This is a genomic window from Marinitenerispora sediminis (assembly GCF_003336425.1).
In the GTDB taxonomy this organism is placed as follows: domain Bacteria; phylum Actinomycetota; class Actinomycetes; order Streptosporangiales; family Streptosporangiaceae; genus Marinitenerispora; species Marinitenerispora sediminis.
Window position 1 is genome coordinate 1 of sequence record NZ_QEIO01000019.1, and the last position, 52,363, is coordinate 52,363.

46 protein-coding genes, 2 tRNA genes and 1 other RNA gene are annotated in these 52,363 nt (G+C 71.7%); 21 read left to right on the plus strand and 28 right to left on the minus strand.

The annotated features are described in order from the left end of the window. On the minus strand, positions 1 to 1,795 hold a 1,795-nt coding region (locus DEF28_RS05755), incomplete at its 3' end, for a DNA polymerase III subunit gamma and tau (protein ID WP_114446113.1). Between the two features lie 124 nt (positions 1,796 to 1,919). Next, positions 1,920 to 2,015: signal recognition particle sRNA small type (ffs, locus tag DEF28_RS05760), an RNA gene on the minus strand. A gap of 74 nt (positions 2,016 to 2,089) precedes the next feature. Here ffs and DEF28_RS05765 point away from each other — a divergent pair. The 3 genes from DEF28_RS05765 (at position 2,090) to DEF28_RS05775 (ending at position 4,485) form a co-directional block, all read left to right on the plus strand. Next, positions 2,090 to 2,177 (plus strand) — tRNA-Ser (locus tag DEF28_RS05765). Positions 2,178 to 3,336: 1,159 nt separating this feature from the next. Next, a complete protein-coding gene (locus tag DEF28_RS05770) occupies positions 3,337 to 3,894 on the plus strand; it encodes a hypothetical protein (RefSeq protein WP_114396192.1) in 558 nt (185 codons plus the stop codon). A gap of 81 nt (positions 3,895 to 3,975) precedes the next feature. Next, positions 3,976 to 4,485 (plus strand): flavoprotein, encoded by a 510-nt coding sequence (locus DEF28_RS05775; protein WP_114396193.1) that lies wholly within the window; start codon positions 3,976 to 3,978, stop codon positions 4,483 to 4,485. Between the two features lie 238 nt (positions 4,486 to 4,723). Here DEF28_RS05775 and DEF28_RS05780 read toward each other — a convergent pair whose 3' ends face one another. The 5 genes from DEF28_RS05780 to DEF28_RS05800 all read right to left on the minus strand — a co-directional run bounded on the left by DEF28_RS05780 (position 4,724) and on the right by DEF28_RS05800 (position 7,731). Further along, the gene (locus DEF28_RS05780; RefSeq protein WP_114396194.1) at positions 4,724 to 5,749 is read right to left on the minus strand and encodes a DUF6924 domain-containing protein; all 1,026 of its coding nucleotides are present in this window, start codon (positions 5,747 to 5,749) and stop codon (positions 4,724 to 4,726) included. Between the two features lie 322 nt (positions 5,750 to 6,071). Further along, positions 6,072 to 6,156 (minus strand) — tRNA-Ser (locus DEF28_RS05785). A gap of 10 nt (positions 6,157 to 6,166) precedes the next feature. Continuing rightward, positions 6,167 to 6,658, minus strand: coding sequence for a nucleoside deaminase (locus DEF28_RS05790; protein WP_114396230.1), 492 nt, complete (start codon positions 6,656 to 6,658; stop codon positions 6,167 to 6,169). Positions 6,659 to 6,669: 11 nt separating this feature from the next. After that, on the minus strand, positions 6,670 to 7,167 hold the full coding sequence (locus DEF28_RS05795) for a tRNA adenosine deaminase-associated protein (RefSeq protein WP_114396195.1): 498 nt from the start codon (positions 7,165 to 7,167) through the stop codon (positions 6,670 to 6,672). Positions 7,168 to 7,227: 60 nt separating this feature from the next. Continuing rightward, positions 7,228 to 7,731 carry a tRNA adenosine deaminase-associated protein gene (locus DEF28_RS05800; protein ID WP_114396196.1) on the minus strand — a complete coding sequence of 168 codons (504 nt, stop codon included), beginning with the start codon at positions 7,729 to 7,731 and terminating at the stop codon, positions 7,228 to 7,230. Positions 7,732 to 8,214: 483 nt separating this feature from the next. Between DEF28_RS05800 and upp the strand changes: the two genes are divergently transcribed. The 4 genes from upp (at position 8,215) to DEF28_RS05815 (ending at position 10,406) form a co-directional block, all read left to right on the plus strand. Then, entirely contained in the window at positions 8,215 to 8,868 is a 654-nt protein-coding gene (gene upp / locus DEF28_RS05805) for a uracil phosphoribosyltransferase (protein ID WP_114396197.1), read from the plus strand. A 466-nt stretch (positions 8,869 to 9,334) separates the two neighbouring features. After that, complete coding sequence (locus DEF28_RS05810; protein ID WP_114396198.1) at positions 9,335 to 9,559, plus strand: hypothetical protein; 225 nt, start codon at positions 9,335 to 9,337, stop codon at positions 9,557 to 9,559. A gap of 150 nt (positions 9,560 to 9,709) precedes the next feature. After that, a complete protein-coding gene (locus DEF28_RS27970) occupies positions 9,710 to 9,874 on the plus strand; it encodes a hypothetical protein (RefSeq protein WP_181874194.1) in 165 nt (54 codons plus the stop codon). A gap of 16 nt (positions 9,875 to 9,890) precedes the next feature. After that, positions 9,891 to 10,406 (plus strand): PH domain-containing protein, encoded by a 516-nt coding sequence (locus tag DEF28_RS05815; protein ID WP_114396199.1) that lies wholly within the window; start codon positions 9,891 to 9,893, stop codon positions 10,404 to 10,406. Between the two features lie 535 nt (positions 10,407 to 10,941). On the opposite strand, the gene dnaB is transcribed toward DEF28_RS05815, so the two are convergent. Beyond that, positions 10,942 to 12,294 (minus strand): replicative DNA helicase, encoded by a 1,353-nt coding sequence (gene dnaB, locus DEF28_RS05825; protein WP_114396201.1) that lies wholly within the window; start codon positions 12,292 to 12,294, stop codon positions 10,942 to 10,944. A gap of 443 nt (positions 12,295 to 12,737) precedes the next feature. On the opposite strand from dnaB, the gene DEF28_RS05830 reads away from it, so the two are divergent. Continuing rightward, on the plus strand, positions 12,738 to 14,090 hold the full coding sequence (locus DEF28_RS05830; protein ID WP_114396231.1) for an MATE family efflux transporter: 1,353 nt from the start codon (positions 12,738 to 12,740) through the stop codon (positions 14,088 to 14,090). A 15-nt stretch (positions 14,091 to 14,105) separates the two neighbouring features. Here DEF28_RS05830 and DEF28_RS05835 read toward each other — a convergent pair whose 3' ends face one another. From DEF28_RS05835 to DEF28_RS05865, 7 genes are all read right to left on the minus strand, one after another. Beyond that, positions 14,106 to 14,933, minus strand: coding sequence for a peptidoglycan recognition protein family protein (locus DEF28_RS05835; RefSeq protein WP_114396202.1), 828 nt, complete (start codon positions 14,931 to 14,933; stop codon positions 14,106 to 14,108). 175 nt (positions 14,934 to 15,108) lie between these two features. Beyond that, entirely contained in the window at positions 15,109 to 15,555 is a 447-nt protein-coding gene (gene rplI, locus DEF28_RS05840) for a 50S ribosomal protein L9 (protein ID WP_114396203.1), read from the minus strand. Between the two features lie 25 nt (positions 15,556 to 15,580). Further along, positions 15,581 to 15,817 carry a 30S ribosomal protein S18 gene (gene rpsR, locus DEF28_RS05845; RefSeq protein ID WP_114396204.1) on the minus strand — a complete coding sequence of 79 codons (237 nt, stop codon included), beginning with the start codon at positions 15,815 to 15,817 and terminating at the stop codon, positions 15,581 to 15,583. Between the two features lie 73 nt (positions 15,818 to 15,890). Further along, a complete protein-coding gene (locus DEF28_RS05850; RefSeq protein WP_114396205.1) occupies positions 15,891 to 16,469 on the minus strand; it encodes a single-stranded DNA-binding protein in 579 nt (192 codons plus the stop codon). A gap of 56 nt (positions 16,470 to 16,525) precedes the next feature. Beyond that, the gene (gene rpsF / locus DEF28_RS05855) at positions 16,526 to 16,816 is read right to left on the minus strand and encodes a 30S ribosomal protein S6 (RefSeq protein WP_114396206.1); all 291 of its coding nucleotides are present in this window, start codon (positions 16,814 to 16,816) and stop codon (positions 16,526 to 16,528) included. A gap of 90 nt (positions 16,817 to 16,906) precedes the next feature. Next, positions 16,907 to 18,238, minus strand: coding sequence for a glycosyltransferase family 87 protein (locus DEF28_RS05860; RefSeq protein WP_233515117.1), 1,332 nt, complete (start codon positions 18,236 to 18,238; stop codon positions 16,907 to 16,909). A gap of 38 nt (positions 18,239 to 18,276) precedes the next feature. Further along, positions 18,277 to 20,898 carry a transglycosylase domain-containing protein gene (locus DEF28_RS05865; RefSeq protein ID WP_114396207.1) on the minus strand — a complete coding sequence of 874 codons (2,622 nt, stop codon included), beginning with the start codon at positions 20,896 to 20,898 and terminating at the stop codon, positions 18,277 to 18,279. Between the two features lie 1,007 nt (positions 20,899 to 21,905). Between DEF28_RS05865 and DEF28_RS05870 the strand changes: the two genes are divergently transcribed. Together DEF28_RS05870 and DEF28_RS05875 are read left to right on the plus strand one after the other, a co-directional pair. Further along, positions 21,906 to 22,985: an inositol-3-phosphate synthase gene (locus tag DEF28_RS05870; protein ID WP_181874195.1), complete on the plus strand. Its 1,080-nt coding sequence runs from the start codon at positions 21,906 to 21,908 to the stop codon at positions 22,983 to 22,985. Positions 22,986 to 23,143: 158 nt separating this feature from the next. Beyond that, positions 23,144 to 24,436, plus strand: a complete 1,293-nt coding sequence (locus DEF28_RS05875; RefSeq protein WP_114396209.1) for an MFS transporter — start codon at positions 23,144 to 23,146, stop codon at positions 24,434 to 24,436. Between the two features lie 440 nt (positions 24,437 to 24,876). Here the strand turns inward: DEF28_RS05875 and DEF28_RS05880 are convergent, their stop codons facing one another. After that, the gene (locus tag DEF28_RS05880) at positions 24,877 to 25,836 is read right to left on the minus strand and encodes a helix-turn-helix transcriptional regulator (RefSeq protein ID WP_114396210.1); all 960 of its coding nucleotides are present in this window, start codon (positions 25,834 to 25,836) and stop codon (positions 24,877 to 24,879) included. Positions 25,837 to 25,955: 119 nt separating this feature from the next. Here DEF28_RS05880 and DEF28_RS05885 point away from each other — a divergent pair, with 119 nt between their 5' ends. After that, positions 25,956 to 26,780: an alpha/beta hydrolase gene (locus DEF28_RS05885; RefSeq protein WP_199493149.1), complete on the plus strand. Its 825-nt coding sequence runs from the start codon at positions 25,956 to 25,958 to the stop codon at positions 26,778 to 26,780. Here the strand turns inward: DEF28_RS05885 and DEF28_RS05890 are convergent. Beyond that, complete coding sequence (locus DEF28_RS05890) at positions 26,766 to 27,386, minus strand: methylated-DNA--[protein]-cysteine S-methyltransferase (protein ID WP_114396211.1); 621 nt, start codon at positions 27,384 to 27,386, stop codon at positions 26,766 to 26,768. The genes DEF28_RS05885 and DEF28_RS05890 overlap by 15 nt on opposite strands. 5 nt (positions 27,387 to 27,391) lie before the next feature. Continuing rightward, on the minus strand, positions 27,392 to 28,876 hold the full coding sequence (locus DEF28_RS05895) for an AlkA N-terminal domain-containing protein (protein WP_114396212.1): 1,485 nt from the start codon (positions 28,874 to 28,876) through the stop codon (positions 27,392 to 27,394). Between the two features lie 210 nt (positions 28,877 to 29,086). Between DEF28_RS05895 and DEF28_RS05900 the strand changes: the two genes are divergently transcribed. Further along, entirely contained in the window at positions 29,087 to 29,728 is a 642-nt protein-coding gene (locus DEF28_RS05900) for a LysE family translocator (protein WP_114396213.1), read from the plus strand. A gap of 512 nt (positions 29,729 to 30,240) precedes the next feature. On the opposite strand, the gene DEF28_RS05915 is transcribed toward DEF28_RS05900, so the two are convergent. Beyond that, positions 30,241 to 31,734 (minus strand): CCA tRNA nucleotidyltransferase, encoded by a 1,494-nt coding sequence (locus DEF28_RS05915; RefSeq protein ID WP_114396215.1) that lies wholly within the window; start codon positions 31,732 to 31,734, stop codon positions 30,241 to 30,243. A gap of 499 nt (positions 31,735 to 32,233) precedes the next feature. Here DEF28_RS05915 and DEF28_RS05920 point away from each other — a divergent pair, with 499 nt between their 5' ends. The 8 genes from DEF28_RS05920 to trxA all read left to right on the plus strand — a co-directional run bounded on the left by DEF28_RS05920 (position 32,234) and on the right by trxA (position 43,617). Further along, entirely contained in the window at positions 32,234 to 34,708 is a 2,475-nt protein-coding gene (locus tag DEF28_RS05920) for a DUF6049 family protein (RefSeq protein WP_147280058.1), read from the plus strand. 163 nt (positions 34,709 to 34,871) lie between these two features. Further along, positions 34,872 to 36,605 (plus strand): murein biosynthesis integral membrane protein MurJ, encoded by a 1,734-nt coding sequence (gene murJ, locus DEF28_RS05925; protein ID WP_114396217.1) that lies wholly within the window; start codon positions 34,872 to 34,874, stop codon positions 36,603 to 36,605. Positions 36,606 to 36,783: 178 nt separating this feature from the next. Further along, entirely contained in the window at positions 36,784 to 38,655 is a 1,872-nt protein-coding gene (gene murJ, locus DEF28_RS05930; protein ID WP_114396218.1) for a murein biosynthesis integral membrane protein MurJ, read from the plus strand. A 267-nt stretch (positions 38,656 to 38,922) separates the two neighbouring features. Continuing rightward, on the plus strand, positions 38,923 to 40,446 hold the full coding sequence (locus tag DEF28_RS05935) for a protein kinase family protein (protein ID WP_114396219.1): 1,524 nt from the start codon (positions 38,923 to 38,925) through the stop codon (positions 40,444 to 40,446). Positions 40,447 to 40,454: 8 nt separating this feature from the next. Further along, entirely contained in the window at positions 40,455 to 41,075 is a 621-nt protein-coding gene (gene sigM / locus DEF28_RS05940) for an RNA polymerase sigma factor SigM (RefSeq protein ID WP_114396233.1), read from the plus strand. Continuing rightward, complete coding sequence (locus tag DEF28_RS05945) at positions 41,072 to 41,944, plus strand: hypothetical protein (protein ID WP_233515118.1); 873 nt, start codon at positions 41,072 to 41,074, stop codon at positions 41,942 to 41,944. Before sigM ends, DEF28_RS05945 begins: the two co-directional genes overlap by 4 nt. 333 nt (positions 41,945 to 42,277) lie before the next feature. Next, entirely contained in the window at positions 42,278 to 43,210 is a 933-nt protein-coding gene (trxB, locus tag DEF28_RS05950) for a thioredoxin-disulfide reductase (RefSeq protein WP_114396221.1), read from the plus strand. An 83-nt stretch (positions 43,211 to 43,293) separates the two neighbouring features. Beyond that, a complete protein-coding gene (gene trxA / locus DEF28_RS05955; RefSeq protein WP_114396222.1) occupies positions 43,294 to 43,617 on the plus strand; it encodes a thioredoxin in 324 nt (107 codons plus the stop codon). 128 nt (positions 43,618 to 43,745) lie between these two features. On the opposite strand, the gene DEF28_RS05960 is transcribed toward trxA, so the two are convergent. From DEF28_RS05960 to rpmH, 9 genes are all read right to left on the minus strand, one after another. Then, positions 43,746 to 44,849, minus strand: a complete 1,104-nt coding sequence (locus tag DEF28_RS05960; protein WP_114396223.1) for a peptidoglycan recognition protein family protein — start codon at positions 44,847 to 44,849, stop codon at positions 43,746 to 43,748. Between the two features lie 274 nt (positions 44,850 to 45,123). Further along, entirely contained in the window at positions 45,124 to 46,059 is a 936-nt protein-coding gene (locus DEF28_RS05965) for a ParB/RepB/Spo0J family partition protein (protein WP_114396224.1), read from the minus strand. A 25-nt stretch (positions 46,060 to 46,084) separates the two neighbouring features. Next, positions 46,085 to 46,915, minus strand: coding sequence for a ParA family protein (locus DEF28_RS05970; protein ID WP_181874197.1), 831 nt, complete (start codon positions 46,913 to 46,915; stop codon positions 46,085 to 46,087). Between the two features lie 248 nt (positions 46,916 to 47,163). Beyond that, complete coding sequence (gene rsmG, locus DEF28_RS05975) at positions 47,164 to 47,829, minus strand: 16S rRNA (guanine(527)-N(7))-methyltransferase RsmG (RefSeq protein ID WP_114396235.1); 666 nt, start codon at positions 47,827 to 47,829, stop codon at positions 47,164 to 47,166. Positions 47,830 to 48,280: 451 nt separating this feature from the next. Further along, positions 48,281 to 48,787, minus strand: coding sequence for a Jag family protein (locus DEF28_RS05980; RefSeq protein ID WP_233515121.1), 507 nt, complete (start codon positions 48,785 to 48,787; stop codon positions 48,281 to 48,283). A 153-nt stretch (positions 48,788 to 48,940) separates the two neighbouring features. Then, a complete protein-coding gene (gene yidC / locus DEF28_RS05985; protein WP_114396226.1) occupies positions 48,941 to 49,873 on the minus strand; it encodes a membrane protein insertase YidC in 933 nt (310 codons plus the stop codon). Between the two features lie 27 nt (positions 49,874 to 49,900). Beyond that, positions 49,901 to 50,218, minus strand: a complete 318-nt coding sequence (gene yidD, locus DEF28_RS05990) for a membrane protein insertion efficiency factor YidD (RefSeq protein WP_114396227.1) — start codon at positions 50,216 to 50,218, stop codon at positions 49,901 to 49,903. Further along, positions 50,215 to 50,697 (minus strand): ribonuclease P protein component, encoded by a 483-nt coding sequence (rnpA, locus tag DEF28_RS05995; RefSeq protein WP_114396228.1) that lies wholly within the window; start codon positions 50,695 to 50,697, stop codon positions 50,215 to 50,217. Before rnpA ends, yidD begins: the two co-directional genes overlap by 4 nt. An 81-nt stretch (positions 50,698 to 50,778) precedes the next feature. Then, positions 50,779 to 50,922 carry a 50S ribosomal protein L34 gene (gene rpmH, locus DEF28_RS06000; RefSeq protein WP_114396229.1) on the minus strand — a complete coding sequence of 48 codons (144 nt, stop codon included), beginning with the start codon at positions 50,920 to 50,922 and terminating at the stop codon, positions 50,779 to 50,781. Positions 50,923 to 51,923: 1,001 nt separating this feature from the next. On the opposite strand from rpmH, the gene DEF28_RS27975 reads away from it, so the two are divergent. Then, a partial coding sequence (locus DEF28_RS27975; RefSeq protein ID WP_325048985.1) for a DnaA N-terminal domain-containing protein occupies positions 51,924 to 52,363 on the plus strand: 440 nt, incomplete at its 3' end.

The following is a 52,363-nucleotide window of genomic DNA, read 5'->3' on the forward strand; positions in this document are numbered from 1 at the left end:
GCGCCGGGCGCTGCGGTGCGGGCGGCGGAGCGCCGTTCTTGGCGACGGCGGCCACCCGGACCTCCACGCCGAGCACCTGCTGGATGGCCGCCTGCACGACCTGGTCGCTGCCGCTGTTGGAGAAGCCCTTGGCGTCGTTGGCCCGCTCGAAGCCGAGCTGCACCACCGCTCCGTCCATCCCCACGACCTGGACGTCGTTGCCGGTGAGGACCATCCACGTGAAGCGGCGGCGGCGCTTGACGGCCTCCAGTACCTGCGGCCAGGCCGCATGGATGGCGCTGGCCTGCGGTCCACCGCCTCCCGCGTGCGCGGCGGGCGGCGGTGCCGCGCTCACGGGCGGCTGCGCGGGCCGGGGCGCGGATCCCGGACCGCCCTGTCCCGGGCGTGCCGCGTCCGGCCAGTCGCCGGCCGGCCCGGACACCGGGGCGGGATCCGGCCGGGACGCCGGCGCGGGCCGCTGCGCGGCGGCCGGCGCGGGGTCGGCCGGGCGGACCGGACGCGGGTCCGGAGCGGGATCCGGCGTGCGCGGCGGTGCGCCGGCGGCGGACGCGGAGGCCGGCTGCGGGGCGGCCGGCGCGGCCGGCGCGGCCGGCGCGGCCGACGGCTGCGGTGCCGCCGCCACCGGGCCGGACGCGACCCGGCGCTCCAGCTGTTCGAGCCGGGCCAGGAGCGCGGCTCCCTCGCCGCCGGTGTCGGTCCCGGGGAGCAGCACCCGCGCGCACAGCAGTTCCAGCAGCAGCCGGGGCGCGGTGGCGCCCCGCATTTCAGTCAGACCGGAGTTCAGGATGTCCGCCGCCCGGGTGAGCGTCGCCGGACCGAGCCGCTCGGCCTGCTCGCGCATGTGCGCCACCGCGTCCGGCGGGACGTTGATCAGCCCCTTGTCCAGCGCGTCCGGCACGGCGGCGAGCACGACGAGGTCGCGGGTGCGCTCCAGCAGGTCGGCGGTGAAGCGCCGCGGGTCGTGGCCGCCCTCGACCACGCGGTCGATCAGTCCGAACACGGCGGCGCCGTCCCGCGCCCCGAGAGCGTCCACCATCTCACTGAGCAGCCCGGAGTCGGTGTAGCCGAGCAGCGCGACCGCGCCCTCGCGGGTGATGCCGCGCTCGTCCGAGCCGGCCAGCAGCTGGTCGAGGATGGACAGCGAGTCCCGCGCGGAGCCGGCGCCCGCCCGCACCACCAGCGGCAGCGCGGCGGGGTCGAAGGGCACGTCCTCCTGGGTGAGGATCTGCTCCATGAGCTCGCGCAGCGTGCTCGGCGGGATCAGCCGGAACGGGTAGTGGTGGGTCCGGGAGCGGATCGTCCCGATGACCTTCTCGGGCTCGGTGGTGGCGAAGACGAACTTCAGGTGCGGAGGCGGCTCCTCCACGAGTTTCAGCAGCGCGTTGAACCCCTCGCGGGTCACCATGTGCGCCTCGTCGATGATGTAGACCTTGTACCGCGAGTTCACCGGCGCGAAGAAGGCGCGCTCGCGCAGGTCCCGAGCATCGTCCACACCACCGTGCGACGCCGCGTCGATCTCGATGACGTCGATGCTGCCGCCCCCGTCGGGCGCGAGCGCCACACACGAGTCGCAGACCCCGCAGGGATCGGGGGTGGGCCCCTTCTCGCAGTTCAGCGACCGGGCCAGGATCCGCGCACTCGACGTCTTGCCGCACCCCCGCGGCCCGCTGAACAGGTAGGCGTGGTTGATCCGCCCGTTGCGCAGCGCTTGGCGCAACGGCTCGGTGACGTGCTCCTGCCCGCGCACCTCGCCGAACGTCGCCGGCCGGTACTTGCGATACAGCGCGATACTCACGGCGCGCTCACTGCTCCCTTCGCGGACCGACCCCGGTGTCCACGCCCCATTCAACCCCGTACGGACAACAGCGCGCGCCACCTTCCACCGGTCCCCGAGACCCGAACGCCGCCCGCCCCGAGAAACAAGGGACCCCTCGCGCACCCGCCAGAGCTTACTTATCCTTGCTGCCTTCCGGCCCTGGGGAGGTTCGTAAGATGACGCCACACGAGGGGTCTGCGTGCCAGTGTAGCCGCTCCCCGCACCCCCCGAAACCGTTCGAACCACCGCGCGCCGCCCTGTACAGTTGGTCCCGGAGGATTCGCCTAGTGGCCTAGGGCGCACGCTTGGAAAGCGTGTTGGGGGCAACCCCTCACGAGTTCGAATCTCGTATCCTCCGCCAGTGCCTCACCGGGCACAACATCGAAGGGCCCCACCGCTTGCGGTGGGGCCCTTCGATGTTGTCCGTCCCAGTTCGCTGCCGGCAGCTCCCGGAGCACTTCACCCACATGCCGAGCGACCTTGCGGAGCGTGTCTCCCGAGCACGTGCGGGGCGGGCGCGCATAGCGGGCCACTCCACCGGGGGTGCGGGAGAGGCGCTCCAGGGGCTCCGGCCCCAGTCCGCGGCGTGGTCACCATTCCGGAGCGGGCGGGGACGTGGTCGGGTCGCCGGAGCGGGTGTCGGCATACGGGTTCGGGCGACGACCGCCCGCAGGCCGATCCGCGCTGCCAGGTGGTCGGCCTGGCTGGTGCCGTGTGCCGCCCAGGTCTCCTGCGGGCACACGGTGGCGGGCCGCAGTCCGGCAAGCGCCCCCGGAGCTGCGGCGCGCGCTCCCGCCAGGGCCCGAAGCGGCCCCAGACGTTCCACGTCACCACCCGCACGCAGGTGACGCTACCGCTCGGAGAGAGCCCGGTAACTGGCGCCATGGCGCCATCCGATGTGGCGGGCCGCCATCCCTCACGAACCCGGACACCCCGCACGGGCCGCACGTCGCCCGAAATCGACGCCCCGCCAAACCGCCGCCTTTTCCGCAAAACACCACCGGCATCCCGGGGCCCCGCCAGCAGCCGCCCCCTCGGAACAATTGTCGATATTCAAAGATCTGCGAAGATTTCTGAAGATGGGCATACGATCCGCAACACCCTGCCCCACACCACCCCACTACCTGCCAAAACGCCCCGAACAGCCCTGAATCTTATTGAACTGGCACAAGCTTCTTTGTGCCCCAAGACCATCACTTACCACGCGTCGGCGGTCGATCGCGAACTCCCCGAATTCTGATTACAGATGCGGGTAACTTAGAGAAAATCTCCCCCTTCGAGAGCGCACCCTGCGCGCACCGACACCGGGCCGCTCCAGGGGGAGATCCCGGGACGAGTACGCCAGTCACCGACATCGATCCGCCGAGGAACGCACGCCCATGCCCCCTGCCGAACGCCGCACCCATCCCCGCGCCATCCGACCGGCCGCCGCGCACGGCTCCGGTCCGACGACGGCCGGCCGGCCGCCCCGGGGCGCCTCCCGCGCCGGCCGGACCGTTCGCGGTGCGGAGCGTTGAACCGTGCGCCAGGACCCGCAACGCGAACTCGCCGTGCCGCAGCAGGGGCCACCGGCCACGCACTGCCGGTGCTGCTCCGCCCTGGCGCCCTCCCGGGACGCCCAGCACCTCGCCGCCCTGCTCCGCCGGATGCTCGCCCACCCGGCCGGCACCGAGGAGGTGGTCAGCGTCCTCGCCCAAGCCAGCACCGCGCACCCCGGACTCATCTCCGCGGTCACGACCGCCGTGGACTACCGGCAGCTTCCCGATCCCCGTGCCGCCGACGGGGTCGCGGAGCTGCGCTTCATCGCCCGGCGCCTCCGCCGGCGCACCGGCGACGTCCCCTACGAGAAGCTCTCCTCCTACGTACAGGGAGCGCCCTCGGCGGGGTCCCTGCACGGAGTCACCAACCCAGGCAGGGACGCCCGCAAACTCCCGTCCTGGAAGACCCTGGAGGGCTTCGTCACCGCCTGCCTGATCGCGCTGCTCCTCGACGCGCACGGCCCCGCCGGCCGTGCCTACATCGCCCAGTGGAAGGCGGCGTGGATCGCGATCGGCGACACCACCGACTCACGCCGCTGAGCGGCCGTCCGTTGACGTCCGCCATCCGCGTGCACGCATGACCCCTGCCCCTCCGCCGCCCCGGCTGGAAGACTGCGCCCCATGACCGAACGAACGCTCTACCTCACCGTCTCCGGTGCCTCGACCACGGAGGCGGAACCCGTCCCGGACCTGGCCCGCCTCCTCGTCACCCGCGGCTGGCGGGTCACCGTCGTCTCCACCCCCACGGGGGTCCGCTTCCATGATCCCGACGCGATCGAGGCGGCCACCGGCACGCCGGTCCGCAGCGAGTTCCGCATGCCCGGCACCGGTACCTCGCTTCCCCCTGCCGACGCCCTCCTGGCCTGCCCCTGGTCGTTCAACTCGACCAACAAGACCGCCCACGGGATCGCCGACACCTTCGCCGTGGCGCTGGTCTGCGAGATGATCGGCCGCGGTGTCCCCACGGTCATCGTTCCCAAGGCCGGCGCGCCGCTCGCCCGGCACCCGGCGTTCGCCCGCAGCCTGGCCGACCTGGAGTCGATGGTCCCGGTCACCGTCCTGTACGACCCCGCCCGGCCGCTGCCGCCCTGGCGCGAGGTCGCCGACGCCGTGTCCGCCGCGGCCGGATGAGTGGCCGGTCACGGACGCCCGCCGCTGGCGGTGGAGGTGGGCCCGCGCCCACGGAGGTCCGCCCTACCGCGGTCCCCGCACGATCAGCGCATCCGAGATCGAGATGGCTGGTGGTGCGGGAGAACGCCCCCAGTGCCGTCCCATTGCTTCTGACCGTCTCCCCACGAGTGGGAAGAACGCTCCGCCACCCCGCGTCGACGTGCGCATGCTGGTCCGCTCGTCGCCGCTTGCGGGCTGATCACCACGTGCGCCCCAAGCCGATGGCCTTCAGGGTCTCGTCGTCCATGTAGTCCTCGACGTCCTGGTTGCCGATCGACAGGTTGGCCACCATGGTCCCGACCTTGTCGGGGTCCAGCCGGAAGGCGCACCCGATGCGGCCCTCCAGAGGCACGGCCAGGACGCGGTGGCCGGGGTCGCGCATGGTGGCCCCGTCCGCGATCAACACAACCTCCCCCCATTCGCGCAGCACCGCCATCACCTGCTCCGGAGTGGCGCCCTCGAACACCGGGTCGTCCACCACGTCGATGTAGTCCCCGAAATCGTCGATGGGGCCCCCGTCCCCCGGCCGGTACACCGTGGCGAGGAGCGTTTCCCAGGCGGCGTCGTCGCTGAAGTCGGTGCGGACGATCAGGTCGGTGTCTCCCTGGGTGAGCAGGGGCAGGGCCGGGCTGGGCGGCGTGTAGCGCGGGACGGGGTCCAGCCTCTCCAGGTAGGCGCCCACGGGGTCGGGCAGGCCCGCCTCCCATTCATCGAGGTCCTCGTCCTCCTCGGGCTCCCATTCGGGGGCGATGGGCGACCACTCCTCGAAGTACTCGAAGGTGCTGTCCAAGTCGCTGTGCAGTACCAGGTAGGCCAGAGCGGCCTGGCGGGGTGTGATCCGGAACAGGTAGACGTCTCCGTCACCGTCACCTCGGAACGCCCGCAAAGGGCGCAGGTGCGGGGTGGCCGCGGTCCGATCGGTGGCCATCAGGACCAGGTCGGGGACCCACGTCCCGTCCCCGCCCAAAGCCTCGCGCACCTCCTCGGGGGCGGCGCCCCGCCAGGCGGGATCGTCCACGACCACCAGCCGCCGGGGAACGGTGCCCCCCTCCTGCGCGGGAGCGGGGGCACCGCCGCCCGGGCGCGCCGTGACCATGCCGGGCAGTTCGCCCATGCGGTGGAGCACGTCGCGCCAGGCGTCGTCGTCGTGGTCGGTGCGGATCAGCAGCATGCCGGGCACTCGGCTGCCCTCGTCGGCCGGGGGCAGGGGCAGGGCAGGACGCATCGGGGATACCTCGCGATGGGTGGTGGACGGGTCGTCTGTTCCTATCCGTCCCGACTGACAAAAAGCCGCTCCGCCCGGCCCTGCTGCCCGCCGAGAGCCACCCTCGGAGCCGCCGCCTCGTTGCGGCTCACCGGGTCCGCCTCATGTTCCCGACCGCCTGGGCGAGGTGGCCGATGCCATGGCCCGAGCCGGGTCGCCCCCAGCGGTAACGCGAAGAGCCGGCCACCCTCAGCCGTGTGCATCAAATGTGCACCGGCACCGGGCGACCGGCTCTGCTATCTCGCTCGGCCAGGCGTCTACCTGCGCAGACTCCGGCCGGAAGCGGTGGAGGTGGGATTTGAACCCACGGAAGGTTGCCCTTCACTCGCTTTCGAGGCGAGCGCCCTCGGCCGCTAGGCGACTCCACCGGGAGCCACTCTACCGGAGACGACGGCGTGCGAAGAACTCGATAAGGACCTCGCCGCAGCGGGCCGCGAGCTCGGGAGCGACCAGGTCGGGAGGGATCACCTCGGGGCGGTGGTTGAGGCGGCGGTCGCGGACCACGTCCCACAGCGAGCCGACGGCTCCGGCCTTGGGGTCGCGGGCGCCGTAGACGAGCCGGTCGACGCGGGCGAGGACGATCGCGCCGGCGCACATGGTGCAGGGCTCCAGTGTGACGGCCAGTGTGCAGCCGGTCAGCCGCCACTCGCCGAGGTGCGCGGCCGCCGCCCGGAGCGCGACGACCTCGGCGTGCGCGGTGGGGTCGCCGGTGGCCTCCCGCTCGTTGCGGCCGGTCCCGATGACGGTGCCGGACGCGTCCAGAACCACCGCGCCCACTGGGACGTCACCGGTGGCCTCGGTCGTCTGAGCCTGCGCCAGGGCCAGGCGGAGCGCGGCGTCCTGGCCGGCCCACGCCCCGGGGGAGTCCATGGCCGCCGCGTTCATCCCCGCAGCGCGTCCAGCGAGTCGGCGAACCCGGCCCGTTCGGCCAGCGCGGCGAGCGCGTCGGCGGGGAGGACGCCCTCGCGGTGGGTGAGCGCCAAAAGGTCCGTTCCAGGAGTCCCGAGGTCGGCGAGTACCTCGGAGTCGCCGACCGGCTCCGGATAGGGCGTCTGCCCGGTGCCCTCGGCGTCCTCCGCGACGTCGGGGTTGGCGGTCTCCAGCAGCAGCCCCACCACCGGGTAGCCGTGCACCACCCGCCGGTCGGAGAGGAAGACCCGGGGATCGGCGTGGTCGTCGACCCGCACGATCCCGAACCATTCGTCGTCGGCCTCCAGCACCAGCAGCATGGTGCCCTCGATCGCAGCGGGGTCCCACGCCCCGACGACGTCGCGCATGAGATCCGCGACGTCGTCGATTCCGTCGACATCCGCGAGGTCGACCTCAGCTCCCCTCCATGCACCAGCGGAGCGGGAAAAGACCGCTGAGAAGATCGACACCGTGGCTTCCCGTCCTCTCTTCGGGGGCGTCAGGCGGGGTGGTGTCCCGCACCGCTCCTGCTAGCCCAATGCGTCCAGTGCCCGCTGGAACGCCTGCTGGAACCCGAGCCGTTCGGAGATGCTGGCCAGCACCTCGTCCGGGTAGAGGTCGAGGTCGCCGGCGAGTGCGCCGAGTTCCATTTCGTCCAGCCCCAGGTCGGCCAGGATCGACAGGTCGCCCGCGGGCAGGACCTGGTCGAGGTCCTCGTCCTCGGGTACGTCGATGTCAAGGTACTCCAGTACCTCGCGCGCCACCGGCCAGTCGACAGAGGCCGTGACGTCGGAGAGGAAGAGGCTGACGTCGTCGCGCCCGTACACCCGCGCGATGATGAAGAAGTCGTCGCCGATGGAGACGAGGCCGATGGCTCCGCTGATGCTCGGTTGCTGACGGAGGGCGTGCAGCAGCCCCTTGAGGTCCTCGGTCACGGCCACCGGGAGCAGGTCGACGTCCCAGTAGTCCTCTTCCCGATAGGCGACGGCGGCGAAATCGTTGGAACCGTCGTCATCGTGTTCGAGCCCCGCCATGGTCACCCCGCCCGATTGGATCTGGCCGGGCCAGGATCGCAGATCGTGCGGGGCTGCGTCATCGTAACGGCTGCTCTCGCCCGTGACTCGGTCTCCCCAAGGGGAACCGTCTCCGTGATAGAAGTCCGCGCTCACACGTCCTATTAGAACGGACGCCCCGTCCGGAACAGAACGCGATCGCGAAGTTCGTCGCCGTTCGCCCCCGCTGGAGGGCCGTCGGTGTGACGCGGGGCGACCGCCGCGGTCCGCCCCTGCCCGCAAACCCGCTGGTGGCCAACGCACTGCGCCACCATGCGGTCGCACTGCGCGACCGCATGGTGTTTTTCTCCGAAAGCCGGACCGCCGGCCGCGGCGTCCCGGGTGGAGCCCCGGCCGCGGCCCCGCGCCGGCGACCGGGCGGAGGGGCCCCGCGGGCCCGCCGTTAGACTCGGACGCCGAACTTCGCCCCCGTTTCCCCAGCTCATCAGAGAGTGTGTCCTTGTGATGGAAATCCACGTCGTCGACCACCCGCTGGTCGCGCACAAGCTCACGACGCTGCGCGACGTACGCACCGACTCCCCGACCTTCCGCCGGCTGACCGACGAGCTGGTCACGCTGCTCGCCTACGAGGCCACGCGGGACGTGCGGGTGGCCGACGTCACGGTGGAGACCCCGGTGGCCCCGGCACCGGGCGTGCAGCTGACCCGGCCGACCCCGCTCGTCATCCCCATCCTGCGCGCCGGACTGGGCATGCTGGACGGGATGACCCGGCTGCTGCCGACCGCCGAGGTCGGTTTCCTCGGCATGGCGCGCGACGAGCGGACCCTCCAGCCGGCGACCTACGCCGACCGGCTGCCGCAGGACCTCTCCGGTCGGCAGTGCTACGTCCTCGACCCGATGCTGGCCACCGGCGGCACGCTCGCCGCCTCCATGCGGCTCCTGGTGGAGCGCGGGGCCGACCACATCACCGCCATCTGCCTGCTCGCCGCGCCCGAGGGCCTGGAGGCGGTCGAGCGGCTGCTCGCCGAAAGCCTCGGGGACGGCCACGCGGCCACCCTCCGCGTCGTCACCGCCGCCGTGGACGAGCGGCTGAACGAGCACGGCTTCATCGTGCCCGGTCTGGGCGACGCCGGCGACCGGCTGTACGGGTGCGTGTGACGGCGGGAGCGGTCACGTAGCAGGAGCCCGCACGCGCCCGGTCGGTCCGCCGGCCGGGCGCGGCCGTGTCCGGGGGTGCGACGGGTACCTGTCCGGCCGCCTCCGGACCCGCGGGGTATCTCTGAAGGCACGACGGGATTACCAGTAATTGCGTGACCGAAATGCGACACCCGGGGACAGGTTCCACACCTTCCACCAACAAAACGGGCCCTTCCGGCATTTTTTGTGCGAGCCGAATTCGTCCCGAGATGAAGATGTGACACATTAGAGTGATCCTGGTTGCAGGCGCTCCCTAACCCGGAGCCCTGACCCGCCCGAAACCACCGCACGAACGCCGCACCACTCCTTCCGACCCACTTCTCCGCCGTCGCCCTCCCCCAGCCGCCCCGCACTTGCTGTCCCCGTCACACCGAGCGGGGATACCGGCACGCACTGCCACCGAACATCCACAGCCCCGAGGAGTGACATGTCCCAGAACGCCGACATCGCGGCACGCGAGCTCTCCTCCGTGACCCGACGGCTGCGGACCGAGTTCGAGGGTGTCCACCGCGAGGAGACCGTCCTGAGGTGTGTGAAGGCCGCCCGGCAGGGCGCCCTGGAGGTCACCGGCCGCGCCACCGCGGACATGGTCGAGCGGATCGCCCGCCAGCACCTGCGAGTGCTGGCCCTGGCCTTCGCCGAGCACGGCTGACCAGGGCCGTCGCACATCGCCGTGATCAGCGCCACAACGCCCTGAACTGGGGCGGCACGCCGAAAACGGGCTGTCGTCTTTACGAAGACGATTCCCGATGCCACAATCAGCATGGGTTAGTGGGTCAGCTGCATTCTTGGGGAGTCGGTCATGGCGAAGTTGAAACAATGGCTGAAATATGCACTTATCGCCTTCGTCGCCTTCTATCTGCTCACTCAGCCCGAATCCGCGGCGGGTGTCATCCAGGCCGGTCTCGGCGGCCTGATGTCCGCTGCCGATTCCCTGTCCCGCTTCGTCAACGCGGTCGCGGTCTGACCAGGTCAGGCCCAGCATGAAGCTCGTCACCCCGGGCGATGCCGCACCCGCGTCGGTCAACCGCTACCTGCTGCCGCACGAGCAGCAGGTCATCACCATCCGCCGGCATCCCGCGATTCTCCTGGGGCCGGTCGCTCTGGTGCTGGGCAGCCTGATCTTCGCGGGAGTCATCAGCAACACCGCCCTCGCAGCCAACGCCACCGCGCTGGCCGTCATCTGGTGGGTCTGGCTGCTGGTCCTCGTCTGGTTCGTCTGGCGGGTCGCGGAGTGGTCGGTCGACTACTTCGTGATCACGTCGGCGCGGCTGCTGGCCACCTCGGGTCTGATCACCCGACAGGTCAACATGATGCCGCTGGGCAAAGTGACCGACATGCGGTTCGAGCGGTCGCTCATGGGGCGGCTGATCGGGTACGGCACGTTCGTCATGGAGTCCGCGGGTCAGGACCAGGCGCTCAGCCGGATCAACTTCGTTCCCTACCCCGAACAGCTTTACCTGGAGGTCGTGGGGCTGATCTTCCCCGGAGACGGTTGACGGAGAGGCCCTGCGCGAGCTCGCCAGGGGAAGCGCCCGCCACCAGCGGGCGCTTTTCTGTTTCCCGGGACTCGGACGCCCGAAAGCCCGCCGCCTCCCTGCCCGAATCCGGACTTTGGTGGATTCAAGTTGACTCGAAGGTGAACGCAAGGTTAACTGAGATCCTCACATCATCAACCAAGGGGGTGCCGCCATGGCTCGCAAGCTGAGCGAGGCGCCGCAGACCACCCGCCCCGCCTCGCCCCGCCGCCGGCGGTCACCCGCATCGCGCCGTGGTACCGCCGTCCGCGTCCCTGTCCGTACCTCGCCGGCGGAGCCCCGCCCCGTGGCGGCGCCGCCGGCGGCCGAGCCGGCCGCGCCCGGCGGCCCGCTGCTGCGCTGGGTCCTGGTCACCGGCGCCGACGGGCGCACCCGCCCCGAGGCGCGGTGGAGCTGACTTCGACGGCCCGACGGCTGCGGCCGGCCACCTGACGGGTGGCCGGCCGCAGCCGTTCGTCCCACTGGCGATCAGGCGACACGCCGGTTCGCCGACATGTCAGCCCGGCGCCATGTCGACGAACCGGCTGTAGTGGCCCTGGAACGCCACGGTGACCGTCGCTGTGGGGCCGTTCCGGTGCTTGGCGACGATGAGGTCCGCCTCACCCGCGCGCGGCGACTCCTTCTCGTGCACGTCCTCGCGGTACAGCAGGATCACCATGTCCGCGTCCTGCTCGATGGATCCACTCTCGCGGAGATCGCTCACCTGCGGTTTCTTGTCCGTCCGCTGTTCCGGGCCCCGGTTGAGCTGCGACAGCGCGATGACCGGGACCTCGAGCTCCTTGGCCAGCAGCTTCAGCGACCGCGACATCTCGGAGACCTCCTGCTGCCGGCTCTCGGCCCGGCCACCGGAACTCATCAGCTGGAGGTAGTCGACGATGACGAGCTTCAGGTCGTGCTGCTGCTTCAGCCGCCGGCACTTGGCCCGGATCTCCATCATCGACATGTTCGGCGAGTCGTCGATGAACAGCGGCGCACTTGCCACCTCGCCCATGCGGCGGGCCAGCCGGGTCCAGTCGTCGTCGGTCATCAGCCCGGAGCGCATCGTGTGCAGCGGCACCCGGGCCTCGGCCGAGAGGAGCCGCATGACGATCTCGTTGCGCCCCATCTCCAGGCTGAAGAACACGCTGGTCAACTGGTGCTTGATCGACGCGGCCCGGGCGAAGTCCAGGGCGAGGGTGCTCTTTCCCACGGCCGGCCGGGCCGCGATGATGATCATCTGCCCGGGATGCAGGCCGTTCGAGAGCTGGTCGAAGTCGGTGAAGCCCGTGGGGACGCCCGTCATCGAGCCGTCGTGGGCCGAGATGGCCTCGATCTCGTCCAGGGCACCCGGCATGATCTCGCTCAGCGGGAGGTAGTCCTCGCCGGTGCGCTTCTCGGCAACGCGGTAGATCTCGGCCTGGGCGCGGTCGACCAGGTCGTCGACCTCCCCGTCGCCGGAGTAGCCGATCTGGGCGATCCGGGTGCCGGCCTCGACCAGGCGGCGCAGGACGGCACGGTCGGCGACGATCCCGGCGTAGTAGCCGGCGTTCGCCGCGGTGGGGACCGCCTCCGTCAGAGTGTGCAGGTACGGGGCGCCGCCGACGCGGGTGATCTCGCCGCGCTTGGTGAGCTCGGCGTTGACCGAGATGGCGTCGACGGGCTCTCCCCTGGAGAACAGGTCGATGACCGTGTCGTAGATGGTCTGGTGGGCCGGCCGGTAGAAGTCGGCGGACCGGACGATCTCGACGACCTGGCTGATGGCCTCCTTCGACAGCAGCATGCCGCCCAGCACGCACTGCTCGGCCATGATGTCGTGCGGTGGCGTGCGTTCGAACCCGCTCTCCTGCGGCGGATGTTCAGCGACGCTCACAGACTCTCCCCCTCGGCCGCGGCCGACCCCTGCCAGAAGTACCCACCAGCGACGACCGGCGCGGGACCGCGATGCCGACCGGCCGAAGACAGCTGGGGGACGGACGTCGAGCGGCGTGCGTGGGGCGGCGTCGCACCGGACATCGAAGGCCGCGTCGGCCACTCTCGTCGCACCAGTCTGAAGGCTAGGCGGCGTCCCGCGCAAAACGGCCTGTGGATAACTTTGGGGACAGCCTGTGCACGACGGCCGGATTCCTGCGGATAGCTTGTGCACAACGCCTGTGGATAACTTGTCCACCCTCTCCATATACAGGCTCCCACCTGCGAAAACACTTCCCCACAGCTGTGCACGAAAGAAAGTTCGCAGATAGTTATCCACAGCTGCATCCACAGGAGCAGCCCGGGCCGGTGGCCCGCCGACCGACCGGGTAGCGTTGCATGGTCATGCCTCGCCTGCTGTCCGCCCCGCCGTTCCGGCACGCCCACGACCGCGAGATCGTGCGGCTCGCCGTGCCGACCTTCTTCGCGCTCATCACCGAGCCGCTGTTCCTACTGACCGACTCCGCCGTCATCGGCCACCTCGGCACCGCGCCGCTCGGCGGTCTCGGAGTCGCGAGCCAGGTCCTCATGACGCTGGCCAACCTGTGCGTGTTCCTGGCCTACGGAACCACCTCGGCGGTCGCGCGCCGGTTCGGTGCCGGGGACGTGACCGCCGGCATGCGGCACGGGGTCGACGGCATGTGGCTCGCGGTACTGCTCGGCGCGGCCATCGTCGCGGCGGGCTGGCCCATGGCCCCCTGGCTCGTGGACTGGCTCGGGGCCTCTCCCGCCGTCGCGCCGCACGCGCTGGTCTACCTGCGCATCAGCCTGCTGAGCATTCCGGCGCTGCTGGTGATCATGGCCGGCACCGGGGTGCTCCGGGGCCTGCAGGACGCACGGACGCCGCTCGTCGTCGCGGTGAGCGCCAACCTGGCCAACATCGTGCTGTGCGTGACGTTCGTCATCGGCTTCGGCTGGGGGGTGGCCGGGTCGGCGTGGGCCACGGTCATCGCCCAGACGGCCGGCGCGGCCGTGTACGTCGCCGTGGTGGGCCGCGCGGCACGTCGGCATTCCGTCGTGCTCCGCCCCAGCCTGGCCGGCCTGCGCGCCTCGGCCACCGCCGGATTCGCGCTCTTCGTCCGGACCGTCTCCCTGCGGGTGGTGCTGCTGATGACCACGGCGGTGGCGGCGCGCCTGGGCGACCCGGAGATCGCCGCGCACCAGGTGGCGTTCCAGCTCTGGTCGCTGCTGGTGTTCTCCATGGACGCCATCGCCGTCGCCGGGCAGGCGATCATCGGCCGCCAGCTCGGATCGGCCGACGTCGCGGGGACCCGTGCGGCGACCCGGCGCATGGTCGAGTGGGGCGTCATGCTGGGGATCGTCTTCGCCGTCCTCGTCCTGCTCGTCCGCCCGTGGGCCGCCCTGCCGTTCACCACCGATCCCCAGGTCGCCGGGCTGCTCTCGGGCGTGCTCCTGGTGGTAGCCCTGCTGCAGCCGGTGAGCGGCGTGGTGATGGTGCTGGACGGCATCCTCATGGGCGCCGGTGACCAGCGCTACCTGGCGTGGGCGAGTTTCTGGACGATGCTCGCCTTCGTCCCCTTCGGGCTGCTGCTGCCCTGGGCGGCGGAGCGCACCGCCGTGCCCGGCCTCGTCGGCCTGTGGCTGGCCTTCGGAGTGTGGATGCTCGTGCGCGGCCTCACCTTGGGGCTGCGGGCCCGTGGGGGCGCGTGGCTGGTCACCGGTGCCACGCGCCCGTGAACGAGTGGACCAGCGTCACACGGTGCGTTCGGCTCGGCTGAGAACCGGACCGTGGTAGTAGGGCGCGCGGCGTTCGCCGACGGGGACCTCGGGGTAGGCCGGCCAATCGGCCGCGGGGATCTCCGCCGGGCCCAGCTGGGCGAGCCGGGTCTCCAGCCGGGCGAGCCGGGCGCCGACGTCGGTACGCAGCTGCGGCAGCATCGCGTACAGCTCGTCGCCGGGGCAGACCGTCGCGTTGTAGTCCCGGTGTCCCACGATGGCCAGTGAGGGGTTGAGCCCGTAGGCCACGCACAGCCACGCGCACGTCTCGACCAGGGCGTTCAGCAGCTCGGTGGTCGGCAGCGCCGTCGTGTAGGTGCCCTCGTTCTCGATTCCGATGGTGTGCGAGTTGTGGTTGGCCGTGTGTGCTCCGACGACGTGCCGGCCGCGCCGGATCGCGGGCAGCGTGCCGTTGCGGCCCTCCATGACGACACCTCCCCGGCTGATGGTGAGGTGCTGGCCGGTGTCGTCCCAGCGGTTCGCGGTCATGTGGTAGCGCTGGATCGACCGCGACAGCGCGAACGCGTGCTCCACGGAGTAGTCGGTGCTGTTGGTGGTGGCCGTGTGGTGCACGACGATGTGGGTGGGTCCGTTGTCCAGCACCTTGGCCCTGCGCCGGTAGGCGCGTGCCCCCCAGTCCCGCCGGTTGAACACCGGGAACTCGGGGGCGGCGTGCACGGACGCCGCCAGCCCCAGGTCGATGGCGCCTCCGAGGATCACTCCGCCGGCCACCGCCATCGCCCCGCGAACCACGCTCCGTCTGCTGCACCCTCCGGGAGCCGCAGGTTGCTCATGAGTGGACATCCGGCCTCATCCTTCCAGTGGAGTAACAAGCCCACTGGCCAAGATAAGTGACAAACGGTGATCAAATGATTACGCAGCGCGACTTGGCGTGTCCCCAGCGGAACGACGGACGGTCCCGGCCCCCCAACCGGGGGACCGGGACCGTCCGGGTGATCGAAGCCAGGCGCTCGGCGGATCAGCCGCCGACGACCTCCAGCGCGATGGTGGCGCTCACCTCGGGGTGCAGCCGCACCTCGACCTTGTGCTCCCCCACCGACTTGATCGGGTTGCGGATCTCGATCCGGCGCTTGTCCACCTGCGGGCCGCCGGAGCTCTTGACCGCCTCGGCGACGTCGGCCGCGGTGACGGAGCCGAACAGCCGACCGGTGTCGCCGGCGCGCTGGACGAGCTTCACCTTGAGCCCGCCGAGCTGGCCGGCGATCTGCTTGGCGTCGTCCAGGTTGCGGATGTCCCGGGCCGCGCGGGCGCGGCGGATCGAGTCGATCTGCTTCTGCCCGCCGCGCGTCCACCGGATGGCGAACCCGCGCGGCAGCAGGTAGTTGCGGCCGTAACCGTCCTTCACCTCGACCACGTCGCCCGGGGCGCCGAGGCCATTGACCTCATGGGTCAGAATCAGCTTCACGACGAAAACCTCCCTCGGATCCCCGTTAGCGTGCGGTGCTGGTGTAGGGCAGCAGCGCCATCTCGCGGGCGTTCTTGATCGCCGTGGCGACGTCACGCTGGTGCTGGGTGCAGTTGCCGGTCACCCGACGCGCGCGGATCTTGCCGCGGTCGGAGATGAACTTGCGCAGCAGGATCGCGTCCTTGTAGTCGATGTAGGACAGCTTTTCCTGACAGAACAGGCAAACCTTCTTCTTCGGCTTGCGCGCTGCCGGCTTCGCCATCGTGGTGCTCCTTCGCAAGAGCCCCGGATCATCCGGGGATGGTCAGTTCGGACAGTTAACGAGTTTCGCGGGGCTAGAAGGGCGGTTCGTCGGAGTAGCCTCCGCCGCCGCCCCCGAAGCCGCCGCCACCGCCGCCGCCGGTGGCCCAGGGGTCGTCCGCGGGCGGCCCGGAACGGCCGCCCTGCTGGCCGCCGAAGCCGCCGCCCTGGTTGCCGTAGCCGCCACCGCCGCCGGCACCGAAACCACCGCCGCCGCCACCGCCGAAGCCGCCACCGGGGCCGCCCTGCCGCTGCGTCTTCGTCACCTTGGCGGTGGCGCTGCGCAGCGCGGGGCCGACCTCCTCGACCTCGACCTCGAAGACGGTGCGCTTCTCGCCTTCCTTGGTCTCATACGACCGCTGCTTGAGCCGGCCCTGCACGATGACGCGCATGCCGCGCTGCAGGCTCTCGGCCACGTTCTCCGCGTACTGCCGCCAGACGGAGCAGCTGAGGAACATGGACTCGCCGTCCCTCCACTCCCCGCTCTGGCGATCGAACTGACGCGGGGTCGAGGCCACGCGGAAGTTCGCTACCGCGGCCCCGCTGGGGGTGAACCGCAGCTCCGGGTCGTCGACAAGGTTGCCGACGAGCGTGATCTGAGTTTCGCCTGCCATTGGCTAGCTCCGGTTGGTGAGTCGGAAGGCACGTGCGGGGTGCGACGCCGGGAGCGTCAGTGCACCTCGGGGCGGAGGACCTTGGTGCGCAGGACGGCCTCGGTGAGGTTGAGCTGGCGGTCGAGCTCCTTGACCGTGGCAGGCGTGGCGGTGAGGTCGATCACCGCGTAGATGCCCTCGGCGTTCTTGGCGATGTCGTAGGCGAGACGGCGCTTGCCCCAGACGTCAACCTTCTCGACCGAGCCGCCGTCGTTGCGGACGACCCCGAGGAACTGCTCCAGCGACGGGGAAACCGTACGCTCGTCGAGGCTGGGGTCGAGGATGACCATGACTTCGTAACGACGCATAGGCGTTCGTACCTCCTCTGGACTGTCGCGGCCATGGTCTTTCCATGGCAGGAGGGCATTGAGCCAGACGAAAGCCAAGGCTACCAGCCGTCAAGGCCGGGAATCGCCGTTTCGCCGACAATCCACAACGATGAGGACACACATCATGACCAGCGTCGACAGCCGGCCGAGCGAGAGCACCGCGTAGGTCCCCGCTCCGATGCCCGCGGCGGTCGCCCCGGCCGGCTGCGTGACGAAGAGCAGGTACTGCCACACCCCCAGGATGTACCCGATCTCCGCGAGCTGCCAGAGCCCGTACACCGCCAACGCGGGCGCCGGGCGCACCGTGCGCGGCCAGGCGAGCGCGGCGAGCGGGAGCAGCCACAGCACGAACTGCGGCGACCACACCTTGTTCGTGACAAGGAAGGCCGCGACCACCAGGAACACCAGCTGCTCCAGCGGCGGCCGGCGCCGGGCGAGCAGGCCGAGCAGCGCGACACCGACGCACGCCAGCAGCAGGACCCCGGTGCCCAGCCGGTTCAGCAGCTCCAGGTCGGGGTTCGGCAGCAGGTCGGCCAGTCCCAGCAGGTAGTACACCGACCCCCAGTCGGCGCCGCGTTCCTGGCTGAACCGGAAGAAGGTCGCCCACCCCTCCGGAGCGGCCAGGTACACGGGCAGGTTCACCGCCCCCCAGGCCAGTGCGGCGCAGCCGAGCGTCCGCCCGAAGGCCCGCAGCGTGCCGGTGTTCCGCTCGCGGAGCAGGTCGCGCAGGGCCAGTACGAGGAGCGGGCCGAGGAAGAGCACCGGGTAGAACTTCGCGGCGACGGCCAGGCCGATCCAGACGCCGGCCCACCCGTGCCGGCCTTGTGCCTGGGCGACCAGCCCCGCGGTGGCCATCGCCACCGCCAGCAGGTCCCAGTTGATGAAGGCGGTGAGCAGCGCGGGCGGCGTCAGCGCCACGAACGCCCCGGCGGCGATCGCGGCCCGCCGGTCGAACGGGTCGCGGCCGCGCCGCCCGGCCAGGTAGCCCGTGCCCAGCACGACGCCCGCCAGGCAGAGCCCGAGGACCGCGGCGGTGGCGTCGAAGTAGCCGAGCCCTCGGGCCATCGGATCCGGCAGCCAGGAGACCGCTCCGGCCAGCAGGTACATGAGCACGCCGGTGAGGACCGGGTACTCCAGCGCGCGGTCGAGGTACGGGCGCACGCCGGCGTCGAGTTCGTCGCGGAAGTACAACGGGAACACGTCGCTGTAGCAGCCGTACTGGAACTGGGTGCCGTTCACCCACCCCTCGCCGAACCGGCACGGGTACTTGGCGAGGTAGCCGAGCACCGCGCCGACCAGGGCGAGGCCGAGCAGCGGCAGCCAGGGGACGGCGGAGGCGGACATACGCGAGGTGCCGGCGACGGAGTCGTCGCCGGCACCCGCCGGTTCACCATGAACCACGTGTCGATTCACTTCCTCGTCGGCACGGCCGCGGACCGTCAGTCGTTCTCGGTGCGTGCCGGCCGCTCGTCAGCGCTGTCGCCCCACCAGGGGTTGCCGGGCCCGGGATTATCGGGATCGCCCGGGTCCGGGCTCTCGGGGGTCTCCGGATCCTCGCAGCCCATGATCGGGTCGCAGCCGTCCGGCGGCGACTCCGGGTCGGAGGGCGATATCTCCGGCGACGGCGAGTTGGTCGGCTCGGGCGACTCCGGCACCTCCGGCGACTCCGACACCTCCGGCTCGGGGCTCGGGGACGGCTCCGGCGCGAAGTTCTGCTCGTTGCCGACCCAGGCCGGCTCGGGGAATTGCTCGACCGGCTCGCCCTCCAGCACCCGCATCATGAAGTTGCGCCAGATGGCCGCGGGGGTCCGGCTACCGTAGATCGCCTCCACGCCGGGGATCACCAGCTGCTGGCCGTCGCTGCGGTGCAGGCCGACCGCGGTGGACAGCTGCGGGGTGAACCCGACGAACCACGCCGACTTCGCCTCGTTGGAGGTACCGGTCTTGCCGGCCACCGGGCGGCCGGGGATCGCGGCGCTGGTGGCACCGCCGTCCTCGACCACCTGGCGCATCGCGTAGATGGAGTCCGCCGCGACGGCGGCGTCGAAGGCGCGCGCGCCTTCGAGCTGGTCGGCGTCGTTGGGCTCGATCACCTCTCCCTCGCGGTTGCGGACCTCGGTGACCATGTGCTGCGGGATGTGCACTCCGTTGTTGGCGAACGTGGCGTAGCCGGCCGCCTGGTCCAGCGCGGTGACCTGGTAGGTGCCCAGGGCGATGTTGGGGCCGAGTTCGGCGGTCTCGAACTGCGCGTCCGGGATGCCGGAGGCCCGCGCGGTGTCCACCACGTTCTCCGGGCCGACCTGGATGGCCAGCTCCACGAAGCTGGTGTTGATGGAGTGCGCGGTGGACTCGATCAGGTCGACGGTGCCGTAGGACTCGTTGCTGTCGTTCTGGATGGGGTCGGCGATACCGGGGAACTCCTGCGGGGAGTCGCCGTCGAAGGTGCTCCGCAGGCCGATGCCCTGGGTGAGTCCGGTGGCCAGCACGTAGGGCTTGAACGCCGAACCCGCCTGTCCCCGCTGGATCAGCGAGTTGTCGGCGTCGGTGAGCGCGTTGTCGCCGCCGTAGAAGCCCTTGATCTCCCCGGTCTTGGGGTCGACCGCGGCCAGGCCGAAGTTGGTCTCCTCGGGGGTGCCCTCGGGGACCTCCTCCTCGACCGCCTGGACGGCGGCGTCCATGTACTTCTGCTCCAGCGACGTCGTGACGGTGTAGCCGCCACCGGCCATCTGGTCGTCGGTGAGGTCGTAGCGGGCGCGCAGCTCCCGCTTCACGGCCTCGATGATGTAGCCGTTGTAGCCGGCGTAGTTGTCACCGGGCTCGTAGGGGACGGTCTCGGGGAACTCCAGCTGGTCGGCTTCCTCCCGCGGGATCCCGCGCTCGGGGTTGTCCTCGTACATCTCGACCATGCCGTTGACCGAGTACTCCCAGCGCTCGTGCAGGATGGCCTCCATCTCGGAGCCCTCCTGCACGTTCTCGAAGTTGCTCGGCTGCTGGATGATGGCGCCGATGAACGCGCCCTCGGCGGCGTCGAGGTCCTCGACGTTCTTGCCGAAGTACGCCTGCGACGCGGCCTGGATGCCGTAGGCGTTGCGGCCGAAGTAGATGGTGTTCAGGTACTGGGTGAGGATCTGGTCCTTGTCCAGCGACTGCTCCACCTTGAGCGAGATCAGGATCTCCTTGATCTTGCGGATGTAGGAGCGGTCCTGCGACAGGCCGTCGTAGTAGTTCCGCGCCATCTGCTGGGTGATGGTGGAACCACCGCCCGCGGAGCCGCCCGAGAGGATGGCACGGCCGAGGCCGGTCGGCGAGATGGCGGGGTCGTCGTAGAAGGTGCGCTGCTCGGAGCCGAGTACACCGTTGATGACGCTGTCCGAGAGCTGGTCGCTGGTCACCGGGATGCGGTTGACCTCACCGAACGTGGTGGCCTCGGCGTCGTCGGCGAACCGGATCGCGGTCGACGCGGTCTGGGCGTTGGCCTGGGTCTCCATGGCGTTGGGGTCGGGCAGGTTCGCGTAGGCGATGCCGAAGGCCACCACCGCCGCGACGAACCCGACGCCGCACACGACCAGGGCCGGCTTCCACGCCTTGGCGAAGAACCGGCGGACCGGACCGCGCTCGTCGATCTCCTCCTCGTCGCGGTCGGCGCGCCGGCGGCCGCCGGCGGCGCGGCGCGCTCCCTCGGACCTGGCACCGTGCGAGCCGGCGCGGCGGCGCCCACCGCGGCCCTCGTCGGCCCGGCGGGACCGGCGGGGCGGGGAGTCGTCGTCCTCGTCGTCGCGGGGACGGCGTCGCACGCCCTCGGCCGCGGCGGTCGCGGCGGCGGCGCGGCGGCGCGGCCGCTCGCGGTAGTCGTCGTCGTAGTCGTCCCGTGCCCGGCGCGGGCGACGCTCGCGGTCGTCGTCCCAGAAACCGTCTTCTTCCCTGGTCCTGCGGCGACCGGCAGCGCGCTCGTCCTCGGCGCGGCCCTGCGGACCGCGCCTGCCGCCGTTGCCGCGCGGGTCGCCGGCCGGGCCATCGGCCCGGCGGCGACCGCCAGCGCTCCGTCGTCTTTCGGTACTCACGCGTCCTCGTTACCTAGTGCTACGGCCGATCGGCCTTTCGACTGCGGGGAAGGGGCAGCGTATGCCCCGAGTGGCACAGATCCGACCATTGGTGAACAATGCGGCGATGCGGCCAGAGTGCCCCGGGGATGGGGGAATCGGGGGCGTTATAGAGACGCCTCACCCGCTCTGGGGGTTTTCCTCGTGAGTGGGAGAGTGGCCCCCGCTGCCGCGCGCTAGTGCTCCTCACTGTCCGTGCCGCCGGAGCGGCTGCTCCTCGTGCCTCCTCGATGAACTCCCGACCCCATGGTCGATGGACTGCTCGATATGCCGGCTCCACACCAGGTGGGTGAGAGAACCGTCACCCGCTCCCGCGCCGGCCGACTGCCGGCCAGGTGTGCGGGAACTTCCGCCGGGGTAGGGCAACTTCCGGCGCGGTTGCGTCGTCGTCGCTCCCTCCTGGCTCGTTCCGCCGGACGGCGGACCGTCCGGCCGCGGCCGGACGACGCACCCCGGTCCGCACCGGGGGTGGGGCCGCGACGAAAGCGATCGTTACGTTAGGGCGGTCGCGCTTTATAGCACAACCCAGCGCGAGCGTACCGCCCCGCGCGGCGCCCTCGGCCGGGATCACCGACCGCGAAGCCACGGGTGCCAGCGTACGGCGTGTCGACTGGCCGACGAGAGCCGGTCGCGGGGAAGTTCGGAGGGGTGCGCGTTCCACCTGCTCAGCTGAGCGTGATCGACATCACTCCCATGTCCGCCCGACCGTCCGAGGCCGGCCGCGAGGGAGTTCCCGGACGCGAAGAACCGCTTCGATAGAGTCATCAGCGTACAAACCACATGTAAATACCACGCTTCGCCCACCGGCGCCCGAAGGTGCCTTGGACGGCCGGTGGCGTCGCGAACCGCCCCGTCGTCCTGCCCGGCCGGCCCCGGTGCACGGCGGCGGTCCCGGTTCCGCCCCGCGGCGCACGCCGGTCGGCCGCGCCGCACAGGTGAAGACTGCAGACGAGAAGGAGCATGGGCCAATGGGTTCGGTACGCGTAGCCGTCGTGGGTGTGGGAAACTGCGCGGCCTCACTCGTGCAGGGCGTCCACTACTACCGGGACGCCGATCCTGGCTCCCGGGTCCCGGGTCTGATGCACGTCGAGTTCGGCCCCTACCATGTCCGCGACATCGAGTTCGTCGCGGCCTTCGACGTCGACGCCAAGAAAGTGGGCCAGGACCTCGCGGACGCGATCGGCGCGAGCGAGAACAACACCGTCAAGATCTGCGACGTCCCGCCGACCGGTGTCACCGTGCGGCGCGGCCCCACGTTCGACGGCCTGGGGCACTACTACCGCGAGACGATCGAGGAGTCCGCCGAGGACGCGGTCGACGTCGTGGCCGCCCTCAAGGCCGCCCGGGCCGACGTCCTCGTGAGCTACCTGCCGGTTGGGTCGGAGGAGGCCGACCGCTTCTACGCCCAGTGCGCGATCGACGCCGGCGTGGCCTTCGTCAACGCCCTTCCGGTGTTCATCGCCTCCGACCCGGAGTGGGCACGCAAGTTCACCGACGCGGGCGTGCCCATCGTCGGCGACGACATCAAGTCCCAGGTCGGCGCGACCATCACGCACCGGGTGCTGTCCAAGCTGTTCGAGGACCGCGGGGTCGTGGTGGACCGCACGTACCAGCTGAACTTCGGCGGCAACATGGACTTCAAGAACATGCTGGAGCGGGAACGCCTGGAGTCCAAGAAGGTCTCCAAGACCCAGTCGGTCACCTCCCAGATCCCGCACGAGCTGAAGGCGGGCTCGGTGCACATCGGCCCGTCCGACCACGTCCCGTGGCTCGACGACCGCAAGTGGGCCTACGTCCGGCTGGAGGGCCGCGCGTTCGGGGATGTGCCGCTGAACCTGGAGTACAAGCTGGAGGTCTGGGACTCCCCCAACTCCGCGGGCATCATCATCGACGCCATCCGCGCGGCGAAGATCGCGAAGGACCGCGGGATCGGGGGCCCCATCCTCTCGGCGTCCTCCTACTTCATGAAGTCGCCGCCGCGCCAGTACAGCGACAGCGAGGCCCACGACCTGGTCGAGCGGTTCATCGCCGGCGAGGTCGAGAGCTGAGCCGCTGAGCCTGCGGGCTGCCACCTCGACAGGTCGCCCCGCCGACGTGGCGGTATATCGACGTACCGCCACGTCGGCGCACCGCGGCCGCGTCCCGGCACCGGCGGGCCCCGCTTCCGTTTCACGTGAAACCCCGGGCCCGGGCCTACCCTGGCGGGGTGTCCTTCCACCGAGATCTCCGCGACGTGCTCCGGGGCCCCCGGTTCCGCCGGCTGTTCGGCACCCGGGTGGTGTCGCAGTGCGCCGACGGGATGTACCAGGCCGGTCTGGCCGGTTACGTCTTCTTCTCCCCGGAGCAGCACACCACCGCGGGCGCGGTGGCCGGGGCGTTCGCCGCGCTGCTGCTGCCGTTCTCCGTGGTCGGGCCGTTCGCCGGCGTCTTCATCGACCGCTGGTCCCGCCGGCAGGTGCTCGTGGTCGCGGCGGCGGTGAAGACCGCACTCGCGGTTCTCACGGCCGCCCTTGTGGCCACCGGCGCCGACGGGCCCGCATTCCTGCTGGCGGCGCTGTGCCTGCTGAGCGTCAACCGGTTCTTCCTCGCCGCGCTCTCGGCCGCGCTGCCGCACGTGGTGCCCGCGGACCGGCTCATGATGGCGAACGCGGTCACGCCCACCTGCGGGACGTTCGCGAGCTTCCTCGGCGCGGGGCTCGGCGCGGGACTGCGGCTCCTCGGTGGTGAGGGGCCGGGCGGTACCGCGCTGATCCTGCTGGCCGCGGGCGGCGGGTTCACCGCGGCCGCCCTGACAGCCCTGACGCTGCGCCGCACGGAACTGGGCCCCGACCTCACCGGTGAGCCTCCCGAGGTCCGCGCGGCGGTCCGGCGGGTGCTGGCCGGCCTCGCCGACGGCCTCCGGCACGTCTGGCGGCACCGGACCGCCGCCGGCGCTCTCGCCACCATCGGCGGGCACCGCTTCCTCTACGGCGTCTCGACCATCATGACGCTGCTGCTGTACAACAACACCTTCACCTCCGGCGGGGTGGCCGGTTTCGCCGGCTTCTCGGTCACGCTGGCGACATCGGCGGCGGGCTACGCCCTGGGCGCGGTGGCCACGCCGTGGGCCACCGCGCGGATCCGCACCGAGACCTGGATCGCCGGCCTCCTGGGATCCGGCTGTGTCGCGCTGCTGCTCTTCGGGCTGCCCTTCTCCCCCGCGCTGTTCCCGGTGGCCGGGTTCGCCCTCGGGGTGGTCTCGCAGGGGGTGAAGGTCTCGGTCGACACGCTGGTACAGCGACATGTCGACGACGCGTACCGGGGGCGCGTCTTCTCCTGCTACGACATGCTCTTCAACGCCGCGTTCGTGGCCGCGGCGGGCGTGGCGGCGCTGGTGGTCCCGCCGTCGGGGGTGTCGGCCGCCGCGGTGCTCGGTATGGCGGCCGGCTACGCGGCGCTGAGCGCCGCCTGGCTGCCACGCGCCCGGCGGGCCCTCCGGCCGGCCGCCCCCGCGACGTGATCCGCGCCGAGCCGGACCCGTCGACCGCGCCCCCGACCGCCGACCACGGTCGGCGAGGCGGTCGCCACGACCACCGCTGCCGGGCCACGGAGTCGCCCCCGAGCTCGCCCCCCGGCTCATGTGCCTGTTCCTCCGAGCCCGGCGGCCGCGTCCCCGGTCGGCCGCTGGCGGCGCGTCCCGCTGCGCGGAGCTTCTGACGCGCGGATCGGTGCCCCGGGGCAGCACACCGCGGCACCGGAAGCCCAAGCGTCGGGGTCCGCCGCCGTAGGCGCGCCGGCCCCGCCGCGGCACGTGCGGCGGCACCGCGCGGTCTGGGAAACCCGGGGAACGAGGAAACGCTGATCCGCCGGCCGCGGCTGGCCGGCGCCGAGCACGCCCGTCGGGACCGCGGTGCTGCGTGCCCGGTGGGCCCGGACTCCCCCGCCGCCGCGGCGACCGCGTCACTGCCCCGGCCGGGCGGCGGCGGCGAGCCGGGCCGCCAGAGCCGCCAGTTCGGTCCGCAGTTCGTCGGGGCGGCGCACCTCGAAGGGCAGACCCGTCCCGGCGAGCATGCGGGCCACCCCGGCCAGGCTCTCGGCACGGGCGCGCAGCACGACGCCGTCGCTGGTCTCCGCCAGGGTCGCCACCGCCGCGGGCACCTCGCGGCGCGCCTCGGCCAGGGTCGCGCGCAGCACCACCTCCACCTCCCAGGTGTAGGGGGTGGTGGCGAGCCCCTCCACCACCTCGGCCGTCGGGTCCAGGCCTTCGGGCGGCGTGAACGACTCCGCCGCGGCCGTCGCCGAGAGCACGCGGTCCAGCCGGAAGGTGCGCCGTTCGGCCCGGTGGTGGTCGTGTGCGCGCAGATACCAGCGGCCGGCGTGGAAGACGATGCCGTACGGATCGACGTCGCGCTCGCTCTCAGCCCCGCTCCACGAGCGGTAGCGGAGTACGACCCGGGTCCGGGAGCGGACCGCGGCGCCCAGCGTCAGGAGGACGTCGGCACCGGCCGCCGCGGCCGGCCGCGCGGGCACGGTGAAGGCGATGGTGTCGCGGACGGACCGCACCCGGTCCCGCAGGCCGGCCGGCAGCATCCGTTCGAGTTTGGCCAGCGCGGTCGCCGCCGCCGGTGAGCTCGTGGCCAGTCCCAGCCGCTCGCCGGCCAGCAGCCCGAGGACGACCGCCACGGCCTCGTCGTCGGTGAGCATCAGCGGCGGCAGCCGGTAGCCGGGCAGCAGCCGGTAGCCGCCGTACCGGCCGCGGGCGGCCTCGACCGGGATGCCCAGATCGGTCAGCCGGGCGGCGTAGCGGCGCAGCGTCCGCTCGTCGACGTCGAGGCGCCGGGCCAGTTCCCGCCCGGTCAGGCCGGGCCGGGATTGGAGCAGCTCCAGGAGCGCGAGGACGCGCGTGACCGGGTGTGTCATGGATCACTTCCGTATACCGGGCGGGTTCTGTCCGGTTTTAATCCTAGATTCCAGGTGTCGCCTGAAACGGCCCGTCCCGGCGCCGAGAGCCGGCGGACCGAGCACGATGGAGGATCGCAATGACGGATGAACTGCTGCCGAACGCCCGCACCGGGGTCGCGGCCGGAGTGCCCTACGTGGCCCTGCCGCCGGCCGGCGGAGCGCGGTCGGCGCCGCTGGTCGCGGTCTGGCACATGATGGACGCGCCGCGGACGGAGACGGCGATGGCGGCGGCGCTCCCCCTCGCGGAGCTGGCCGCGTGGCGCGTGTACCTCGGGCTGCCGATGCACGGCTCGCGGCAGCCGGCCGGAGAGGCGGGACCCGACGACGCGGCCTTCCCGGACCCGCTGCTCGACATCGTCGCGCCGGTGGTGCGGGGGGCGGCCGCCGAGTTCCCGGCCGCGCTCGCCGAGCTGCGCACGGTGCTGCCGGTGACCGACGGCCCGGTCGGCCTGGTCGGCGCGTCGGCCGGTGCGGCGGTGGCCCTGGAGGTCCTGGCCGCCGGCGCTATTCCGGTGGCCGCGGCGGCGCTGGTCAACCCGGCCGTCACGGCGCGCGCCGTCATCGGCGTCGGGGAGCGCGCCTTCGGCATGCGCTACCCGTGGACCGAGGAGTCCCGGGCCGTCGCGGACCGGCTCGACTTCGTGGCGCGCGCGGGCGAGATCGCCCGGCACCACCCCGAGGCCCCCTGCTGCTGGTCGGCGGAGCGGACGACGCCGCGGAGTTCCGGACCGACCTCGCGGCGTTCGCCGACGCCCTGGCGGGGCAGCGCACCGCCGCGGACCCCGTCGGGGTGGTGGAGGTTCCCGGGCTCGCCCACGCGCTCGCCGAGGAGCCGGGTGTGGCCCCTGCTCCCGCCATCCCGGCCGCGGCACGGGTCGACGCGGCCGTCACCCAGTGGCTGAGCCGGGCGCTGCCGTCCTGGCCGTAGAGCGCTCCAGCCGGAGCAGCCGCTCCTTCCGGGGCAGCCCGCCGCCGTAGCCGGTGAGGGCGCCGTTGGCCCCGATCACCCGGTGGCACGGGACGATGATCGAGATCGGATTGCGCCCGTTCGCCATGCCCACCGCCCGCGAGGCGGTGGGCCGGCCGAGCCGGGCCGCGATCTCGCCGTAGCTCGTGGTCCGCCCGTACGGGATCGTGGTCAGCGTCCGCCACACCCGCAGCTGGAACGGGGTGCCGCTCGGCGCGAGCGGAACCGAGAACTCCCGGAGTTCCCCCGCGAAGTAGGCGGCGAGCTGCCGCTTCGTCTCGGCGAACGCTCCGTCGTCGCGCCGCCAGTCCGCGGCGGTCCGCTCCCATCCCGCCTCCGGCCGCATGTACAGGCCGGTCAGGGCGGCGCCGTCACCGGTGAGGAGGATCTCGCCAATCGGCGAGGGCAGGAGGGTGTACCGGGTCGGGCCGGCCTCGGGCGCGGCGAACTCCACCGCCGCGACCTCCTCGGGCTCGGACGCGGTGACCGCCAGCGGCAGCGCGTCCTGGACCGCGACGGGCGGCCGGGTGTGGGTCGGCATATCGGTCAACTCCTCATGGCCGGAACTCGGGAGGCTGCGGCGCGGCCGTCCGGCTGCGGGACCGCCCACACGTGCTGCATGGCGTAGGACCGCCAGGGCCGCCACGACTCCGCGAGGGCGGTCGCCGCGGCCGGGGCGCCGTCGCGGCCCAGGCGCTCCAGGCCGCGCCGGATGCCCAGGTCGGTCGGTAGGAAGACATCGGGGTCGCCGAGCGCCCGCATGCGGATGTAGCCGGCGGTCCACGGACCGATCCCGGGAAGCTCGGTGAGCCGTGCCTCGCTCTCGTCCCGGTCCGCGCCGGGGCCGAGGTCGACGGCGCCGGAGGCGAGGGCGTCGGTGAGGGCCAGCAGGGCGCGCCGCCGCGCGGCCGGCATCGGAAGGTCGTCCGGATCCGCCTCGGCCAGCGCCGCCGCGGTCGGGAAGGCATGGGTGAGGGACCCGGTCGGCGCCGTGAGCGGCTTGCCGTACCGGGCGGTGAGCCGGCCGGCGACGGTCCGCGCACCGGCGACCGAGACCTGCTGCCCCAGCACCGCCCGCACAGCGATCTCGGCCGGATCGACCGCGCCCGGCACCCTGCGGCCCGGCGCGGCGGCGACCAGCGGCGCGAGCGCCGCGCAGCCGGCCAGCCGCGCGTCCACGGCCACGGGGTCCGCGTCGAGGTCGAGCAGCTGCCGGCTCCGCTCGACGGCGGCGCCCAGGTCGCGCAGGTCGTCCAGCCGCAGGGTGCACCACACATACCCGTCACCGCCGGACAGCTCCACGATGCCGGTGCAGTGCGGCAGCGCGAGCACTCGGCGGTACCGGCCGCCCGTGTACTCCTCCACACCCGGAACGGCACGGGCGGCGAGGTAGCCGAACAGCAGGTCGAGGTCGATCGGCGGGCGGTAGGGCAGGCGCAGCGTGATCACGCCGGTCGGTCCGGCCGCGCGGTGCCGGCCCGCGCGGCGCCGGAGCTCGGTGGGGCTGTGCGCGAACACCCGCCGCACGGTGTCGTTGAACTGCCGGATGCTCGCGAAGCCGGCGCCGAACGCCACCTCGGAGATCGGGAGGCCGGTCGTCTCCAGCAGCACCCGGGCGGTCTGGGCGCGCCGCGCCCGGGCGAGCGCGAGCGGCCCCACCCCGACCTCGGCGACCAGCAGCCGGTTGAGCTGGCGCTCGCTGTAGCCGAGGGCGGCCGCGAGACCGCTCACGCCGTCGCGGTCGACGGCACCGTCAGCGATCAGCCGCATGGCGCGGCCGACCACGTCAGCGCGGACGTTCCACTCCGGCGACCCCGGGGCGGCGTCGGGCCGGCACCGCTTGCAGGCACGGAAGCCGGCGGCCTGGGCGGCGGCGGACGTGGGGAAGAACCGGGTGTTCTCCCGCCTGGGCGTGACCGCCGGGCAGCTCGGGCGGCAGTAGATGCCGGTGCTCGTCACCGCGACGTAGAACCACCCGTCGAACCGGGCGTCCTTGCTGCTCATCGCCCGGTAGCAGTGCTCGTCGTCCATCACGCCTCCCATCCTCGCCCATGACCCAAGGGCGGTACTGGCGGATTTCGGACATGGACGTCAGCCGCCCCGCGACCGCGCACCGGGTAGGCGATATGCCGGTCTGTGGACACACCGCCGTGTCGACCGGTCGACACGGCACCAGGTCGACATACCGCACACCGCGGCGGTTCCCGCCTCGCTATGCTCCACTCCGGACAAGGAGGAGCCATGCCTACACCCACCACGCTACTCGCCTTCTCAGTGGCCTCCCTCGTGATCGTGCTGATCCCCGGGCCGAGCGTGCTGTTCGTCCTCAGCCGCGCCATGGTGGCGGGCCGCCGGACGGCGCTGCGGACCGCGGTGGGCAACGGCCTCGGCGGGATGGTCCCGGTGCTGACGGTGGCCGTCGGGCTCGGCGCGCTCGTCACCCGGTTCGCGCCGCTCTTCACGGCGGTCAAGCTGGCGGGAGCGGCGTACCTGGTCTACCTGGGGGTGCAGGCGATCCGGCACCGGCACCAGCTGGCCGAGTCGCTGGACGCCGCGCCGGAAGCGGCCGTCCGGCCCGGCCGCGCGGTCTGGGACGGCTTCGTCGTCGGGGCCACGAATCCGAAGACCCTGGTCTTCTTCGTGGCGGTGCTCCCGCAGTTCGTCGATCCCGCCGCCGGCCAGGCGTCGCTGCAGATGCTCGTACTCGGCACACTGGCCGTCGCCATCGGCGTGGCCTCCGACAGCTGCTACGCGCTGCTGGTCGGCACCGTACGGGGCTGGTTCGTCCGGGCGCCACGCCGGATGGCGATGACCGGTGCGGTCTCCGGGATGCTCATGATCGGACTGGGGGCGCAGTTCGCGCTCACGGGACGCCGGGCCTAGGCATGTCGTCCGGAGAGGTCGGTGACGCGGCTGGCTGAGGTGTGGCCGCTGATTCCGGTGCGGGGTCGGTGGCAGGTGCGCCAGTCCAGCCAGTCAGGAACGGGAACGCTGCCTGGCGTGCGGTTTCTGGGGTGCGGGGCCGCTGGCGGGCCCGGGCGCCGGTCAGGCGCGCCGCTCAGCGCCGGCTTTCCGCGCCCCGGCGGCGCGCCGCCTGGCGGGCGCGGATCCGCGCCGCGGTCAGGCGCGTGTGGGGACGGCGGTCCGCGGTCCCCGGCCTGGCCGCGGACCCCTGCGTAAGGCCCGGGGCCGGCGCGGCTTGCGCGCCCTTCGGGAGGACCACCTCGGTCTTGGGCTCGTCGTCCGCCATCGCGCTGCCTGCCTCTCTGCCGAAGGTGAGGGGGCGGCGTCCGCCGCCGGGCGACCGCCGCCGCGGGCGCGGACGCGCCCGCTTCCCCTGGGACGCGGCGGGGCCGCGGCCGGTTCCACTTCGGAGACGGCCCCCGGCGCGCCCGCTACTCGGCGTGCTCCTGCGCCCAGCGCCGCAGCTCCGCCGCCGCGGCCTCCTTCTCCATCGGGCCGTTCTCCAGGCGCAGCTCCAGCAGGAACCGCCACGCCTTGCCGACCAGCGGGCCGGGCGGGATGCCGAGGATCTCCTGGATCTCGTTGCCGTCGAGGTCCGGGCGGATCTGGTTGAGCTCCTCCTCCTCGGCCAGCCGCTGGATGCGCCGCTCGATGTCGTCGTAGGCCCGGGCCAGCGCGGCGGCCTTGCGGCGGTTGCGGGTCGTGCAGTCGGCACGGGTGAGGACGTGCAGCCGTTCCAGCAGCGGTCCGGCGTCGCGGGCGTACCGGCGCACCGCCGAGTCGGTCCACTCGCCCTTGCCGTACCCGTGGAACCGCAGGTGCAGGGCGACCAGCTTGCCGACGTCGGCCACCACGTCCTTCGGGAAGCGGAGGGCGCCGAGGCGGCTCCGGCTCATCGACGCGCCCACCACCTCGTGGTGGTGGAAGGTCACCCGCCCGCCGTCCTCGAACGCGCGGGTCTTGGGCTTGCCGACATCGTGCAGCAGCGCGGCGAGCCGCAGCACGAGGTCCGGCCGCATCCCGCGCCGCTTCTCCAGCTCGATGGCCTGGTCGAGGACGGTCAGCGAGTGCTCGTAGACGTCCTTGTGACGGTGGTGCTCGTCGATCTCCAACCGAAGCTTGGGGATCTCGGGCAGGACGTGCCGCGCGATGCCGAGGTCGACCATGAGCTCGATGCCGGCCCGCGGGTCCGGGCTGAGCATCAGTTTGGTGAGCTCGTCCCGGACGCGCTCGGCGGAGACGATCGTCAACCGCTCGGCCATCGCCGCCGCCGCCTCGCGGACCTCGGGAGCGAGAGTGAAGCCGAGTTGGGCGGCGAACCGCACGGCACGCATGATCCGCAGCGGGTCGTCGTTGAAGGAGTCCTCCGGGCGGCCCGGGGTGCGCAGCACGCCGGCCGCGAGGTCGGACAGACCGCCGAAGGGGTCGACGAACTCGTGGCCGGGGAGCCGGGCGGCCATCGCGTTGACCGTGAAGTCGCGCCGCTCCAGGTCGGCGTGCAGCGAGTCGCCGTAGCTGACGTCGGGCTTGCGGGACTTCGGCTGGTAGGACTCGCTGCGGTAGGTGGTGATCTCCAGCTGCTGGCCGCCCTTGCGCAGCCCCACCGTGCCGAAGTCGATCCCGACCGTCCAGACGGCGTCCGCCCAGCCCTCCACGAGTTCGAGGATGCGCTGCGGGACGGCGTCGGTGGTGAGGTCCAGGTCCTGCGACGGCCGGCCGAGCAGGGCGTCACGCACCGGACCGCCCACAATGGCCAGCTCGTGGCCGCCGTCGGCGAACCGCTGCCCCAACTCGCCCGTGATGGGGTCGACCGCGCTCAGCAGCGCGCCGATCGACGCGCGCTGCTCGTCGGCCAGCCCGACCTCGCCGCCGTCGGCACCGGTGGAACGGCTGGGGTCCTGCCCGGAAAACACACTGTTCGGCACAGGCACAGAGGTTAGGTGGCCGGGCGGTCTCGTGCGAATCGATGGCGTCCCGGCCCGACCCGAGTCCGACGCATCCGTGGTACCCGCCACCCGGCGCCGCGCGAATCGACGGGCATCCGGTACCCGCCGAGTCGAGAACTCTTCGGATGACCGCGGCCGAAGCGGTATCGTCGGACCTGGCCGGCGCGATCGGCCCGCGGAGTTCCCGGACCGTGGTCATCCTCGGCGGTAGCCGCCGTCACGGTGCTCGTCCGGTGCCCGCGGGGAGAGGCCCGACGCGCTGCCCTGTCCACTCCAACGCGATCGTCCAGCCGACGACCGTCCCGTCCGGCCCGCCCGCGGCTCACGGCGGTCTTACGGCGGTGTACGTATCCTTCGGGCCGCCGGCGGCGTGCTCGGGGAGAGCGGTCTCGTCACCCGCCACACCGTCGGCTGGTCATCGTCGAACCCGACCCGGAAGCCCAGAGGCGTGCGTCGAATTGCTCATCTAGGCGCGGTCGTGGCCACGGCCGTAGCACTGGCACCGGCAGTGGCCGCGTGCCCATCTGCCCAGTCCGCGGCCGCCGTCGCGCCGGCGAGCACCATCGCCGCCGACCCTTCGGCGGGTGACGGCGCGTCCGGCGCCGCCCCCCTCGTCGTCGAGGGCATCAGCCCCGAGGCCGTCGGGGCGCGGAGCACCATCACCGTCACCGGCCGGATCACCAACACCACCGAGCGGCCGCTCTCCGACGTCACCGTGCGGTTCCGCTACTCCGCCGCGGCCTTCGGCAGCCGGACGGAACTCGCCGCCTACGCCGAGGGCGAGGGCGGTGCCCCGCAGTCCTTCGGTCCCACGGTCAAGCTGGAGGAGGACCTCGCCCCCGGCGCGTCGGCCGAGTACGAACTGGAGGTCGAGGCCGAGAAGCTGGGCCTGCACGGGTTCGGCGTCTACCCGCTGGCCGTCGACGCCGTGGACGGCGCCGGCTCCCGCGTCGGCATCCAGTACACCTTCCTCCCCTACACCGCCGGCGCCAAAGACGTCGACCCCGTCCGGATCGCGTGGATCTGGCCGCTCATGGACCACCCCCAGCGGGCCGACGACGACACCTTCCTGGACGGCGACCTCGCCGAGGACGTGGCAGCGGACGGCCGGCTCGACCGGCTGCTCTGGGCCGGCGCGCAGACCGGCGACCCCCGGCAGGCCGGCCGCCCCGGAGAGCCCGACGCGGAGCCCACCGCCAAACCCGCTCCGTCCGACGACGCGGTGCCCATCACCTGGGCGGTCGACCCCGGCCTACTCGACGACGTCGAGCGGCTGGCGGCCGAGGGCGGTTACCAGGTCATGCCGGACCCCGAGTCGGCGGACTCCGCCGACTCCGCCGACGTCCTGGAGGACCGCGAGGCGAGCACCGAGGCGCAGACGTGGCTGGGGCAGGCCCGCGCCATCGTCGGCGACGACGACGCGCACGTGATCGCCACCCCCTACGCCGACGCCGACCTCCCCGCACTGATCGACGCCGACCTGGACAAGGACGCCGAGGCCGCCCTCACCATCGGCGACGAGACCGTCCAGCGGGTCCTCGGCCGCTCCGCCGACCCCGCGTTCGCCTGGCCGGCCGGCGGACTCATGAACAACCCCACGCGGGACCTGCTCGCCGAGCACGGCGCCACGTCCTTCGTCCTCAGTGATTCCGCCATGCCGGCGCAGCCCTACGTCACGCACACGCCCAGCGCGGCAGCGCCGCTGCCGCTCCCCGACGGTGCCGACGGCACCGCCCTGCTCACCGACGGCGCGCTCACCCGGGCGCTCGACGCGGACAGCTGGGCCCCCGGCGCCGCGACGCTCGCCCAGCAGCGGTTCGTCGCGGAGACCGCGCTCATCGCGGCCGAGCAGCCCGGGGGGTCCCGGACGCTCGTCGTGACCCCGCCCCGCGACTGGGACCCCAGCCCGGAGCTGGCGCAGGGCCTGCTGGAGGCGACGGACAGCCTGTCCTGGCTGGACCCCGTGGCGCTGGACGGCATCGACGCCGACAACGACGCCGCGGCGGAGCGGCGCGGCCTCACCTACCCGGACCGGAGTGCCAATTCGCAGCTCACCGGCCCCCATCTCGACCAGCTCCGGGCGATCCGCCGCGACGTGCGGCTGTTCAACAGCGTGCTCACCGAGGACGACGACCCGTTCCGGCCCGCCGTCCTGCGGCTGGAGTCGGCCGCCTGGCGTGACGAGGAGGCCCTGGCGGCCCGGATCCGCGGCCGCGTGGCGACCGCGGTGGAGGAGACCACGGGGATGGTCCGCATCATGCCCGGCGAGCCGGTGACCCTGGCGAGCAAGAGCGGCACGCTCGGCATCCTGGTCGCCAACGACCTGCCGGACCACTCGGTCACCGTGCGCCTGTCGATCTTCTCGGAGAACTCCGAACGCCTCTCGGTCGGCGACGAACCCGAGATCATGGAGATCGGCCCGGGCGGCAAGACGACCGTCTACGTCCCGATCTCGGCCCGGATCAACGGCCGCACCGTGCTGCACATGAGCCTGCACAACTCCCGTGGCGAGCCCATCAGCGCCGAGGAGACCATGACCCCGGTGAACGTTACCGGTCTGGGCACCACGGCGCTGCTCATCAGCGGGGCGTCCGCCCTCGTACTGATCGTCGCCCTCGCCCCGCGGGCGCTGCGCAAGTGGGCCCGCCGCCGGGCGGAGGCGGCCGGGGCCGCGCCGGAGGCCGGCGAGGCGTCCGAGCACGCGGCCGACGGCGGCGCCGACTCCGCCCCGTACCAGGCCGCGACCATCATCGTCGCCGGCCGGGACGGCGCACCGGACCGGATGCAGCAGAATGGCAGTGGCCCGTCCGGTGAGCGGCCGAACGGCCCCACCGAGTCCACCGGCGGTGACGCCGCCGGCCCGACCGGTGCCGGACGGCCCGGCGAACCGGTCGGCGCCGACACGGACCAGGGCCGCACCGACGGCGACGCCGCGGGCGGATCCCGGTCCTGAGTCGTCCCCGGCCACGCGTTCGCCGCCCGAGACGCGTCCCCGCCGCCCGCCGTGACCGGACGACCGCGGGGTGACGCACGAGCGAGACGGACGACGCATGACCCCACCCCCAGGCGTAGGCGGCGAAGGCGCCGGCGGACGCCACCGAATACGAAGGGAGCCGATGCCGGTGGCGACCGAGACCACGGACGGCAGCGACCAGGGCGCCGGACCCGGGAGTCCCCCGCGCCCGGACGCCGAGCCGCGCGCCGCCGCCACCGGGCGGCGGTCCGGCGGCGGCATGATGCGCTCCAGCGCCGTCATGGCCGTCGGCACGCTGGTCTCGCGGGTGACCGGATTCGTGCGGACCATCGTGCTGGCCGCCGCGCTGGGCACCCAGCTGCTCGGCGACGCCTACAACACCGCCAACACGATCCCCTTCATCATCAACGACCTGCTCATCGGCGGGCTGATGGCCAGCGTCATCGTCCCGTTCCTGGTCAAGCGGCGCAAGCGCGACGCTGACGGCGGCCGGGCCACCGAGAACCGGCTGTTCACCGGGGCGGTGCTGCTGCTCGGCGCGATGACCGTGGTCGCGATCGTCGCCGCCGAGCTGCTCATCCGCCTGTACGCGGGCCAGTTCGCCCCGTCCCAGGGGGCCGTGGCGGTCTACCTCGCGCGCTTCCTGCTCGCGCAGATCTTCTTCGTCGGGCTGAGCGGCCTGGTCAGCGCCATGCTCAACACGCGCGACCGGTTCGGCTCCCCGGTGTGGGCCCCCGTGCTGAACAACCTGGTGATCATCGCGGTCGGCGTCGCCTTCCTGTGGGTGGCCGGCCCCGGCCGCACCCCCGACACCGTGACCCAGGGCGAGCTCATGCTGCTGGGCCTGGGGACCACCGGCGGGATGGTGCTGCAGACCGTGGTGCTGCTGGCCTCGCTGCGGCGCTCCGGGTTCCGCTGGCGGCCGCGGCTGGACCTGCGCGGCTCCGGACTCGGTGAGGCGCTGCGTACCGCGGGGTGGATGTTCCTCTACACCTGCATGACGCAGCTCGGTTTCCTCATCACCACGAACATCGCGACCCGCGCGGGCGTGGCCAGTGTGGAGAGCGGCGCGGCCGTGGGCGCGGGCATCACCGCGTACAACTACGCCTACCAGCTGTTCCAGCTGCCGTACGCGATCATCGCCGTCTCACTCATCACCGTGCTGCTGCCGCAGATGAGCGGGCACGCCGCCGACGGCCGCTGGGACGAGGTCCGCGACGGCTTCTCCCGGACGCTGCGGGTATCGGCGCTGGTGCTGGTGCCGCTCGCGGTGGCCATCGCGCTGTACGCCACCCAGCTGTCGGTGCTGGTCTTCGCCCGCGGTAACACCTCGGCCGACGACGCCCGCAACATCGGCGTCGTGCTCGCGGTGATGGCGCTCGGCCTCGTACCGTTCACCATCTTCCAGCTCATGCTCCGTGTGTTCTACGCCATGGGCGACACCAGGACGCCCGCCATGATCAGCATCGCCAACGTCGCGGTGCACGGCGCGCTCGCCGCCGCCGCCTACCTGGTGCTCCCGCCCAGCCAGGTGGTCGTCGGCGTCGCCGCGGGCTTCATGGCATCGTTCGTTTCGGGCCTGCTGATCGCCGGCTTCGTGCTCAGCCGCCGCCTGGGCGGGCTTGACGGAGGCCGGGTTGTTGGCACATTGTTGCGGCTGCACTTGGCCGCGGTTCCGAGCGCCGTGGCCGGAGCGGGGATCCTGTGGTTCTTCACGGACCGGTTCGGCGACGGGCTGGTCACGAACCTCGGTGCCCCGATCACCGGCTGCCTGGTAGGAGCGCTGCTGTTCGTGCTCTTCGCCTGGCTGCTGCGCATCCAGGAGCTGCGGGCGGTGCTCGACCTGGTGCGCGCCCGCGTGCTTCGGCGCGGCTAGCCGCTCGGGCTCGTCCGGCACCGACGCGAGCGGGTGCGCCACGGCACGGCGCACCCGCTACCGGTGGTCATGGCGCCACCCCCGCTCGGACGACAACCCGCTCCCGACTCCCCGCCGACACCGGCGCCGTCGTACTCCCCTGTCCCCGCGACACGGCGCCGGGGGTCCCAAGAGGAAGATGCACACGGTGCCGAACGACCATCCCCTCACGCCTCCGCCCTCCACCGACCCCGCCGACGCATCCCGTCGCAGGCGACGCCTCCTCACCCCCGAGGAGGTCCTGGACGCCGTCGAGCGCGACGAACCGGCCACCGATCCCGAACCCGGCCTCGTCCCGCGCCGCGATCCCAGCGACGTCGGCGACCTCGGCACCGCCGACCGCCCGGGCGAGGAGGGCAACGAGATCGGCGGCGCCGCCCACGCCGCGCCCGCCGACCTCATGCGCTCCAGCGCCATCATGGCGGTCGGCACGGTGGTCTCCCGCGCGACCGGGTTCATCCGCACGGTGGTGCTCGCCGCGGCGCTGGGCACCCAGTTGCTGGGCGACGCCTACCAGACCGCGAACATGGTGCCGTTCGCCGTCTACGACCTGCTGATCGGCGGCCTGCTGGCCAGCGTCTTCGTGCCGTTCCTGGTCAAGCGCAAGAGACTCGACGCCGACGGCGGCGCGGCCACCGAGCAGCGGCTGTTCACCATCACCGTGCTGGCGCTCTTCCTGCTCAGCGTGGCCGCGATCCTCGCGGCGGAGTGGCTGATCCGGCTGTACGCCGGCGAGTTCACCACCGCCCAGCACGAGGTGGCGGTGACGCTGGCCCGCTTCCTGCTGGCGCAGATCTTCTTCATCGGCGTGAGCGGCATCGCCAGCGCGATGCTGAACAGCCGCAACCACTTCGGTGCGCCGATGTGGGCGCCCGTGCTCAACAACATCGCGATCATCGCGGTCGGGGTGCTGTTCCTCGTGGTGGCCGGCCCGGGCAGCACCCCCGACTCCGTCACCCAGTCGGACCTGACGCTCCTCGGGCTGGGCACCACCGCCGGTCAGCTGGCGCAGTGCGCGGTGCTGGTGTGGTCGCTGGCGGCAGCCGGGTTCCGCTGGCGGCCGCGGCTGGACCTGCGCGGCTCCGGACTCGGCGAGGCACTGCGCACCGCCTCGTGGATGATGGTCTACATCGGCATCGCGCAGGCCGGCCTCCTGGTGACCACGAACGTGGCGACCCGCGCCGGCGTGCGGGCGGCCGAGGCCGGGGAGTCGGTGTCCGGTGCCGGCATCACCGCCTACCAGTACGCGTCGCAGCTGTTCCAGCTTCCGTACGCCATCATCGCCGTCTCCGTGATCACCGCGCTGCTGCCGCGGATGAGCGCGCACGTGGCCGAGGGGCGCAGGGACCTGGTGCGCTCGGACTTCTCCCGCGGCTTCCGGCTGTCCGCGGTGCTCATCGTGCCGATCTCGGTCGCCCTCATGGTGTTCGCCATCCCGTTCTGCGTCCTGGTCTACGCCCGGGGGAGCACGTCCGTCGAGGATGCCCGCGCGATCGGGCTCATCCTCATGGTCTTCGCCGTGATGCTCATCCCGTTCACGCTGTTCCAGCTGCTCATGCGGGTCTACTACGCGCTGGGCGACACCCGGACGCCGTCGCTGATCGCGATCCCGGCCGAGCTCGCGCACGCGGCGACGGCCATCGCCCTGCTGTTCTGGGCGCCGCCGGAGCGCATCGTCGTGGGCCTCCCGGTGGCCTATGGGCTGTACTACATCGTCGGGGCGGTCCTCGCCTGGTGGATGCTGCGCCGGCCGCTCAACGGCCTGGACGGCCGGCGGACACTGCGCACCCTCGTGCTGCTGCACGCGGCCACCATCCCCAGCGCGCTCTTCGGGGTGGCCATGGTGCTGGCTTTCGGTCTGCTGCCGGGCGTGGTGTGGTCCTCGGTGCTCGCGATGCTCGCCGGCGGTACCGGAGGTGCGGTGCTGTTCATCCTGGTCGCCCAACGCCTGGGTGTGACTGAAGTCACAACCTTCCTCGATATGGTCCGAACCCGGCTGCTACGCCGCTGATCACCAGGAACGCATGACCGTGGGTAACCATCGAAAGGATGGCCATGCAGGTGAAGTCCGAACCCCTTGTCCTCCGGAGGCGTCGGTCAGGCGTCCTAGCATGGAACGGCAAATCTCTGCCGCATCGCCCACATCTTTCATTTCTGAGCTGCCCGAAGGGAGGTTGGGGACAGGCGACATGGCTGAGCAGTGCATGGCGGCCGGTACGACGGACCCCACCGTTCCCCCCGCTCATGATGCCCAGCCCTCGCGTCCGTCACTCCCGGCATGAGCACCTTCATGATTGAGCCAGGTGCGCGGCTGGCCGGCCGCTACCGACTCGACGAGTTGGTGAGCGAGACCAGCGGCGCCGCACTGTGGAAGGCGACCGACGAGACGCTGGCCCGCCTGGTGGCGGTCTGGACCTTCGCCGACGGATTCCCCCGGACCGGTGAAGTGGTGCGCGCCGCCCGCGCGGCCAGCCGCGTCGCCGACGCCCGGGTCACCCAGGTCTTCGACGCCGACGACTCCGGCCCCACCGCCTACGTGGTCGAGGAGTGGGTCGTGGGCCGGTCGCTCACCGAGCTGCTCGCGCAGGGCCCCCTGGAGCCCGAGCGCGCGGCGGGCCTGATCGCGGAGGCCGCCGAGGCGGTCGCGGCGGCCAACGCCACCGGCATCTACCACCTGAGTCTCTCCCCGAGCAAGCTCATGTGGAGCGCCGGCGGCGCGGTGAAGGTCACCGGCATCGGGGTGGACGCCGCACTGCGCGGCATCACCGCGCCCCAGCCCGCTCTCGCGGACGCCCAGGGGCTCGGCCGCCTCATGTACGCCGCGCTCACCGCCCACTGGCCGGGCGGCGAGCAGAGCGGGCTGCGACCTGCCCCGCTCGTCTCCGGCCGCCCCTGCGAACCCAGTCAGATCCGGGCCGGCATCCCCAGCCGCCTCAACGACGTCGCCTGCCGCGCCGCCTTCCAGACGCACGGCCGGAGCGGTCCGCTGGCCAGCGCGCAGGCTATCGCCGACGCGCTCGCCGACGTGCCGCGCCTGGTCCCTATGCCCACGGCCCCCACGGGCACTCCGGCGGCCCCGCCCCGGGAGCAGGGCACCTCCCGCGAGACCGGCGAGCTGCCGACTCCCCGCCGTGCCGCCCCGCCGCCGCGGTCCCACCGCGACGCTCTGCGCCCCAGCCCGTCCTCGTCCAGGATCACCAAGGCCCTCGTGGGCGTCGTCGCACTCCTCGTGTTCGTCGCGGTCGTGCTCGGCGCCTGGACCCTCGGCAGCGTGATGAGCGACAGCAACGAGGCGGGGTCCGACCCCGGCACGGGCGAGGACCAGCAGCAGGCGTCGACCGACAACGAGCCGGAGCTCGTCGTACTGGAGCCCCAGGGCGCCGCGGGCTTCAACCCCGAGACCGGCGACGACGAGCACTCCGACAAGGCACCCAACGCCATCGACGGCGACCCCAGCACTCGGTGGAACACCACCGGGTACGCGCAGCCCGACTTCGGCGGTCTGAAGAGTGGGGTCGGTCTCATCCTCGACATGGGAGAGCCCGTCGAGCTCCACGAGGTCACCATCGACTTCGGCGGCGGTCCCTACGATTTCGAGGTTCGCGTGGGCGACCAGGCGGAGCAGAGCGCGCTCACCCCCGCGGCGGCCGAGAGTGGGGCGTCGGGGGAGGTTACCGTTAGGCTGGCCGAGCCCACTACGGGACAGTATGTCGTGGTGTGGTTCACTAATGAGCTACCCCCCGACGGTGGCGGCGCGTACCGGGGCACCATTAACGAGGTCGAGCTGCGCGGGAATACGTGACAACGGTGATGGACGCGGTTCAGGAGCTCCCCGACAAGGAGCTGTTGTCCAGACATGCACAAGGCGATGAACATGCGTTCGGCGAGCTCGTACGGCGCCATCGCGAGCGCATGTGGGCGGTGGCCATCCGCGTCCTGGGGGACCCCGAGGAGGCGTCCGACGCCCTGCAGGACGCCTTCCTGTCCGCGTTCCGCGGTGCGCACCGCTTCCGCGGCGAAGCACAGGTGAGCACCTGGCTGCACCGCATCGTCATCAACGCCTGCCACGACCGCATGCGCCGCAAGATGGTGCGTCCCGCGATCCCCACCGACGACGTGAACCTCGACGTCCTCTCCAACGAGCGCTACAAGGGCACCACTCCCGATCCCACCAGCCGCACCGACGCCGCCCTCGACGTGCACGCCGCCCTGGAGCGGCTGCCGACCGAGCAGCGCCTGGCCCTGGTCCTGGTCGACATGCTGGGGTACCGGGTCGACGAGGCGGCCGCGATTCTGGAGATCGCGGCCGGCACCGTGAAGAGCAGATGCGCCCGCGGGCGGGCTCGGCTTCTGCCATATCTCGCCCATCTCCGGAACCCAGAGCCGCCCCAAGACGTCACATCTCCGAGAGGAGGTGGCAGGAAATCGTGACGTCTCATGTCGACACGGAGACCCTCGCACTACTGGCTGAAGGACTGCTGGAGGGCGACGAGGAGCACTCCGTTCAGGCTCACGTGGGCGACTGCGAGCAGTGCACCGACCAGTTGAGCGCGCTCACCGATGTTTCACGAGTGCTGGCGGAGGTGCCCGCGACGCCACTTCCCGACGCCGTGACGGCCCGCATCGACGACGCGCTCCGTGCCGAGCTCCAGAGCCGCCAGGCGCCCCCTCCCGAGGAGGACGCGGCTCCGCCGGAGGACGACATCGCGCCGGTCGTTCCGCTCCGCCGCCGGAGCGGCCCCGCACGGTGGCTGCCCTACCTGGCCGCCGCTGCCGCGGCCGTCTTCGTCATCGGCGGCGGGACCGCCGTACTGCGCGAGGTGCTGGCTCCCTCCGCCGAGGAGACCGCCGCGCCGCTGACGGCGCCGCAGCCGGACGGCCCTCCCGGGCCGGACGCCGCGCTGTCCTACTATCCCGTGGTCGTCGCGAGCGGCACGGACTACACGGCCGACGGACTCGCCGCCCAGGGGCGGGTGCTGATCGAGCGCGCGGGCATCCAGAACGCCGCCGGCGCGGACGGCGACGCGGCCGCGGCGGCCCCGCTGCCATCCCCGTCCGCGCTCCCATCCGACCTCTCCGCCTGCGTCCATCACATCGACGACGACGGGCAGCAGCGGCCCAAGGTGATCGACCTCGCCACCTATGAGGGCGCCACCGCGTGGGTCATGGTCTTCGGGACCCCGTCGGACGGCACCGGGACGCCGGTCGAGTACACCGTGCGGGTCGTCACACCCGAGTGCGGGAGCCTGGGTTCCTCGGACGACGCCGTGGTGGCCGAGGCGGTCGTTCCCGGCCATTAGGCCCGGTCCCACGAGCGTGCGCCCGGATCGTCGTACCGCCGCCGACCGCCTGGTCGGCGGCGCTGCTGCGGACACGGCCGCCTGGCCGCTACTGTACGGCGCTGGGGCGCTCCCCCCTCCCCGGGTGGCCGCCGCCCGACGCGGTCCCGGCACCGTGGCCCTGGCGGGCGTGCGGACGGTGGCCGGCCTCCGGTGGCGCGGCGGTACTGCGTCGCCCGGTCGTGTTCTCCCGCCCGTACCGACGCGGGAATGGCCGGGACCTACCATCTGTTGGTAGTGAACGACTTTCCCGTCGCTCGTCCGAGCGACCGTACGAATGAGGGGCCTGCGAACGTGAGCGACGTCCGTAACGTGATCATCATCGGCTCGGGGCCCGCGGGATACACGGCCGCCGTCTACGCGGCGCGTGCCGAACTGCGGCCGCTGGTGTTCGAGGGCTCGGTCACCGCGGGCGGGGCCCTGATGAACACCACCGAGGTGGAGAACTTCCCCGGGTTCCCCGACGGCATCATGGGCCCCGACCTCATGGACAACATGCGCAAGCAGGCCGAGCGGTTCGGTGCCGAGCTGCTGCCGGAGGACGTCACCGAGGTCGACCTCACCGCCACCCCCAAGGTGGTCAAGGTCGGCGACGAGACCTACCTCGCGCACACCGTGATCGTCGCCACCGGATCGCAGCACCGCAAGCTCGGGGTGCCCGGCGAGGACGAGTACTCGGGCCGCGGCACCTCCTGGTGCGCCACCTGTGACGGCTTCTTCTTCCGGGACCAGGACATCGCCGTCGTCGGCGGCGGCGACACCGCCATGGAGGAGGCGACGTTCCTCACCCGGTTCGCGCGTTCCGTGACCGTCATCCACCGCCGCGACGAGCTGCGCGCCAGCAAGATCATGCAGGAGCGCGCCATGAACAACGACAAGATCTCGTTCGTCTGGAACAGCGAGGTCGTCGAGGTCCTGGGCGACAAGAAGGTGACCGGGGTCCGGCTGCGCAACCGACTCACCGGCGAGGAGAACACGCTCGACATCGGCGGGCTGTTCATCGCGGTGGGACATGACCCCCGGGTGGAGCTGTTCCGGGGACAGCTCGACCTCGACAGCGACGGCTACCTCGCCGTCGAATCGCCCACTACGCGTACGAACATCGCCGGCGTGTTCGCCTGCGGCGACGTCGTGGACCACCGCTACCGCCAGGCGATCACCGCCGCCGGCACCGGGTGCGCCGCCGCCCTGGACGCCGAGAAGCACCTCGCCGAACTCGCCGGCTGACCCACCGCAGACATCCCGGCCGGCGCCGCCGGTTCGGAATGGACCACCCGTCCACGTCCACCCAGTTATGAGGAGTAATCACCGTGGCCAACCTCAAAGAGGTCACCGACGAAAGCTTCGCCGCCGACGTCCTGAAGAGCGACAAGCCCGTGCTGGTCGACTTCTGGGCTGACTGGTGCGGGCCGTGCCGTCAGGTCGCCCCCATCCTGGAGGAGATCGCGGCCGAGCACGGTGACAAGATCACGATCGTCAAGCTGAACACCGACAAGCAGCCGAACGTGACCCGCGAATACGGCATCATGCAGATCCCCACCATGAACGTGTTCAAGGGCGGCCAGGTGGTCAAGCAGATCACCGGCGCCCGCCCCAAGGCGCAGCTCCTCAAGGCGCTTGAGGAGTTCATCTGACCGACCCCGCGCGGTCGGCAGATCGGTGAGTCGACTCGCCGACAGCTCGATGTTTCACGTGAAACAAGCATCACCGCGGCCGGCTCCGCGTGGCTCCTGCCGCACGGCGCATCGTGCCCGCTTCTCGGTCAGTCGGCCGCCACGCGGCTGCGGATCTCCTCGAACCGCGCCGCGAACGTGTTGCCGGGGCATTCCGTCGCCAGCCAGTCGCGGTGCCGGGAGAGTCCCTGCCCCGTCCAGGTGGCGCCGTTCACCGGGTTGACGTACTCGATCTGAGCCACCGGGTCCACTCCGGTCAGCCGCGCGAGGACGCGGAGCACCAGCACCAGGCTGTCTTGGGCGGCCGGAGTCGGCATCGAGTCGGTGAAGTCGCCCAGCAGGCAGACGCCGATGTTGCCGCTGTTGTAACCGCCGACGTGCCCGGCGGTCACCGACCGGGCCCTCCCCGGCACCGGGAGGCCCTCGAAGATCGGCAGCCCGTTCTCCCTGGTGTACCGGCCTTCGTACACCGTTCCCGCGGGATCGATGAGCAGGTGGTAGCCGATGTCGCCCCACGTCTGCTGCACGGCGTGCAGGTCGTAGATGGCCCGCACGGTCTCCCGCGGGTCTGCGGCCACCGGCATGGCGGCATGGTGCACGGTCAGCGCCTGCACCGGATAGTACTCCCGGGGCCACACCTCCTGCCCCGCCTCGTCGTATCGGAGGGACTCGTCAGCGCCCCAGCCGGCTCGGGTCAGGTAGCTGAACCCGCCCCTGGCGCTGTTCCCGCCTGCGATCGTCATCCGACCGGTCGCCTCCCCTGAGACCCGGAGCGCGGCACCGTCGCGAGTGTTGACGGCCAGTGTCTCGGCCGTCCGGCCACCCGGCAGCCGGACCTCGTAGGCCACCGCGCCGGCCGGCGCCGCGACCAGGGCTGCGGGTGCCGCCGGCAGGTCGTCGCGGCCGTGCTCCCCGAAGTGCAGCGCCTGCCACTCCCCCGGCCCGTCCACCCCTTCGAAGCGGATCCGCCCCTCCTCGCCCGGCACGTCGGCCCGCACCGCGACGTGGTCGAACGCGGCCGCCGGACGGACCCAGCCGGAGCCGGCGGCATGCCGCTCGACCTCCGTCCGCGGAAAGGCACGGCTGGATGGCCCCGCCGCCGCGGCCGGGCGAGCCCCTGCCAGGTCGATACCGCCTCCGGCCGCGAGCACCGCCGCCGTCGCTCCGAGGGTCATGAACTGTCGTCGTCTCACTGGAATCCGTTCTGTCGCGGTATGCAGAATAGGATGACGAGCACCGCCGTCGTGTGGGCCGCGCCCCGGCTTCTCTCGGGAGCAGGAGCCCATGCCAAGGATGTCGGCGTTGTGTGACGGTTCGGCCACGGAAGCGGCGCCAGTCCCGGCACACGTCCGGAGGGGCGCCCCGCCACCCAAGGCGGGGCGCCCCTCCGGACGTGGACACGCTGGCGCGCGGCTGTGCGTGGTGGTATGTCGGCATGGCGACCTGCCGACAGGTCGCTATCGCGCCTCAGCCACGCGGGCTCTCCGGAGCCATGGTGGCGATGATGCGTTCGAGGTCGTCCATCGTCGCGAACTCCACCACGATCTTGCCCTTCGTCCGGCCCATGTTGACCTTCACCCGGGTGTCGAACATGTCGGAAAGTCGACTTGCCAGTTCCTCGATCTGTGGAGATGTCTCCTGCCGCGCGACCTTGCGCCGCTCAGCAGGCTTGGGGTCGTCATCCCCCAGCGTGATGATCTCCTCCAGTGCGCGCACGGAGAGACCTTCCGCGACGATCCGCTGGGCCAGGCGGTCCTGGGCCTCGGTGTCCTCGATGGAGAGCAGTGCCCGCGCGTGGCCCGCACTGATGACGCCCGCCGCCACCCGCCGCTGCACCGCCGGCGAGAGGTTGAGCAGGCGCAGGGTGTTGGTGATGTGCGGGCGGGACCGGCCGATCCGCTTGGCGAGCTCATCGTGTGTGGCGCCGAAATCGTCGAGCAGCTGCTGGTAGGCGGCTGCCTCCTCCAGGGGGTTGAGCTGCTGGCGGTGCAGGTTCTCCAGCAGCGCGTCCCGCAGCAGGTCGTCATCGCCGGTCTCGCGGACGATGGCCGGAATCCGCGGTAGGCCGGCCGCCTGGCTGGCCCGCCAGCGCCGCTCCCCCATGATGAGTTCGTAGCGGTCACCGTCCAGCTTGCGCACCACGATCGGCTGCAGCAACCCGACCTCGGTGATAGACGCGGTCAGCTCGGCGAGGGCCTCCTCGTCGAAGTGCTGGCGTGGCTGGCGCGGATTCGGAGTGACCGAGCTGAGCGCGATCTCCTCGAGGTACGCACCGTCGACCGGCTCGGGGACGGTCGCGTGCACAGGGCCGGACTGCACCGGCCCGGCTCCGTTCCCAGCCACCGGTCCCTGGGGGATAAGCGCGCCCAGTCCCTTACCCAGACCGCGCCGCTGCTGGCTCACCACCGACTCCCTTCACAAGGCAACATCAGCTTCCGACAACCGCCTTCGCCCGATAGGCGATCTCCCGCGCCGCCTCCATGTAGGCGACCGCACCGGTGGAGCCCGGGTCGTACGTCATCACCGACTGGCCGTAGCTCGGGGCCTCCGACACACGGACACTCCGGGGCACCATCGTGTTCAGCACGAGATCGCCGAAGTGCGATCGGACCTCGTCGGCGACCTGCGCGGCCAGGCGGGTACGCCCGTCGTACATGGTGAGCAGGATGGTGGAAATGGCGAGGTGCGGGTTCAGGTGCGACTTCACCAACTCGACGTTCCGCAGCAGTTGGCCGAGCCCCTCCAGGGCGTAGTATTCGCACTGGATGGGGATCAGGACCTCCTCGCACGCGACCATGGCGTTCACGGTCAGCAGACCGAGGGACGGCGGGCAGTCGATGAGGATGTAGTCGAGATCGCTGTAGTCGTAGGCCGCGAAGGCGCGCTTCAGCCGCGATTCGCGCGCTACGAGCGAGACCAGCTCGATCTCGGCACCCGCGAGATCGATCGTGGCCGGGACGCACCACAGGTTCGGAATGTCGGGGACCGGCCGGGCGAGGTCGCGCAGTTCCTCGTCCTCCACCAGGCAGTGGTAGATGGAGCGCGAGTCGGTACTGCGTTCCATGCCCAGAGCCGTGGAGGCATTCCCCTGGGGATCCAGGTCCACCACCAGCACCCGGTTGCCGTGCATGGCCAGCGAGGCGGCGATGTTCACCGTGGTGGTGGTCTTCCCGACCCCGCCTTTCTGGTTGGCCACACTGATGATCCGGCAGCGGTCGGGGCGCGGCCAGGATTCCTCACCGCGCCCGCGGACCGACATGGCCGCCCGAGCCGCTCGCGCGATGGGAGTGTCGAGCTCCACACCGTACCCCGATTCGGAAGTTGCACCGCCCTCCTCGACGGTGGTTTCACGTGAAACCTCGACCGAAGGCGCACCGTCCCAGTGCGAGGTTTCACGTGAAACATAGGGGTCCGGAGGCGAGCCAAGCGAGAATTCCGCACGGGAAACCGGGCTGGTTTCACGTGAAACATAGGCGCCATCGGACTGGTTCTGGGGCACGAATGAGTTCACCTCTTCCGTCCGCGCTTCTTCCTCCCACCCGGCGCACGCTGCGACCTGGGCGAGGCGGCCGAGTCGCTCTCGGCTGTGACCGTGACACGAACGACCGTGGTAGCCGGATCGACTTTACCGTGCCCCACCCGGATCACATCGGCGACGCAAGGACGCTGTTTGGCCAAATCTGACCGCGCAGCCGTGAGTTCCGCCTCTGCCTGCTCGCCCTTCAGCGCCAGCAGATTGCCCCCGGACCGCAGCAGCGGCAGCGCCCACCCCGCCAGCCGCGGCAGCGGGGCCACCGCTCGGGCGGTGACAACGTCCGCACGCAGCTCCCTGCGCATCTCCTCCGCACGCCCGCGCCGCACGGTGACGTTCTCCAACCCCAGCGCCGTGACGCACTCGTCGAGGAAGACCGTTCGGCGCAGCAGCGGCTCCAGCAGCGTGATCGACAGATCGGGCCGCAACAGCCCCAGAACCACGCCCGGGAGCCCGGCACCGGAACCGATGTCGATGACGTCCGCGCCCTCGGGGATCAACTCCGCCACCACCGCGCAGTTCAGCACGTGCCGCTCCCACAGGCGCGGTACCTCGCGCGGCCCGATGAGGCCGCGCCGGACACCGGCGTCGGCCAGCAGCGCCGTGTAGCGTTCGGCGAGCGGCAGGGCCGGGCCGAACAGTGCGAGCGCCGCCTCGGGCGCCGGGCCGGGGTCGGGCGCGTCGGCCGAAGCACCCTCGCGGGGAGCGTCATCCCGCGGTGCGTCATCGCCCCGCGGCTCCGGTGCGGCCGCCTGCTCGTCCCGGCCGGCCGGCTCGTCGTCCCGCTGGTGGGAGCCCGCCCCGAGATCTCGCGCGGCGAAGTCTCGACGAGGGGTCATCGGCTACCACCCAGGCCCTTTCTATCCAGATCGACTGGCGCGTACATCGCCTGATCTGCAGGTCGACTGATCTCCATGTCAGTAGGTCGACTCGTCGAGAAGCCGCCTTCGCGACCACGAGAAACCGCTACTGTTACCGAGACCGCGTTCATCGGGCGACCGTCGCAGCACGCAGAACGGCGCCCCTCACGATCCTATGCGTGAGGGGCGCCGAATGTTTCACGTGAAACCGCGGCTGTGCACAACACCGCCACTAGTCCACGGGATGGACCACCACGAAGCGGTTCGGCTCTTCGCCTTCGGACTCGCTGCGCAGTCCGGCCGCGGCGATGGCGTCGTGCACCACCTTGCGCTCGAAGGGCGTCATCGGCGCGAGCGGCTTGACTTCACCGGTCTTCTTGACCTCCTCGGCCGCGTCGGCCCCGATTCGGGTCAGAGCCTTCCGCCGCTGCTCCCGGTACCCCCCGATGTCCAGCATCAGCCGGCTGCGGGTGCCGGTGGTGCGGTGCACCGCGAGCCGGGTCAGTTCCTGCAGTGCCTCCAGGACCTCGCCACGCTCACCGATCAGCTCATCGAGCGTGGCCCCCACCACGGAGACCAACGCGCGGTCGCCTTCGACGTCCATGTCGATGTCGCCGTCGAAGTCCGCGATGTCCAGCAGGCCCTCGATGTAGTCGGCGGCGATGTCGCCCTCGTTCTCCAACGCCTCGATGTCGGTACCGGGCTCAGCCGCGTCATCCGGTTCCGGGGCGTCGACCACGGCGACGCTGGCGCGGCTCTCCGCCACGCTGTCGGTCTTGCTGTCGCTCACAGGCGGATGTCTCCTTCGGTCGCGATCCTGCGGTCGGCGCGCGTCCGGGGCGAACGCCTGCGCACCGACCCCCGCAGGGGTGATTCCCGTGATCAGTGGTCTCTAGTGCCGATTCTGCGGGTTTCCGCCGCTTCGCTTCGACCGCGGCTGCTTCTTCGGCTGCTTACGCTCGATCTTAGGCTGTTCCCCCGCCTCCGGCTGCGTATCCTTGCCCTTGCCGAGTCCCCCCTTGGCCGCGCCGCTGGCCGCGGGCTCCTCACCGGGCGCCGGGTGCATCTTGTACAGGAAGTGCTGCTGGCCCATGGTCCAGATGTTGGAGCTCACCCAGTAGATCAGCACGCCGATCGGCATCCCCAGGCCGAAGAGCCCGAACGCCGGCGCCATGTACATCATGATCTTCTGCGACTGCACCATCGGGTTGTCCGCCATGCTGGCCATCTGCACGGAGCTGCGCTTCAGGCTCTGCCGCATGGAGATGAAGGTGGTGCTGCCCATGATCACGCACGCGATCGCGATGACGATCTTCGCCATGATCGGGTCGGCCCCGTACTGCGCGAGCTCCTCCGTGGAGCTCGTGAACTGCGCGGCGAGGGGAGCATGGAAGATCAGCGCGCCCTGGGCGCTGTGCACGAGCTCCTCGGTGAAGCCGTACTGGGCGTTGCCCTGGGCGACGCTGCGCAGCACGCTGAACAGTGCGAAGAACACCGGCATCTGCAGGAGCAGCGGGAGGCAGCCCATGACCGGGTTGGTGCCGCTCTCCTGGTAGAGCTTCATCAGCTCCTGCTGCTGGCGCTGCTTGTCGTTCTTGTAGCGCTCACGCAGCTTCATCATCTGCGGCTGCATTTCCTGCATCTTCCGCTGCGTGTGCATCTGCTTCACGAACAGCGGAACCATGATCAGCCGCATGAGCACCGTCAGCGTGACGATGGACAGGCCCCACGCCCAGCCGCTGTCGGGATCCAGTCCCAGGTAGGTGAGCCCCGAATGGATGTGGATCAGCACCCACGCGACGATGTTGTACAGCCAGTCCAGCACCGGCCAACTCCCTTTACTTCAGTCCAGCTACAGGCCCGACGGGCCGGGAGCGACGTCCCCGCCGGTCCCGGGTCCCGAGTCGTTCGCTTTCCGGGCGCTCTCGCCCTTACGAGGTGGCACCGGGTCGATGCCTCCGGGATGGAATGGATGGCACCGCCCGATCCTGCGCACGGTAAGCCACAGTCCCCGGAGCGCGCCGTGCACCCGCAGTGCCTCCACCGCGTACGCGCTGCACGACGGATAGAACCGGCAGACCGGTGGGAAGAGCGGGCTGATGAACCGCTGATAGCCGCGGATCGGCAGGATCAGCGTCCGCGCCGCGAGGGTGGGTCTGCCGTCGGTCATGGTGTCGCCCGTTCTCCGGGGTCCCGCCGCGCGCCGGTCGGGGCCGGTTCGGCCGCGCCGGACCCGCCTGCTCCGTCCGATGCCCTGCCGGACGTGGCGCGTTCCCGGTCCCGGCGACGGCGCCCGCCGCCACCGCGGGGGCTGAGGACGGACTCCAGGGCACTGTCGAGCTGCGCGGCCAGCGTGGTGTGTGCTGCGTCGGCGGACGAGGGCTTCGCCCGCACTACTAGCAGGCTACCTGGCGGAAGTCGCCGGACCCGTTCCCGCATCAGGTGCCGCAGTCGGCGCTGCACCCGTTTGCGCACCACCGCGCCGCCGACCGCCTTGCTGACCACGAAACCCACCCGCGGTTCGGCGGTCGCGGCCGCCGCGGGCGGCAGGTAGCCGACGACGAGCCCGTCACGTCCCGCGCGCCGACCGCGGCGCAGCACGAGGGCGAACTCGGCGCTCTGCCGCATGCGGTGCTGAGGGGACAACATCGGTTCAGTCCTCGGACACAACAAGCGGACCGGCTGCCAGAAGGGGCAGACCGGTCCGCTGTGACGATCGACTCGTAGCGACTAGTGGCTCACGGTCAGCTGCTCGCGCCCCTTGCGCCGGCGCGCGGCGATGATCGCGCGCCCCGCGCGGGTGCGCATGCGCAACCGGAAACCGTGGGTCTTCGCGCGACGCCGGTTGTTCGGCTGGAAGGTACGCTTGCTCACTGCTGGGCTCCAGGGCGTTAAAAGAAGTACAACCGATTTCGGCCCCACCGAGGCGGGACCCTGTTCCTGCTGCTGTCGCGGGGACGCTCAGCTGGAACATCGCCCGCTCGGGCCGCGCTCCCCCTGACTCTGCCGGGCGGGACTCCGCGGTCGCCCGTAGCAGTGGTCGCACAGAGAGATAGCGACTTAAGCATAATGAACATACGGGCTGCCTGTGGCCGGGTCAAATCGGTGCCGGTGCCGCGGCGGTCCGCTCAGGGCCGGGACCGGCCGCGGGCGGCGTCCGCGGTGCCGCCGCCTGCCTGCGCCTGCTCTCCTCCCCGGTCACCGTCGTCCGTCGGCGCGAGTGCGCTGCCATGCGCCCGCCGCACCCGTCCACCCCTCCCCGTTCGCCCCGTTCCCCGCGCATCTCGCCGACAACCTGTGGATAACCTGGAAACTCGTTCTCCACAGGCGGTGAGCTTGCGGCGCGGCCACCTAAGCTGTGGATAGCCTCGGAGTCGACCGACAGCCCGGCCGTCGGCGGCGACCGCGCGCATCTCTGCCAGTTACCCCCAAGCCACAACCACTCTGACCTGCGATTTGTGGATAACTGAACCGTGCCGGCGATGGATCTGGGAAGCTGTGCACAACCTCGTGGAAAACATGTGGAAGAACCCCCAAACCTGTGGACATCCGAGTGGGGCCCCGGCACACCGTCCTCGACCGCCGCTGATTGGTCATGCACATGCGCTCCACAGAAATACCCTTGGCCGTCCACAGGACGACGCCGGTGTGCCCCACCCGGCGGACGGCTCCGCGCGTGCCCACCGCGAATGCGGGGAGAATGGGGCGCCGGGGTGTGACGGGACAGCATCACCCGGGCCACGTGCCTGACGGGACGGGGTCGGGACGCGGTACGGCCGCGTCCGCCCGGCGGGCGAGCCGACGGGCCGGGGGCCCCGGCCATCGCGAACTGGAGCAGGAAACCGTACGAAGGGGGCGAACCATGGCAGGTCACCGTGTCTGAGGCACCGGTCAACCTCGCAATGGTGTGGACGAGTGTGCTGGACACGCTGGACAACAGCACCCTTCCTCCGCAGCAGCGGGCTTGGCTGCCGCAGACCAGGCCCCTGGGGTTGATCGAGGACACCGCCCTGCTGGCCGCCCCGAACGAGTTCGCCAAGGAGATCCTGGAGACCCGCCTGCGCCCGGCCATCAGCCAGGCGCTGTCCGCCGCGCTCGGCAGGGAGATCCGGGTCGCGGTGACCGTGGACCCCACGGCAGTGCAGCCCGCGCCCCCGCCGAACTACGGCCCCGCGACCCCGGCGGCCGGCCAGCCGGTGCCGCGGTCCGACACCGGCGCGCACCGGGCCCCGGGCGCCGAACCCTCGGGGGCGCAGCCCGGCTTCGGAGGCCGCACCGGCCCCTCCCCCGCGGCCCGCTGGCCCGAGGCGGACCC

Bases quoted from the DNA above. Each gene is read 5' to 3' on its own strand.
- murJ (WP_114396217.1), top strand. From the start codon at position 34,872: ATGCCGGTGGCGACCGAGACCACGGACGGCAGCGACCAGGGCGCCGGA.
- DEF28_RS05870 (WP_181874195.1), top strand. From the start codon at position 21,906: ATGGGTTCGGTACGCGTAGCCGTCGTGGGTGTGGGAAACTGCGCGGCC.
- DEF28_RS05850 (WP_114396205.1), bottom strand. From the start codon at position 16,469: ATGGCAGGCGAAACTCAGATCACGCTCGTCGGCAACCTTGTCGACGAC.
- DEF28_RS05815 (WP_114396199.1), top strand. From the start codon at position 9,891: ATGAAGCTCGTCACCCCGGGCGATGCCGCACCCGCGTCGGTCAACCGC.
- yidD (WP_114396227.1), bottom strand. From the start codon at position 50,218: ATGACCGACGGCAGACCCACCCTCGCGGCGCGGACGCTGATCCTGCCG.
- DEF28_RS05810 (WP_114396198.1), top strand. From the start codon at position 9,335: ATGTCCCAGAACGCCGACATCGCGGCACGCGAGCTCTCCTCCGTGACC.
- DEF28_RS05885 (WP_199493149.1), top strand. From the start codon at position 25,956: ATGACGGATGAACTGCTGCCGAACGCCCGCACCGGGGTCGCGGCCGGA.
- DEF28_RS05935 (WP_114396219.1), top strand. From the start codon at position 38,923: ATGAGCACCTTCATGATTGAGCCAGGTGCGCGGCTGGCCGGCCGCTAC.
- DEF28_RS05835 (WP_114396202.1), bottom strand. From the start codon at position 14,933: ATGTCCACTCATGAGCAACCTGCGGCTCCCGGAGGGTGCAGCAGACGG.
- DEF28_RS05970 (WP_181874197.1), bottom strand. From the start codon at position 46,915: ATGTCGGTCCGCGGGCGCGGTGAGGAATCCTGGCCGCGCCCCGACCGC.
- sigM (WP_114396233.1), top strand. From the start codon at position 40,455: ATGGACGCGGTTCAGGAGCTCCCCGACAAGGAGCTGTTGTCCAGACAT.
- DEF28_RS05780 (WP_114396194.1), bottom strand. From the start codon at position 5,749: ATGCGTCCTGCCCTGCCCCTGCCCCCGGCCGACGAGGGCAGCCGAGTG.
- murJ (WP_114396218.1), top strand. From the start codon at position 36,784: ATGCACACGGTGCCGAACGACCATCCCCTCACGCCTCCGCCCTCCACC.
- DEF28_RS05900 (WP_114396213.1), top strand. From the start codon at position 29,087: ATGCCTACACCCACCACGCTACTCGCCTTCTCAGTGGCCTCCCTCGTG.
- upp (WP_114396197.1), top strand. From the start codon at position 8,215: ATGGAAATCCACGTCGTCGACCACCCGCTGGTCGCGCACAAGCTCACG.
- rnpA (WP_114396228.1), bottom strand. From the start codon at position 50,697: ATGTTGTCCCCTCAGCACCGCATGCGGCAGAGCGCCGAGTTCGCCCTC.
- DEF28_RS27970 (WP_181874194.1), top strand. From the start codon at position 9,710: ATGGCGAAGTTGAAACAATGGCTGAAATATGCACTTATCGCCTTCGTC.
- DEF28_RS05790 (WP_114396230.1), bottom strand. From the start codon at position 6,658: ATGGACTCCCCCGGGGCGTGGGCCGGCCAGGACGCCGCGCTCCGCCTG.
- DEF28_RS05895 (WP_114396212.1), bottom strand. From the start codon at position 28,876: ATGGACGACGAGCACTGCTACCGGGCGATGAGCAGCAAGGACGCCCGG.
- DEF28_RS05890 (WP_114396211.1), bottom strand. From the start codon at position 27,386: ATGCCGACCCACACCCGGCCGCCCGTCGCGGTCCAGGACGCGCTGCCG.
- rpsR (WP_114396204.1), bottom strand. From the start codon at position 15,817: ATGGCGAAGCCGGCAGCGCGCAAGCCGAAGAAGAAGGTTTGCCTGTTC.
- DEF28_RS05830 (WP_114396231.1), top strand. From the start codon at position 12,738: ATGCCTCGCCTGCTGTCCGCCCCGCCGTTCCGGCACGCCCACGACCGC.
- DEF28_RS05800 (WP_114396196.1), bottom strand. From the start codon at position 7,731: ATGGCGGGGCTCGAACACGATGACGACGGTTCCAACGATTTCGCCGCC.
- DEF28_RS05880 (WP_114396210.1), bottom strand. From the start codon at position 25,836: ATGACACACCCGGTCACGCGCGTCCTCGCGCTCCTGGAGCTGCTCCAA.
- DEF28_RS05775 (WP_114396193.1), top strand. From the start codon at position 3,976: ATGACCGAACGAACGCTCTACCTCACCGTCTCCGGTGCCTCGACCACG.
- rpsF (WP_114396206.1), bottom strand. From the start codon at position 16,816: ATGCGTCGTTACGAAGTCATGGTCATCCTCGACCCCAGCCTCGACGAG.